We start from the raw sequence: 57,671 nt of genomic DNA, 5'->3' as shown, positions 1-57,671 counted from the left end.
TCCGCTTCGGGTGCGGCGATGGCGAGCATGGCGCCGCCGGTGGGTAGGGCCTGCATCAGCCGGGCTCGTGCTGCGACGAGGCGGCTGGCGTCTTCCAGGGAGAAGACCCCGGCCACGTGTGCGGCTGCCAGTTCACCGATGGAGTGTCCGGCGAGTACGTCCGCTGTGATGCCGTACGAACTGAGGAGCCGGTACAGCGCCACCTCGAAGGCGAACAACGCCGGCTGCGTCATGCCGGTCTCGTCCAGCAGCCCGGCTAGCTCCGAACCCGGCTCCGCGTGAACCACATCCCGTACCGGATGCGCCAGCAACGGATCCAGAACCTCACACACCTCATCCCAGGCGGCAGCGAACACCGGGAACGTGGCTGCCAGTTCGCGGCCCATGCCCAGCCGCTGGCTACCCTGCCCGGCGAACAACAGCGCCAGCTTCCCGCTCGTACCGCTGCCCGTCACCACACCGGCAGTCGGTGTCCCGGACGCCAGCGCCTTGAGGCCGGCCAGCAGCTCGTCACGGCCTTCGGCGACCACCACCGCCCGGTGATCCAGGACCCCACGTGAGGAGACCAGCGCCTCGGCGACCGCAGCGACATCCGCCAGGTCGCCGTCGTCGGTGGTCCACGTCCCCAGGCGCTCGGCCTGTGCGCCGAGGGCGGCTGCGCTGCGCGCGGAGATCAGCCACGGCAGCACCGACGGCGCTTCCGCCGTGTTGGTGACGTCCCGCGGTTCGGTCTCGCCCTGTTCGATGACTACGTGGGCGTTGGTGCCACTGATGCCGAACGAGGAGATCGCTGCTCGCCGGGGGCGGTTGGACTCGGGCCATTCCTGGGCCTCCGTCAGCAGCTCGACGGCGCCCGCCGACCAGTCCACGTGCGGCGATGGGGCATCCACATGCAGGGTCTGGGGGAGGAGGCCGTGGCGCATGGCCATGACCATTTTGATGATGCCGGCGACGCCTGCGGCGGCTTGGGTGTGGCCGATGTTGGATTTGATGGAGCCGAGCCACAGGGGGTGGTCTTCGGGGCGGTCTTGTCCGTACGTCGCCAGGAGTGCTTGTGCTTCGATGGGGTCGCCGAGGGTGGTGCCGGTTCCGTGGGCTTCGACGGCGTCGATGTCTGCTGTGGTGAGGTGGGCGTTGGCGAGGGCTTGTCGGATGACTCGTTGTTGTGAGGGGCCGTTGGGGGCGGTGAGGCCGTTGCTGGCGCCGTCCTGGTTGATGGCTGATCCGCGTACGACGGCGAGGACGGGGTGTCCGTTGCGCCGGGCGTCGGAGAGTCGTTCGACGAGGAGCATGCCGATGCCTTCGCCCCAGCCGGTTCCGTCGGCGGACGCGGAGAATGCCTTGCAGCGGCCGTCGACCGACAGACCACGCTGTCGGGAGAACTCGATGAACGTGTTCGGCGTGGCCATCACCGTCACACCACCGGCCAGCGCCATGTCACACTCACCCGACCGCAGCGCCTGCACCGCAAGATGCAATGCCACCAGCGACGACGAGCACGCCGTGTCGACCGTTACCGCAGGACCCTCGAAACCGAAGGTGTACGACACCCGGCCGGAAGCGACGCTGCCCGAGTTGCCGGTCCCGACCAGCCCTTCCAGCTCCGGCGGCGTCTCACCGGACTGAGAGCCGTAGTCGTGGTACATGACGCCGGCGAAGACGCCCGTTTTGCTGCCCCGCAGCCCGGCCGGGTCAACACCCGCCCGTTCCAGCGCTTCCCACGATGTCTCCAGCAGCAGCCGCTGCTGCGGGTCCATGGCGAGGGCCTCACGCGGCGAGATCCCGAAGAACCCCGGGTCGAACTCGCCCGCGTCGTGCAGGAATGCGCCGTGGCGGGCGTACGACGTGCCCCGGCTCGCCGGGTCCGGGTCGTACAGCTTGTCCAGGTCCCAGCCACGGTCGGTCGGGAAGCCCGAGACCGTGTCGCGAGCTTGCGCGAGCAGATCCCACAGGCCTTCGGGCGAAACCACGCCGCCCGGGTAGCGGCAGGCCATACCGACGATGGCGATCGGGTCGTCGTTCACCGCTGTGGTGGCGACGGCGAGGGGGGCGTCTGTGGTGGTGCCGAGGAGTTCGGTGGCCAGGTGGTCGGCGAGCACGGTCGGTGTGGGGTAGTCGAAGACGAGTGTGGTGGGGAGCCTGAGCCCGGTGGCGGTGTTGAGCCGGTTGCGGAACTCGACCGCGGTCAGCGAGTCGAACCCGAGATCCTGGAAGGTCCGGTCCCGGGACACTTCCTGCTCGTCGGAGAACCCGAGGACCGCAACCAGCTGCGAAGTGAGCAACCGCACCAGCTCGTCACGTCGTTCGGCGTCGGTGAGACGGGAAAGCGACTGGCGCAGACTTCCGTCAGCTCCGGCCGTCCCGGCACCGCTGCTCGCGCGACGTACAGGCGTGCGTACGACTCCACGCAGGATCGGTTGCAGCACACCCGACCGGGCCTGCTCCTGGAGGGCCGGCACGTTGAGACGCACGGGAACCAGGAGGTCATGATCGCTGCGAATCGCGAGGTCGAAGAGATCGAGACCCTGTTCGGCGGACAGAGCGGCAACCCCCGAACGCCGCATGCGTTCCAGGTCGACCTCGCCCAGGACACCTGCCATGCCGCCGGTCTCCCACAGGCCCCAGGCGAGGGAGGTGGCGGGCAGACCCTCGGTGTGGCGGTGGGTGGCGAGGGCGTCGAGGAAGGCGTTGGCCGCGTCGTAGTTGCCCTGTCCTGCCGCGCCGAGGATGCCGGAGAGGGAGGAGAAGAGCACGAACGCCGTGAGGTCGAGATCGCGGGTGAGTTCGTGGAGGTGCCAGGCGGCATCCGCCTTGGGCCGCAGGACCGAGTCCATACGGTCGGGCGTGAGCGACGCGATGGTCGCGTCGTCAAGGGTGCCGGCGGTGTGGACGACGGCGGTGAGTGGGTGGTCAGCGGGTACGGAGGCGATGAGTGCGGCGAGGGCGTCGCGGTTGGCGACGTCGCAGGCTGCGGTGGTGACGTGGGCTCCCAGCGCGGTGAGTTCGGTCAGGAGGTCGTCGGCGCCGGGGGCGTCGGGTCCGCGTCGGCTGGCGAGGAGAAGGTGGCGTACGCCGTGCTCGGTGACGAGACGGCGGGCGACCAAGGCACCGAGTCCGCCGGTGCCACCGGTGATGAGGACGGTGCCTTCGGATCCGAAGGCGGTTGCGTCCGAGCTGGGCACGGCTGCCCGGGTCAGCCGTGGAACCCGTATCTCACCAGCACGCAGGGCGAGTTGCGGCTCGTCTGCGGCCAGCGCCCGGCCGAGGGCGCGTACCGACGCGGGATCGTCGTCCAGGTCCACCACGGTGAGCCGGTCCGGCTGTTCCGCCTGGGCGGCTCGTACCAGACCCCATACCGCTGCCTGTACCGGATCGGCGTCGGCCGCCGGATCCGTTGCCACCGCGCCACGCGTGACCACCACGAGCCGCGAGCCGTCGAAACGATCGGCCGTCAGCCACTCCTGGACACGCGCCAGCATGGTGTGCGTGATCCGGTGCACCGAATCCAGAACATCCATGTCCGGCTTGCCCGCTGCGGGGCCGGGGGTGCCGATCAGCACATACGCGGGAACGTCGTCCCGCTCGGCGAGGGCGGAGAGACTCGGACAGGTCTCAGCGCCCGTGCCGAGGTCGTCGCTGCCGAGCACGGCCCACCGGGGCTCCGGCAGGTCCGCACCGGAGGGCAGAGCCGTCCAGTCGATCCGGAACAGTGAGTCACCGTGCCGCGTCTGAGACTGGGCCAGGCTGTCAACGGCAAGCGGGCGCAAGGTCAGCGACCCGATCTCGGCGACCGGCGCACCGGCGGCGTCCGAGAGTGCGAGAGTGACCCGACTGTCCGCGGTGGAGGTGACCCGGACCCGCAGGGCCGTCGCTCCGGTCGCGTACAGGGCGAACTGGTCCCAGGCGAAGGGCAGATACGGCTGCCCGGCCACGGTCTCGCCCAGGAAGTCACCGAGTCCGACGGCATGCAGAGCGCTGTCGAGGAGAGCGGGATGGATACCGAAACGGCCGGCGTCCGCGTGCGCCTCCTCGGGAAGCGTGATGTCGGCGTAGACCCCGTCGCCGTCGCGCCATGCGGCGGTAACGCCCTGGAAGACCTGGCCGTACTCAAGCCCTTGGACCGCCAGATCGCGGTACAGGTCCTGCACGTCGACCGCCTGCGCGCCCTGCGGCGGCCAATTCGTCAGGTCGTAGGCGGGCGTTGGAGCCGTGTCAGCCAAGACACCCTCGGCGTGCCGCTGCCAGTCCCCATCTCCCGCATGGCCGCCCTCGGCTCGCGAGTGAATCGCTACCGGCCGTCGGCCGCTGTCGTCGGCCGATCCGAGAGTGAGTCGGAGCTGTACGTTGCCGTGCTCGGGCAGGACGAGTGGGGCCTGGAGCGCCAGTTCTTCGAGTACAGGTGTGCCGGTCTCGTCGCCTGCACGGACGGCGAGTTCGGCCAGCGCGGCGCCCGGGAGGACGACGGTGCCGTTGACCGCGTGGTCGGCGAGCCACGGCTGGGCCGCCAGCGACAGCCGACCGGTGAGCAGCAATCCGTCAGAACCAGGCAGCTCGGCCGATGCGCTGAGCAACGGATGCTCCACCGTCACCAGGCCCGCCGATGCCATGTCTCCCGCCGGGACGCCGGACTCCAGCCAGTAACGCCGGCTTTGGAAGGCATAGGTGGGCAGGTCGAGATGGCGGGAGGTGGTCGTGGCGAAGTAGGACGTCCAGTCGACGGGTGTGCCGTGGGTGTGGAGGGTCGCGAGGGCTTCGAGCAAGGCGCGTGTCTCGTCGCGGTCCTTGCGGACGGCCGGGATGAACGCGGTGCCTTCGTCGGTGTCGAGGGTCTGCTGGGCGAGGCCGGTGAGGACGCCGTCGGGGCCGACCTCGACGAAGAGGGTGGCACCGGTCGCACGAGCAGCCGTCACGCCGTCTGCGAAGCGGACTGCTTCGCGGACGTGCTGTACCCAGTAGTCGGGGGTGGTGAGTTGGCCGTGTTCGGCGAGCTGGCCGGTGACGTTGGAGATGAGCGGGATGGTCGGCTCGGCGTAGGTGAGGCTCTGGGCGATCTGCCGGAAGTCCGCCAGCATCGGTTCCATCAACGGCGAGTGGAAGGCGTGCGAGACGCGCAGCCTGCGCGTCCGGATCTTGCGATCCGCCAGCAGCTGCCCGATGTCCTCGACCGCTGACTCCGCACCGGAGATGACGACGGCGGTAGGTCCGTTGACGGCCGCGATGCTTACATCGTGCGCGTGGCCTGCCAACAGCGGGAGAACGTCTTCCTCGGGTGCGGCGATGGCGAGCATGGCGCCGCCGGTGGGCAGGGCCTGCATCAGCCGGGCTCGTGCTGCGACGAGGCGGCACGCATCCTCCAGGGAGAAGACCCCGGCAACGTGTGCGGCTGCCAGTTCACCGATGGAGTGTCCGGCGAGTACGTCGGCGGTGATGCCGTACGAGACCAGCAGCCGGTACAGGGCCACTTCGAAGGCGAACAGGGCGGGCTGTGTCATGCCGGTCTCGTCCAACAGCCCGGCCAGCTCAGAGCCTGGCTCGGCGTGGACGACGTCCCGTACCGGCTGTGCCAGCAGCGGATCCAGAACCTCACACACCTCGTCCCAAGCGGCAGCGAACACCGGGAACGTGGCTGCCAGTTCGCGGCCCATGCCCAGCCGCTGACTGCCCTGCCCGGCGAACAGCAGCGCGAGCCTCTTACCCGTACCACTACCGGTCACGACACCCGCGGCAGACGCCCCGGAGGCCAGCGCCGCCAAACCGGCCAGCAGGTCTTCCCGGTCTTCTCCGACGACGACGGCTCGTTCGTCAAGCACCGTCCGCGAGGACACCAACGCCAGCCCCGCCGCGGCGAGATCCGTATCCGGAGCATCCTCCGCCCATTCCCGCAGGCGTGCGGCCTGGACCGCCAGTGCTTCCGGGTTGCGGGCGGAGATCATCCATGGCACGAGCGGCAGTGCCTGCCTGTCAGCCTCGACAGCCGAGTCGGCCAACTCGCCCTGTTCGATGACTACGTGGGCGTTGGTGCCGCTGATGCCGAACGAGGAGATCGCTGCTCGCCGGGGGCGGTCGGACTCGGGCCATTCCTGGGCCTCCGTCAGCAGCTCGACCGCGCCCGCCGACCAGTCCACGTGCGGCGATGGGGCATCCACATGCAGCGTCTGCGGCAGGACACCGTGGCGCATGGCCATGACCATTTTGATGATGCCGGCGACGCCTGCGGCGGCTTGGGTGTGGCCGATGTTGGATTTGATGGAGCCGAGCCACAGGGGGTGGTCTTCGGGGCGGTCTTGTCCGTACGTCGCCAGGAGTGCTTGTGCTTCGATGGGGTCGCCGAGGGTGGTGCCGGTTCCGTGGGCTTCGACGGCGTCGATGTCTGCTGTGGTGAGGTGGGCGTTGGCGAGGGCTTGTCGGATGACTCGTTGTTGTGAGGGGCCGTTGGGGGCGGTGAGGCCGTTGCTGGCGCCGTCCTGGTTGATGGCTGATCCGCGTACGACGGCGAGGACGGGGTGTCCGTTGCGGTGGGCGTCGGAGAGTCGTTCGACGAGGAGCATGCCGATGCCTTCGCCCCAGCCGGTGCCGTCGGCGGACGCGGAGAATGCCTTGCACCGACCGTCGACCGACAGCCCACGCTGCCGGGAGAACTCGATGAACGTGTTCGGCGTGGCCATCACCGTCACACCACCGGCCAGCGCCATGTCGCACTCACCCGACCGCAGCGCCTGCACCGCCCAGTGCAAGGCGACCAGGGACGACGAGCAGGCGGTGTCGACGGTGACGGCCGGGCCTTCCAGACCGAAGGTGTAGGCCACCCGGCCGGAGGCGACGCTGCCCGAGTTGCCGGTGCCGACCATGCCTTCCAACTCCGGCGGCAGCGAACCGATTTGCGAGCCGTAGTCGTGGTACATCACCCCGGCGAAGACACCCGTTCGGCTGCCCCGTAGCTCGGTCGCGTTGATGCCGGCCCGCTCGATCGCCTCCCACGAGGTCTCCAGCAGCAGTCGCTGCTGCGGGTCCATGGCGAGAGCTTCACGCGGCGAGATCCCGAAGAACCCAGGGTCGAAGTGGTCGGCGTCGTGGAGGAAACCCCCCAGACGTGTGTAGCTCGTCCCGGTGCGCTCGGGGTCCGGGTCGTAGAGCTTGTCCAGGTCCCAGCCGCGGTTGGTGGGGAAGGCGCTGATCGCGTCGTCCCCTTGGACGAGGAGTCGCCACAGGTCTTCGGGTGAGGTGATGTCTCCGGGGTAGCGGCAGGCCATGCCGACGATGGCGATCGGGTCGTCGCTGACCCCTGTGGTGGCGACGGCGGTGGGGGTGTCGGTGGTGGTGCCGAGGAGTTCGGTGGCCAGATAGTCGGCGAGCGCCGTGGGCGTCGGGTAGTCGAAGACGAGCGTGGTGGGGAGCCGGAGTCCGGTGGCGGTGTTGAGCCGGTTGCGGAACTCGACCGCGGTCAGCGAGTCGAACCCGAGATCCTGGAACGCGCGGTCCTGGGGCACTGCCTGCTGGTCGGCGAAACCGAGGACCTGCGCCAGGTGGTCACGGACCAGATCGATGATGAGCTGCCCACGCGCGGCGGGAGCGAGTCCGGCGAGCTGCCCCGCGAGTCCGTTCTCTGAAGTGCCGGCGGTGTGCGCGCTGCGCCGCGACGCGGGGCGCAGCAGCCCGCGAAGCATCGACGGTGCGGCGGCGTCGCCCGTGAACGAAGACAGGACGAACTGGGCCGGAACGAGGGTGGGTTGGTCGGAGCTGAGTGTGGCGTCGAAGAGGGCGAGGCCGTCGTCGGGCGAGAGTGGGCTGATGCCGCCACGTTCGAGGCGGCGGAGGTCGGTGTCGGCGAGTTGGCCGGTCATGCCGCCGGTTTCCCACAGTCCCCAGGCGAGGGACGTGGCGGCCAGACCCCGAGCGTGGCGATGGTGGGCGAGCGCGTCGAGGAAGGTGTTGGCGGCGGCGTAGTTGGCCTGCCCTGCCGCGCCGAGGGTGCCGGATACGGAGGAGAAGAGCACGAACGCGGTGAGGTCGAGATCGCGGGTGAGTTCGTGGAGGTGCCAGGCGGCGTCCGCCTTGGGCCGCAGGACGGAGTCCATACGGTCCGGCGTGAGCGAGATGATCGTGGCGTCGTCCAGGACACCTGCGGTGTGGATGACTCCGGTCAGGGCGTGGTCGGCGGGTATGGAGGCGATGAGTGCGGCGAGGGCGTCGCGGTCGGTGACGTCGCAGGCAACCGCGTCCACCTGAGCGCCGTACTCGGTCAGCTCCGCGACCAGCTCCTCAGCGCCGGGTGCGTCCGCTCCACGCCGGCTCGCCAACACCAGATGGCGCACACCGTGCTCAACCACCGCGCGCCGGGCCACCAGCGCACCCAGGCCACCCGTACCGCCGGTGACCAGGACGGTGCCTTCGGACCCGAAGACGGTCCTGTCCGAGCCGGGCACGGCGGCCCGGGTCAGCCGAGGTACCCGTATCCCGCCCGCGCGGATCGCGAGCTGCGGTTCACCGGTCGCGAGTGCGGCGCTGATCGCCCCGGCGGATGCGGGGTCGTCGTCCAGATCGAGCATCACGAACCGGTCCGGCTGCTCCGCCTGCGCGGCCCGTACGAGACCCCACACCGCGGCCTGTACCGGATCAGCATCGTCACCCGCGTCCACGGCCACCGCGCCCCGGGTGACCACCACCAGACGGGAGGCAGCGAGCCGCCCGTCCACCAGCCACTCCTGCACCGCACCCAGTACATGATGGGTCAACGCGCGTGCCGCTTCCGGGACATCATCGGTCGCCGGCTCAGGCAGCCGCAGCAGCACATACTCGGGAAGGTCCCCGGCGATCACGCCGAAGCCTTCGGTTCCGGCTTCGCCCAAGCTCAGCACATCAGCGGGGACGGAGGAGCTGGGCGCAGCGGTCCAGGCGACCTGGAACAGGGAACGGCTGACCGCCGTTCCCGCAACCCGATCGGTGGAGACCGGACGCAGTACCAGGGACCCGATCTCGGCCACGGCCGCGCCGGTGCCGTCCGCGAGGGTCAGCGCCACTCGGCCATCGGCACCTGTGGGCGTGACATGGACGCGGAGTCTGGTCGCCCCCGACGCGTGCAGGACCAAGTGGTTCCAGGCGAAGGGCAGATAGGGGCGGCCTTCCGCGTCGTCCTGGAGGAAGTCGCCGAGGGCGATGGCGTGCAAGGACGCGTCGAGAAGGGCCGGGTGGAGTCCGAAGCGCTCGGAGCCCGCGTGTGCCTGCTCGGGCAGCGTTACCTCCGCGAAGATCTCCTCACCCAGCCGCCACGCTCCGGTCAGACCTTGGAAGACCGCCCCGTACTCGACGCCCTTTCGGGCCAGCTCGTCGTAGAGCATGTCGACAGCGACGGGCTCCGCGCCCTGCGGCGGCCACTGCGTCAGGTCGGTGGACGGTGTGGGTGCGGAGGGTGTGGGAGGTGCGAGTGTGCCCTCGGCGTGTTCGGTCCAGGTGGCGGCGAGACCGTCGTCCTCGGTGCGCGAGTACACGGTCAACCGCCGCTTACCCCCGGCATCGGCGGTATCGACCACCAACTGAAGTTGCACGTTGCCGTGTTCGGGCAGCACGAGTGGGGCCTGGAGGGTGAGTTCTTCGAGTACGGGGGTGCCGGTTTCGTCGCCTGCGCGGATGGCGAGTTCGGCGAGTGCGGCGCCCGGGAGGACGACGGTGCCGTTGACGGCATGGTCGGCCAACCACGGCTGTGTTGCCAGGGACAGCCGGCCGCTGAAGACCATCGATTCCCCGCCCGCCACGTCCGTCGCCGCGCTGAGGAGCGGGTGGTCGACGGAGATGAGCCCGGCGGTGGTGACATCACCGGCGGCTGATCCGGACTCAAGCCAGTAGCGCTCTCGCTGGAAGGGGTAGGTGGGCAGTTCGAGGTGACGGAGTGGGGTGCGGTCGAAGTACGCGGCCCAGTCGACGGGTACGCCGTGGGTGTGGAGGGTGGCGAGGGCTTCGACCACGGCCCGCGCCTCGTCGCGGTCTTTGCGGACGGCGGGCACGAACGCCGCGTTCTCGTCAGCGTCGAGGGTCTGCTGGGTGAGGCCGGTGAGGACGCCGTCGGGGCCGACCTCGACGAAGTGCCTGGCACCCGCTGCGTGGGCTGCGGTGATGCCGTCCGCGAAACGAACCGCCTCACGGACGTGCCGCACCCAGTAGTCGGGGGTGGTGAGTTCGCCCTGTTCGGCGAGCTGACCGGTGACGTTGGAGATCAGCGGAATGGTCGGCTTGTGGTAGGTGAGTGATTGGGCGATCTGCCGGAAGTCGTCCAGCATCGGGTCCATCAGCGGCGAGTGGAAGGCGTGCGAGACCCGCAGCCTGCGGGTACGGATCTTGCGATCCGCCAGCAGCTGCCCGATGTCCTCGACCGCTGACTTCGCACCGGAGATGACGACGGCGGCCGGTCCGTTGACGGCCGCGATGCTCACCTGGTGCTCGCGGCCTGCCAGCAGCGGCAGTACCTCAGTCTCGGGGGTGGCGACGGCGAGCATCGCACCACCACTCGGCAGCGCCTGCATCAACCGGGCACGAGCCGCCACCAGACGGCACGCGTCCTCCAGCGAGAACACCCCGGCCACATGTGCGGCCGCCAGCTCACCGATGGAATGTCCGGCCAGTACGTCGGCGGTGATGCCGTACGAGACCAGCAGCCGATACAGCGCTACCTCGAAGGCGAAGAGGGCCGGCTGCGTCATTCCTGTCTCGTCCAGCCGCCCGGCCAGTTCCGAACCTGGCTCCGCGTGGACCACATCCCGTACCGGGTGCGCCAGCAGCGGATCCAGAATCGCACACACCTCGTCCAAGGCAGCAGCGAACATCGGGAACGCGGCTGCCAACTCCCGTCCCATGCCGAGCCGCTGACTGCCCTGCCCGGCGAACAACAGCGCCAGCTTCCCGCCCGTACCACTGCCGCTCACGACACCAGCAGCGGAGGCCCCCGACTCCAGCGCCTCCAGACCCGCCAGCAGCTCGTCCCGGTCGACGCCCACGACAACTGCCCGCTCGTCCAGCACCGTCCGCGAGGACACCAGCGCGCGGCCCACCGCAGCGACATCCGCCTCCGGAGAACGCACCGCCCACTCCCGCAGGCGTTCGGCCTGCACGGCCAGTGCCTCCGGGTTGCGGGCGGAGACCATCCACGGCACGAGCGGCAGAGCCGGCCCGTCAACCTCGCCCTGAGCCTCCGAAGCCGAGGCCGCCGACTCGCCCTGCTCAATGACCACATGGGCGTTCGTGCCGCTGACGCCGAACGACGAGATCGCCGCCCTGCGGGCCCGGGAGACCTCCGGCCAGGGTTGCGCCTCCGTCAGCAGCTCGACCGCGCCCGCCGTCCAGTCCACATGGGGCGACGGCGCGTCAACATGCAGCGTCTGCGGCAGCACGCCGTGCCGCATCGCCATGACCATCTTGATGATGCCGCCGACACCGGCAGCCGCCTGCGTGTGACCGATGTTGGACTTCAACGACCCCAGCCACAGCGGCCGGTCCTCCGACCGGTCCTGCCCGTACGTCGCCAGAACCGCTTGCGCCTCAATTGGGTCGCCCAGCGTCGTACCGGTCCCGTGTGCCTCCACGGCGTCGATGTCTGCCGTCGTCAGTCCGGCGTTGGCGAGCGCCTGGCGGATCACCCGCTCCTGCGAGGGGCCGTTCGGTGCCGTAAGGCCGTTGCTCGCACCGTCCTGATTGATTGCCGACCCGCGCACCACCCCCAGGACCGGATGACCGTTCCGCCGCGCGTCCGACAGCCGCTCCACGAGGAGCATGCCGACGCCCTCGGCCCACCCGGTACCGTCCGCCGACGCCGAGAACGCCTTGCAGCGGCCGTCGACCGACAACCCGCGCTGGCGGGAGAACTCGACGAAGACGTTGGGCGTTGCCATGACCGTGGCGCCGCCGGCAAGGGCCATGTCGCACTCGCCCGACCGCAGAGCCTGAGCCGCGAGATGCAGTGCCACCAGTGACGACGAGCATGCCGTGTCCACCGTCACCGCAGGGCCTTCCAGCCCGAAGGTGTACGACACCCGGCCCGAGGCGATGCTGCCCGCGCTGCCGTTGATGACGAATCCCTCGAACCCCTCCGGGGCCTGCGGCAGTCGGGAACCGTAGTCGTGGTACATCACACCGGTGAAGACACCGGTACGGCTGCCCCGCAGCCCCGCCGCGTCGATCCCTGCCCGCTCGATCGCCTCCCACGACGTCTCCAGCAGCAACCGCTGCTGCGGGTCCATGGCCGTGGCTTCACGCGGTGAGATCCCGAAGAACCCGGGGTCGAAGCGGTCGGCGTCGTGGAGGAAGCCGCCCTCCCGTGCGTAACTCGTGCCGGAGTGCTCGGGATCGGGATCGTAGAGCCCGTCCAGGTCCCAGCCACGGTTGGTCGGGAAGGTGGTGATCGCGTCGTCGGCCTGGACGAGGAGGCGCCACAGGTCTTCTGGGGAGGTGATGTCTCCGGGGTAGCGGCAGGCCATACCGACGATCGCGATCGGGTCGTCGTTCACGGGCGAACTGGCGGAGGCGACGGGCCTCAGTTCGGCCACGGTGCCGACGAGTTGGTCGCGGAGATGTGCGGCCAGTGCGTCGGAGGTCGGGAAGTTGAAGAGGAGCGTCGCGGGGAGCCGCAGGCCTGTGGCGGTGTTCAACCGGTTGCGGAGCTCGACGGAGCTGAGGGAGTCGAAGCCGAGATCCTTGAAGGCAATGGTCGTGTCGACGGTCTGCGAGGAGGCGTGTCCCAGCGTGAGAGCGACGTGGGTACGGATGAGGTCCAGGAGTGCGCTCACCTGTTCCTCGGCCGGCAGCTCGCGCAACCGGCCCGCAAGCACACCCGAAGCCGTCTGCGCCGCGCTGCCCGCCGTCGCGCGCCGTACCGGAGACCTGACCAGACCACGGAAGACGGCCGGGATCTCGTCCTGCCTGCGAAGGGCCGCAGTGTCGAGGCGGCCCGGAACGACCGACGCCGCGTCGAGCGACAGAGCGGCGTCGAAGAGCGCCAGGCCCTCGGCTGCCGGGAGCGGCGCGACTCCGGTCCTCGCGAGGCGTGCCATATCTGCCGGGCTCAGCGCACCGGCCATACCACTGCCGAGATCCCACAGCCCCCAGGCGAGCGAGGTGGCGGGCAGCCCCTGGGCGCGCCGATGGAGGGCGAGCGCGTCCAGGAAGACGTTGGCTGCGGCGTAGTTCCCCTGGCCCGCACTGCCCACCGTGCCGGCGATCGACGAGAACAGGACGAAGGCCGAAAGACCGAGTTCCTTGGTCAGATCGTGCAGGTGCCAGGCAGCGTCGGCCTTCGGGCCGAAGACCCGGTCGATGTGGGCTGCGGAGAGCGATGCCACCGCGCCGTCGTCCACGATGCCGGCCAGATGGACAACCGCCGTCAACGGCCGTGCTGCAGGGATCGATCCCAACAGCGCGGCGATCTCGTCCCGTTCACGCACATCGCAGGTCGCGATGCCGACCTCCGCGCCGAGCGACTCCAGCTCCGCCACGAGGGCGTCGGCCCCCGGCGCTTCGATGCCCCGACGGGCCGCCAACAGCAGGTGGCGTACGCCGTGTTCGGCGACGAGATGGCGTGCGACCAGCGCGCCGAGTTCTCCCGTGCCTCCGGTGAGGAGCACTGTGCCCTCAGGGTTCCAGGCCTTCCGCTCGCCAGGGCCGCTAGCACCGGTCGCGCCGGTCGCGCCGGTCGCTCCGGTCCTCTCCGGGACAACCGCCAGGCGGGGTACGTGCAAGGCGCCGTGGCGCACGGCCACTTGAGGTTCGCCGGTGGCGCAGGCCGCCAGGATCGCCAGCGTCGAGTCGGCGTGACCGTCCGTGTCGAGCAGTGTGAACCGTCCGCCGTACTCGGACTGCGCGGACCGGACCAACCCCCAGACGGGCGCGACCGACAGTTCAGGTACGTCGCCGTCGCGTGCCGCGACCGCCCCGGTGGTCACAAGAACCAGTCTGCTGTCGGCCAGGCTCTCGTCAGCGACCCACCCCTGAAGCAGCTGGAGCGTCGCGTACATGCTGCGCCGGGCCTCGGCGAGCACATCCACGCCGCTCGCCACAGCAGTGTCCGTTCCTTCCCCGGTCGGCTCGGCTTGCGGCAGTTCTACGAGTACGACGTTGGGCACGTCCTCGCCCACACTGATGGCCTCGCGCAGGGCGGACAGGTCGGCGTAAGAAGCGGCGAGACCGTCACGCGGAGCGGACACCGGGGCACCGCCCAGGGCGACGACCCGCCCCGGCGTGCCCGCGTTCGCGACAGCCGTCGGAGGCAGGGCCGTCCACTCCAGTCCGAAGAGGGAGCCCGCCGAGGCCTCCGACACCGCGGATTCGAGCTGTTCAGCGGATGCCGTCCTGACCCCGAGCGACCGTACGGAGGCGACCGGCAGCCCGGACGGATCCGCGATGTCCACGGACACCTCGCCCGGTCCTGTCGGTGCCATGCGGACACGTAGCGAGGTGGCACCCACGGCGGACAGGGAGACCCCGGACCAGGCGAACGGCAGGTAGGGACGGCCCTCTTCGGCCTTCGGCAGCACGATGCCGAGGGTGATGGCATGCAAGGCTGCGTCGAGGAGGGCGGGGTGCAGGCCGAAGCGTGCCGCGTCTCCGTGGGCCTGTTCCGGCAGGGTGATCTCGGCGTAGACCTCGTCACCGTCGCGCCATGCGGACGTCAGTCCCTGGAAGACCGGTCCGTACGCAAGACCCGCCCCGGCCAGGTCGTCGTACAGCCCGTCCAGCGAGACCGGCTGTGCGCCGAGCGGCGGCCACTGCGTCAGGTCGTACGACGGTGCCAACTCGACGGGTGCCAGGGTGCCTTGTGCGTGCCGCAGCCAGTTCGATGTGTCCTGGACCCGGGAGAAGACCGTGATGCCGCGCAGCCCCGCGTCGTCAGGACTGTCTACCAGCACCTGGAGTTGCACGGACCCTTCCTGAGGAAGGACAAGCGGTGCTTCCAGGGTCAGTTCGGCCACTGCTTCGCAGTCACCGGTCTGTGCTGCGGCCTCCAACGCCAGCTCCACGACTGCCGTGCCCGGGAGCAGTGCGTTTCCGAGGACGTTGTGGTCGGCGAGCCAGGGGTGGGTGGTGAGGGCGAGCCGTCCGGTGAGGGTGAGGTGGTCGCTGTCCGGGGAGGGCACGGCGGCGGTGAGGAGGGGATGGTCGATGGGCGCGAGTCCGGCGGTGGTGACGTCGCCGGTCCTGGATGTCGAGTTGAGCCAGTAGTGCTCGTGTTGGAAGGCGTAGGTCGGTAGCGCCACGTGCTGGGCCGGCACGGTGGCGAAGTACGGTGCCCAGTCGACGCGTACGCCGCACGTGTGGAGCGTCGCCAGCGCCTCGACTACGGCGCGTGTCTCGTCGCGGTTCTTGCGGACGGCCGGGACGAATGCGGTGTTGTCGTCGGTGTCGATGGTCTGCTGGGCGAGGCCGGTGAGGACGCCGTCGGGGCTGACCTCGACAAAGAGAGTGGCACCGGTTGCACGGGCCGCTGTCACTCCGTCCGCGAAGCGGACCGCCTCGCGGACGTGCCGCACCCAGTAGTCGGGGGTGCTGAGCTGCCCCTCCTCGGCAAGCTCACCGGTGACGTTGGAGATCACCGGGATGGTGGGCTCCGCGTAGGTGAGGGTCTGGGCGATCTGCCGGAAGTCGTCCAGCATGGGGTCCATCAGAGGGGAGTGGAAGGCGTGCGAGACCCGCAGCCTGCGGGTCCGGATCTCCCGACCGGCCAGCAGCTGCCCGATGTCCTCGACCGCTGACTCCGCACCGGAGATGACGACGGCGGCGGGTCCGTTGACGGCCGCGATGCTCACCTGGTGCTCGCGGCCTTCCAGCAGCGGAAGTACGTCCGCCTCGGGTGCGGCGACGGCGAGCATGGCGCCACCAGACGGCAGGGCTTGCATCAACCGTGCGCGAGCCGCCACCAGACGGCATGCATCCTCCAGCGAGAAGACCCCCGCCACATGCGCGGCTGCCAGCTCACCGATGGAATGCCCGGCCAGTACGTCCGCCGTAACTCCGTACGAGGCCAGCAGCCGGTACAGGGCCACCTCGAAGGCGAACAGGGCCGGCTGTGTCATCCCGGTCTCGTCGAGCAGCCCAGCTAGCTCCGAACCCGGCTCCGCGTGGACGACGTCCCGTAGCGGGTGTGCCAGCAGCGGATCCAGAACCGTACACACCTCGTCCAGCGCGGCAGCGAACACCGGGAACGTGGTTGCCAGTTCGCGGCCCATGCCCAGCCGCTGACTGCCCTGCCCTGCGAACAGCAGCGCGAGCTTCCCGCCCGTACCGCTGCCGGTCACCACACCGGCAGCCGATGTCCCGGAGGCCAGTGCCTCCAGGCCCGTCAGCAGCTCGTCCCGGTCGGCGCCCACCACAACCGCCCGCTCATCGAGCGGCACCCGGCTGTCGACCAGCGCCCGGCCCACCACGGCAGGAGAGGTCTCGGCAGCCCCTGCAGCCCATTCCCGCAGACGGGCCGCCTGGGCGGCCAGCGCCTCCGCGTTGTGCGCCGAGATGACCCACGGCACCAGCGACGGTTCCGGTCGGTCCGTCTCGACAGTGGAATCCGTACGTTCGTCCTGCTCGATGATCACGTGTGCGTTCGTGCCGCTGAACCCGAACGACGAGACCGCCGCCCGCCGGGGGTGGCCGAACTCGGGCCAGTCCTGGGGCTCGTTCAGCAACTTCACAGCGCCCGCCGACCAGTCCACGTGTGGTGTGGGCTCGTCCGCGTGGAGCGTCTGCGGCAGCACGCCGTGCCGCATCGCCATGACCATCTTGATGATGCCGCCCACACCGGCAGCCGCCTGGGCGTGGCCGATGTTCGACTTCAGCGACCCCAGCCACAGCGGCCGGTCCTCGGCACGCCCCTGCCCGTACGTCGCGATCAGGGCCTGCGCCTCGATCGGGTCACCCAGCGTCGTGCCGGTCCCGTGTGCCTCGACAGCGTCGATATCCGACGTCGTCAGGCCCGCATTCGCCAGCGCCTGGCGGATCACCCGCTGCTGCGACGGGCCGTTCGGCGCCGTGAGGCCGTTGCTCGCACCGTCCTGGTTGATCGCCGACCCGCGCACCACCGCCAGGACCGGATGACCGTTCCTGCGGGCATCCGACAGCCGCTCCACGAGGAGCATGCCGACGCCCTCGGCCCAGCCGGTACCGTCCGCCGACGCCGAGAACGCCTTGCACCGGCCGTCCGCGGACAACCCCCGCTGCCGGGAGAACTCGATGAAGGTCCCCGGCGTGGCCATGACCATCGCGCCGCCGGCGAGTGCCATGTCGCACTCGCCCGTGCGCAGGGCTTGCGCCGCCAGGTGTAGTGCCACCAGCGATGACGAGCATGCGGTGTCCACCGTCACCGCTGGACCCTCGAAGCCGAAGGTGTACGACACCCGGCCCGAGGCGATGCTGGCGGAGCCGCCCGTGAGGAGGTACCCCTCCATGCTCTCCGGGGCTTCGTGCCGTCGTGGGCCGTAGTCCTGCGGAGCGATGCCCGCGAAGACTCCGGTACGGCTGCCGCGCAGCTCGGTCGCGTTGACCCCGGCCCGCTCGATCGCCTCCCACGACGTTTCCAGCAGCAACCGCTGCTGCGGATCCATCGCAAGCGCCTCACGCGGCGAGATCCCGAAGAACCCCGGATCGAACTCACCGGCCCCGTAAAGGAATCCGCCATGCCGGGCGTAAGAGGTGCCCCGGTTCTCCGGATCGGGGTCGTACAGCTTTCCCAGATTCCAGCCGCGATCCGCAGGGAATTCACCGATCACATCGGCGCGTGAGGCAACCAGGTCCCACAGCCCCTCCGGGGACACCACCCCACCCGGATACCGGCATGCCATGCCCACGATCGCGATCGGCTCGTCGAAGGCGGCGGCTGAACTGCCGTACGTACCAGCGGTGACCGAGGCCTGTGCAGCCTCCTGGCCCAGCAACTCCGTGCGGAGATAGGTGGCCAGAGCCTGTGGTGACGCGTAGTCGTACAGCAGCGAACTCGGCAAGCTCACGCCGGTCGCAGCGACGAGCCGGTTGCGCAGCTCGACGGCCGTCAGGGAATCGAAGCCCGCGTCCTTGAACGCCTTCCCCGCCCCGATCAGACCGGGCCGGACATGACCGAGGACCAGCGCCGCCTGGCTGCTCACCAAGTCGACGAGGATGTGCTCCTGTTCGTCGAGGCCCATCCCGAGCAGTCGCTGGGCCAGGGGAGTCGCGGCTGGTGTGCGCTCGGCGTCGCCGACCGTGCGCCGAGTGGCCTGCGTACGGACCATGCCACGCAACAGGGCGGGGACGGGGCTGCCTTGTGCACCGACCCTGGCGAGGTTCAGCCGGGCCGGTACGGCATGCGTCGCATCCTGCGCCAGCGCCGAGTCGAAGAGCGCAAGCCCTGTGGTCTGCGGAAGGGGCGCGATGCCCAGGCGGGTCCACCGGGCCAGGGCGGTCGGGTCGAGGGTTCCGGCCATGCCGTCGGCTGAGTCCTCCCACAGGCCCCAGGCGAGGGAGGTGGCCGGCAGGCCGAGGGCTCTGCGGTGCGTGGCAAGGCCGTCGAGGAAGGCGTTGGCAGCCGCGTAGTTCGCCTGGCCCGCGCTGCCCAGCGTGGCTGCCACGGAAGAGAACAGGACGAAGGCCGTCAGATTCAGATCTCGGGTCAACTCGTGCAGGAGCCAGGCGCTTTCCGCCTTGGGCCGCCACACGGCATCCAGCCGCTCCGGAGTCAGCGCCGATGCGACGCCGTCGTCCAGGACACCGGCAGCGTGTACGACGGCCGACAGCGGACGGTCGGCAGGGACGGCGGCGATCAGCCGGGCGAGCGCGTCGCGGTCGGCGACATCGCAGGCGACCAGTTCAGCGTGCGCGCCGGACTCCGCAAGTTCGGCGACGAGTTCGGCGGATCCAGCGGCGGCGGACCCGCGCCGGCTGGCCAACACCAGATGCCGGACGCCGTGTTCGGTGACGAGATGACGCGCGACGAGACGGCCCAGTGTGCCGGTGGCGCCCGTGATCAGGACGGTACCTGTCGAACTCCACGGCTCCGTCGACACGTCGGCCTGTACGGCCTGTGCGTCCGGCGCGGTTCGCTCCGTCAGCCTGGGGACCCTGATGTGTCCTGCACGGAAGGCTACTTGGGGTTCGCCGGAGCCGAGGGCTGCGACGACTGCCCGTACGAAGCCGGTGTCCCCGACTTCGCCCACGCTCTCGCCAACGCCTTCGTCCACGTCCAACAGGACGAACCGGTCCGGATGCTCGGTCTGTACGGACCGGACCAGGCCCCAGACGGCCGAGCCGGCCATCGTCGCGGCTTCGCCTACCGCGTCGACCTCCGCGCCCCGGGTGAGCAGGACGAGCTTGGACGCCGCGAACCGGTCGTCCGCAAGCCACTCCTGCACCGTGGACAGCACACTCTGTACGCAGGCGCGCGCATGCGACGCGGCGTCCTCCGGAGCCGAGCCCAGCGCGCAGGGCACCAGAACGAACTCGGGTGCCGACACACCGTCCGTGAGGGCCAGGCCCAACTCCGCCAGTCTCGTGTAGTGCGCAGTGGGCCAGGACTCTGAGGCGTCCGCCACGAGCACGGTCCGGTCCAGGACCGCATCCGCGTGATCGCCGGTCACCGGCACGGTGATCCAGTCGACGTCGAACAGTCCGCCGAGGGCGCTGCCAGGGGTGGCGGAGATACTGTCCTGCGGCAGCGTGCCTAGCGTCACGGCCTCCACGGTCGCCACCGCGGCCCCGGTGTGTTCGGCGACGTCCACGCGCACGTTTCCGGCGGCTGTCTGCGAGATGCGCGCGCTCAGGCGTCCGGCCCCTGTGGCGTACAGGGACACGCCCTGCCATGCGACGGGCAGCGGGACGGAAATCGCATCCGTGTCCGTGTCCGCGTCGGAGGAGAGGCGTGCCGCGTGGTGGGCGTGCAGCACCGTGTCGAGCAGAAGCGGGTGCAGGCCAAAAGCGGTGCGGGAGGAAAGCAGCTCCTCGGGCAGTTCCACCTCGACAAACGTGTCGGTCCCGCGCTGTCTGACCTCTTGCAGCACGGGATACAGCGGACCGCTGTCGTAACCGTGATCCGCCAGCCGGTCGTACACGCTCTCCACCGGAACGACCACGGCGTCGGCGGGGCGCATGTCGAGCCGCTCGGCGGTGGGGGAGAGGCTGGGCTGTGCGGTGGTGAGTACGCCGGAGGCGTGCAGCGTCCAGTCGTGCGCGACGTGGTCGCTCGCGCGACGGGTGTGGACGCTGAGCACGGACCGGCCCGAGTCGTCCGGTGCGGTCACCGCGACCTGAAGGTGCAGAACGTCCCCGTGCGCATCGGCCAGGGTGATCGGAGCGGCGAGTGTCAGCTCCTCGATGTGACCGCAACGCACCTCCTCTCCCGCTCGCAGGGCCAGTTCCACGAGGGTGGAACCGGAAAGCACGACAGCCGAGGGCGCCGCCGTGTCCAGCGCCGGCCAGGGGAGCGAGGCGGCGGACAACTGCCCGCTGAGAATCACGGATCCGCCGGCGACTTCTGTCGCGGCGGTGAGGAGGGGGTGGTCGATGGCGGTGAGTCCGGCGGTGGTGACGTCGCCGGTGGCGGTTGTCGCGTTGAGCCAGTAGTGCTGGTGCTGGAAGGCGTAGGTGGGGAGTTCGAGGTGGCGCAGGGAGGTGCGGTCGAAGTACGTGGCCCAGTCGACGCGTACTCCACGGGTGTGGAGGGTGGCGAGAGCTTCAAGCAGGGCGCGTGTCTCGTCGCGGTTCTTGCGGATGGCCGGGACGAAGGCGGTGGTGTCGCCCGTGTCGACGGTCTGCTGGGCAAGTCCGGAGAGAACCCCGTCCGGACCCACCTCGACAAACAGCGTCGCACCGCCGGTGCGAGCCGCTGTCACGCCGTCGGCGAAGCGGACCGCCTCACGGACGTGCTGTACCCAGTAGTCGGGGGTCGTGAGCTGGCCCGGTTCGGCGAGCTGCCCGGTGACGTTGGAGATCAGCGGGATCGCTGGCTCTGCGTAGGTCAGGCCTTCCGCCACCTGCCGGAAGTCGTCCAGCATGGGGTCCATCAGAGGGGAGTGGAAGGCGTGCGAGACGCGCAGCCTGCGGGTCCGGATCTTGCGAGCGGCTAGGAGCTGCCCGATGTCCTCGACCGCTGACTCCGCACCGGAGATGACGACGGCGGCGGGTCCGTTGACGGCCGCGACACTCACCTCGTGCTCGCGGCCTTCCAGCAGCGGAAGTACGTCAGCCTCGGACGCGGCGACGGCGAGCATCGCACCACCAGACGGCAGCGCCTGCATCAACCGTGCGCGCGCCGCCACCAGACGGCACGCGTCCTCCAGGGAGAAGACCCCGGCCACATGTGCGGCCGCCAACTCACCGATGGAGTGTCCGGCCAGTACGTCCGCCGTAATCCCGTACGAGACCAGCAGGCGGTACAGGGCCACCTCGAAGGCGAACAACGCCGGCTGCGTCATGCCGGTCTCGTCCAACATCCCGGCCAGCTCCGAGCCTGGCTCCGCGTGAGCGACGTCCCGTACCGGGTGTGCCAGCAGCGGATCCAGAACCGCGCACACCTCGTCCCATGCGGCAGCGAACACCGGGAACGAGGAAGCCAGTTCGCGGCCCATGCCCAGCCGCTGGCTCCCCTGCCCTGCGAACAGCAGCGCGAGCTTCCCGCCCGTACCACTGCCGCTCACGACACCAGCAGCAGACGCCCCGGACGCCAGCGCCGCCAAACCCGCCAGCAGCTCGTCCCGGTCCTCGCCGACCACGACCGCCCGCTCATCAAGCAGCGCGCGCCCCGTGGCAAGCGCCTGGCCCACCGCAGCGACATCAGCCTCCGGAGCGTCCACCGCCCACTCCCGCAGACGAGCAGCCTGGACGGCCAGCGACTCCGCGTTGCGGGCGGAGATCATCCACGGCACGAGCGGCAGAGCCAGCCCGTCAGCCTGCGCCTCTGCCTCCACGGCCGAGTCGGCCAACTCGCCCTGCTCGATGACCACATGGGCGTTGGTCCCACTGATCCCGAACGACGAGACCGCTGCCCGCCGGGGGTGGCCGGACGCGGACCACTCCCGGGACTGGGTCAGCAGCTCGACGGCGCCCGCCGTCCAGTCCACGTGCGGCGACGGCGCGTCGACATGCAGCGTCTGCGGCAGCACGCCGTGCCGCATCGCCATGACCATCTTGATGATGCCGCCCACACCCGCAGCCGCCTGCGTGTGGCCGATGTTCGACTTCAGCGAGCCCAACCACAGTGGCCGGTCCTCGGCCCGCCCCTGCCCGTATGTCGCGATCAGGGCCTGCGCCTCGATCGGGTCGCCCAGTGTCGTCCCCGTACCGTGCGCCTCGACCGCATCCACCTCAGCACCGGCAAGACCGGCGTTGGCCAGCGCCTGCCGGATCACTCGTTCCTGTGAGGGGCCGTTCGGTGCCGTGAGGCCGTTGCTCGCTCCGTCCTGGTTGATCGCCGACCCGCGCACCAGCGCCAGCACGGGATGACCGTTCCGGCGCGCGTCCGACAGCCGCTCCACGAGCAGCATGCCGACGCCCTCGGCCCACCCGGTACCGTCCGCCGACGCCGAGAACGCCTTGCAGCGGCCGTCCACCGACAAGCCCCGCTGCCGGGAGAACTCCACGAACATGCCGGGAGAGGCCATGACGGTGGCGCCGCCGGCGAGGGCCATGTCGCACTCGCCCGAGCGCAGGGCCTGCGCCGCCAGGTGCAGGGCTACCAGCGAGGACGAGCACGCGGTGTCCACCGTCACCGCGGGACCCTCGAAGCCGAAGGTGTACGACACGCGACCCGAGGCCACGCTGACCGAATTGCCGGTCAGCGCGTAGCCCTCCGCTCCCTCGGCCGCCTCAGCGGCTTCGTGGAGACGCGGGCCGTATTCCTGCGACATGGCGCCGGCGAAGACGCCGGTACGGCTGCCCCGCAGCCCGGTTGCGTCGATCCCCGCCCGCTCGATGGCCTCCCAGGAGGTCTCCAGCAGCAGTCGCTGCTGCGGATCCATCGCCAACGCCTCACGCGGCGAAATCCCGAAAAACCCCGGATCGAACTCCCCGGCCCCATACAGGAATCCGCCGTGCCGGGCGTACGAGGTCCCCCGGCTCTCCGGATCCGGGTCGTACAGCTTCTCCACATCCCAGCCACGGTCAGCCGGAAACTCACCCACACCATCCCGAGCCCCCGCCACCAGATCCCACAAACCCTCCGGCGACACCACCCCGCCCGGATACCGGCACGCCATCCCCACAATCGCGATCGGATCATCGTCAACCGGAGCCTTGGCCGGAATGACCGGCGTCAACCCATCCTCAAAGTCGGTGAGTTGTGTCAGCAGATGAGTGACGAGGGAGTGCGGGGTGGGGAAGTTGAAGAGGAGCGTCGCGGGGAGCTGAAGTCCGGTCGCCGTGTTGAGCCGGTTGCGCAGCTCAACAGCGCTGAGGGAGTCGAAGCCGAGTTCCTTGAACGCGAGCGTGGCATCGACGGTTCGGGAGGTGGCGTACCCGAGGGTCAGGGCGATCTGCGTGCAGACGAGGTCCAGCAGCTCGCGTTCCTGCTCCTCGACCGACAGCGCGCCGATTTTGCCGGCCAAGGACGTCACAGACGGTTCGACAGCTACGACCGCCACCGGGGCAGCACCGGCCGCCGTAACGGCGCCCGAGCCCGCAACGGTGTCCGAGTCCTGGAGCCAGTGCCTGTCCCGCTGGAACGCGTACGTGGGCAGCTTGACGCGCCGCCCGCCCGATCCGTCGTACACCGCCTCCCAGGCCACTCCGGCGCCTCGCACGTACAGCCTCGCCAGTGCCTGGTGCACGGTGCCGGTCTCGGACCGTCCGTCGCGCAGCGCGGCGACGAAATCGGCGTCCGCTGTGCCGTCCAGGCACTGTTGCCCGAGGGCCGTCAGTACGGAGCCGGGGCCGATCTCGACGTATACGGCTACGTCTTCGGCGGCCAGCGACCGGATGCCGTCGCCGAAGCGGACCGCCTCACGCACATGGCGCACCCAGTGGTCGGGCGAACCGAGTTGGTCGGCGGTCGCGTACGTGCCGGTGAGGTTCGTGACGATCGGGAGAGTGGGTGCGTGGTAGGTCAGCGACTCGGCCACCTGCCGGAACTCGTCCAGCATCGGTTCCATCAGCGGGGAGTGGAAGGCGTGGGAGACCTGCAGCCGATGGACTTTGCGGCCGGCGGCGCGGAAGGTCTCGGCGATCTCCTCGACACGGTCCCGCTCGCCCGAAATGACGGTGGAGGCCGGCCCGTTGACGGCGGCTACGCCGACGGACGCCGATGCTTCACCTTCCAGGTGGGGGAGTACTTCCTCCTCCGTCGCCTGGACGGCGATCATCGCGCCGCCGTCCGGCAGGCTCTGCATCAGACGCCCGCGAGCGGAGACGAGCGTGCAGGCGTCCGGCAGGCTGAGCACTCCGGCGACATGGGCGGCGGAGATCTCACCGATGGAGTGCCCGATCAGATGGTCGGGGCGTACGCCCCAGCTCTCGTAGAGACGGGTGAGCGCGATCTCGAAGGCGAAGAGCGCGGGCTGCGCGAAGGCTGTCCGGTGGAGCAGTTCCGCCTCAGGGGTGCCTTCGGCGCTGAACATCACGGCGCGCAGCGGCACGGAGAGCTGGTCGTCGAGGACGGCGGCGATCTCGTCCAGAGCGGCGGCGAACACGGGATGGGCGTCGTACAACTCACTTCCCATGCCGGGGCGTTGACTGCCCTGCCCCGAGTAGAGGAAGGCGACGCCGGCCGGCCCGGTGCCGGGTGTGTGGCCCGTGACGACACCGGCGGTGGGCTCGCCACGCGACAGCCGGTCCAGGGCGTCCGCTGCGTCCTCGGTGGTGGTGGCCACGACTACCGCCCGGTGCGCGAAGGCCTCGCGTGTGGTGGCCAGGGCGAGCGCGGTGTCGACCAGCCGGGCCGGGGATTCGTCGGAGGCGCCAGCCGCAGCCTCACCGTCCACGTCGGCGAGCAGATGGTCGCGCAGGCGCGCCGCCTGGCCGCGCAGTCCTGCCTCGCTGTGCCCGGAGAGCGGCAGCAGAACCGGACCGTGGTCCCGCTCCGTCGATGCCGATGCCGATGCCGATGCCGATGCCGATGCCGATGCCGATGCCGATGCCGATCCCGACGCCTGAGCCGGAAGTCCGCCCAGCGGCGCACCCTTCGCCACCCCGCTCTGCTCGAACCCGGCCAGGATCACATGGCAGTTGGTGCCGCCCATGCCGAAGGAACTGACCCCGGCGAGCGGCGGTACGTCGGTGCGCGGCCACGGCGTCAGCTCCGTGTTCACCCGCAAGTTGAGTTCGTCCAAAGGGATCAGCGGATGAGGGGTCTCGAAGTTCAGGGACGGCGGCAGCTGCCGGTGGTGAATGCTCAGCGCGGCCTTGAGCAGCCCGACGATGCCCGCAGCGCCCTCCAGGTGGCCGACGTTCGTCTTGGCGGAGCCGACGAGCAGCGGTGCGCCCGGTTCCTTCGCCGTACCGATGGCGGCGCCGAGCGCCCGCGCCTCGATGGGGTCCCCGATCCGGGTGCCGGTCCCGTGCAGTTCGACGTACTGGACGTCTGCCGCCGCCACCCCCGCCCGGCGGCAGGCCAGTCGGACGACTTCTTCCTGCGCGTGCCGGTCGGGGACCGTCAACCCCTCGCTGGCACCGTCGTTGTTGACGGCGCTGCCGGCGATCACGCAGTACACCTGGTCGCCGTCGGCCAGGGCGCGGGCCAGTGGTTTGAGTACGACAACGGCGCCGCCCTCGCCACGGACGTAGCCGTTGGCGCGGGCGTCGAAGGTGAAGCACCTGCCGTCCGGGGACAGTCCGCCGAACTTCGCCGCTGCGACCGTGCCTTCAGAGGTGAGGTTGAGGTTGACGCCGGCGACGATCGCGAGGCCGGACTCGTTGTCGCGCAGGCTTTGGCAGGCCATGTGGACGGCGGTCAGCGAGGCGGACTGGGCGGAGTCGACCGTCATACTGGGACCGCGCAGGCCGAGCGTGTACGACACCCGGTTGGCGAGCAGCGCCCGGCTGAGGCCGGTGAGACTGTGCCGGGTGACCGCTTCGGGGCCGTTGCCCTGGAGGAGGGCCGCGTAGTCGCCGGCCATGGCACCGACGAACACGCCCGTGGTGGACTGCCGCAGACTGCCGGGCACGATTCCGGCGTCCTCGAGCGCTTCCCAGCTCAGTTCCATGACGAGCCGCTGCTGGGGGTCCATCATCGCGGCCTCGTTCGGCGGAATTCCGAAGAAGCCGGCGTCGAATTCGGTGATGCCGTCGATGAAGCCGCCGTGCCGGACGTTGGCCCTGCCGGGGGCGGCCGAATCCTCGTCGAAGAAGTCGTAGGAGTTCCACCGGTCGGCGGGCACTTCCGTGATGGCGTCCCGGCCGTCGGAGAGGAGCCGCCAGAATGATTCCGGGTCGCCGGCCTGGGGAAGGCGGCACGCCAGACCGACGATCGCCACCGCGTCTTCGGAAACGTCACGAGAGGGAAGTTCGAAGGACATTAAACCCAATCCAGATTCCGGCGGTGCGATACGGATGGCAAGGTCTCTCGTGCGGCACGGTCTCTCGTGCGGATCGGCCGACCGGGACGCGCGGGATCACCGGTCGGCCCGTACAAGGCGTAGGCGTCGTACGAGGCCTTTACGGGCCGTACGGGACCGACCGGTGGCAGCGCCTACGGGATCAGCTGATCACGTCGCACTTCTCGAATCCGGTGCCGACGGCGACCGGATCCTGAAGCGTGGCCAGCGGGTTGTCCGGGTCGAACTTCCCCGAGTGGACATAGGCGTTGAGGGTGCCGTCGGGGCGCAGGCCCAGCAGGTCCGGCTTGCCGTCGAGGTCGATGTCGGTCAGCGTCATCATCATCATGTCGTGCCAGCCGTGCGCGATGGTGTGCCAGGTGCCGGAGGGCGCGGTCCCCTCCGGTGTGCCGGGCTTGGCGGGGAACTCGTAGAGGTCGATGTTCCCGTTGGCGCGGCGCACGACCAGGTCGAGGTTGCCGTTGCCGGTGAAGTCGGCCATGGCGAAGGGGAAGTCGTCGACACTGATCTCGGTGAGCGGTACCGGGTCGCGGCTGTAGGTGTGATCGTGGATCACACCGGCGTCGCGGTGCACGAACGCGTCCACGTTCCCGCAGCCCTCGCCGCGGGCGAAGGTGTCGTCGGTGCCCGAGCCGGTCAGGTCGGCGAAGCCGATCGTCTCCCACCGCCGGCCGTCCTCGCGCTTGCCGGAGACCCGGAGCGGGTCGGAGAACGGACCGATCTCACCGGGCCCGCCGGTGTTCTGGAGCAGGAAGTAGCCGAACTCGCCGTTCTCGCCGGGATTGAATTCGCTCACGCTGAAGGCGCAGATGTCCGCCTTGCCGTTTCCTGTGGCGTCCACCGCACGGACGAAGAAGAAGCGCTGCCAGCCGAACCCTTCGGCGATTTTGACCGGCTCTTCGAAGGTGCTGGTCCCGTTGAACGTTCCGCTGTGCGGATGGACGAACAACTCGCCCGTCTCGGCGTTCCGTACCAGCAGATCGAGCCGTCCGTCGCCCCGGAATGATCGGCACTGGCCGTTAGCGAATATCGGCGCCATTGCGGAAAGCCCCTCTTGATAAGTGAGCTGGGTAGCGTTCATTCTTTCCGGAGGGGCAGGGATGGGTAACCCCTAACCGCCCCCTAAGTGTTGGCCCCAGGGGGCTGCCTTGGCCGCGGTGCGCCGTGGTGCGGGGGCACAATGATGCGTGACAGGCATCATGGGTGTGACCTCCCGGAAAGCTGGATTCTTGCGTCATACGCGATCTGAGACCCGCGTCCGTCCCTCGTCGGGCGGTGAACTCGGATGAACACTGACTCGACGCGCTTCGGCTCCCGGCAGTGGCCCGTCGAAGGGCAGGGCGGGGGAGGGCGGCAGCAGTCCCGGCTGGTCCGGCTGCGGGGTCACCTGGTGGTGGTGATCCTCATCGTCGTACTGCCCCTGGCCACCGTGGACATGGACGGGGCGGCCACCGGGGTCCGCTGGGCCCTGCTGGCCCTGGATCTCGCGCTCTACGCGGCGAGTTTCCTGGTCATCACGCAGGTGGGGCAGCGCAGTTCGCGATGGGTCCGGTCGCTGATGGTCGGCTGGCTCCTCGTGGTGGGTTCGTTCCTGCCGGTCATCACGGGAGACGTCACGACGCTGGTGAATCTCGCCTACGCGATCGTGGCGGCTGTCGTGCTGCTGCCGGCCGAGGCGAGCCGGCTGGTCGGGCTCGGCGTCGCGTTGGCCCAGGTGGTGGCGACCCGGCTGGCTGTCGGCCGGGTGGACTGGAACGGCATGTGGCTGCTGGTGCTGCTGACGCTGTCGTTGTCGTCGCTGTTCTTGCTCACCCGCGTCGTCTCGCAGTTGAGCGCCGCTCGCGCGGTCATCGCCCACCAGTCGGTGATGGACGAGCGGAACCGACTGGCCAGGGATCTGCACGACGTGCTGGGTCATACGGTCGCCACGATCGCGCTCAAGGGCGGTGTGGCACGCAGGATCCTGGAGGGCGCCGGGGACCGGGGGGCCGGTGGGGTCGGTGGGGTCGGTGGGATCGAGGTCAGGGACTCGCTGCGGACCGAGGTCCGGGACATCGAGGAGCTGGCCCGCAAGGCGATGCAGGAGATCCGCAGTACGGTCCTCGACACGCGACTGGTCTCCCTGGACGACGAGTTGGCGAACGCCGCGCTGGCGCTGCGCGCCGCCGGGATCGCCGCGACGCTGCCGGAGACGGGCGACATCGTCCGTGTCGAGCTGCGTGACGTGTTCGCCTACGTGCTCCGCGAAGGCGTGACCAATGTGCTCAAGCACAGTGGCGCGCGGAGTTGCGAAGTACGGTTCGGCGCGGCATGGCTGGAAATCGAGGACGACGGCCGCGGGAAGCTCTTCAGCATGGAGACCTGGGCCGAAGCGGGCAGCGGCTACGGCCTGTTGGGCCTCGCCGAGCGGTTGCGTGCCGTCGGGGGCAGCCTCACGTCGGGGCGGGTACGCACGGGCGGCTTCCTGCTGCGCGCCGAGGCGGAGGACGGGCCGGAAGACCGGCCGGCGGACGGGCCGGCGGACAGGGAAGACCCACTCGACGGCCGCCCGGCGGACGCCTGACGCCCAGACCCCCGACCTCCGCCCCCCCACGTCCCGCGGCTCACATCAGCGCGTTGTGGTCCGTCTCAGTCACGGAGCCGTTCAGCGTGGCCCGTACGCCGGCCTGGAAACGGCTGCTGGCGTCCAGCTCGTTCATGATCTCCTTGATGTGGCGCCGACAGGTGCGCACCGATATCCCCAGGCGCCTGGCCACGACATCGTCCTTGAAGCCCTGCGCCAGCAGACGGATGATCGAAAGCTGCAGAAGCCCGAGTGTCCTGGCGTCGCCCATGTCCTCGGGCGCCGACGAGCCCACGTCGTCCCAGGTCTGGTCGAAGGTGGCGCGGAGATGGCCGATGACCGTCGCGTCGCGTACGGCGACGGCGGTCGGCGCCTCGGACACGTACCCCGCCTCGGTCGCATACCCCGCGTCGACGCTGCCGGGCGAGGGCTCGCGGCCGAAGACGATCGCGACCTGGGCTCCGAAGATGATCAGCTGTCCTGCCGGTTCCGCACGGATCCGCACCAGGGCGCCGGCCGCTGCCAGTTCCTCGATGTGCCCCCGGGTTGTCTGGTCACCGAGGGCCGCGTGCTGGTAGACCGCCCTGATACGCGTCCCGCGCCGCGCCGCCTCAAGAAGCTCCGGATGCATGGCTCCGACGGAATCGGCGGCGGGCAGCAGGTCGCCGCGGCGGCTGATCAGTATCTCGCTGCGGCAGCGTTCTGCCTGCTCCTTGAGCATCCAGCGGATGTGGTCGGCGGCCTGGAGCGGCTCCAGGCTCTGCTCGACCTGTTCGCGCAGGCTCCGTCCCTCCACATAGGCCGGCAGGAGCTTGTTCAGCCGTCGCTTGGTGCGGTCGATGTCCTCTTGGAGGTTGCGTATTTCGTCTTCGGACATTCTGACCAGCTCGGTCGCGGCGGCCTCGGGGCTCACCGGGACGAAGACTTCCGAGTCGTGCGCCGACGGCTGGAGGAGTCTGAGATGCAGCAGGCCCTTGCGAATGGCGTCGACCTTCGCACAGGGAAGGCGAAGGGTCTCCGCTATCTGTTTACTGTTGAACTGCCCGATGCGGACGGCCTGCCTGAATGCCAGCGCATGCAGGTGATCAGGGTCGGCAAACTCAGGCATTCACTGGCCTTCTTTCCCCCGAGGCGCACTCTCAGCCGAGCACGCCAATGGCCACGCAAATATGCTAGAGGCCAGGCTAAGCGCTGAAGGCCGTGGGTGGCGACAAGATTTGAGCCATTCTCCGGCTGTTGGCTTGACGTTGTCGAACGGTTCGTGCTCCCGCTCGGCGTCGCGACGCTCCGTGGCGGCAAGATCCAGACGAGCCGTTGCGGACACGACCTAGGCTCCCGTGTCCGGAAGCCAGTTGCCGTGGAAGCCGTACGGGACGCGCTGCGGCAGATGAACGGTCGCCACCGGCGTCGCGCTCAGGTCGCCGGCGTCCACGATGACCAGGTCACTGGTGTCCGTCGCTACGTCGTAGACGTACGTCATGAGCCACCCCTCGCCGCCGGGCCTGCCGTCCGCGGGGACGAAGGCGGCCTCACCCGGAATCCGGCCGGGCCCGAAGGAGTGCCGCGCCACCTCGCCGGTGTGCATGTCGTAGCGCAGCAGCGCGCCCGGAACGGCGTCGTGGCGGGGATGAGAAGCGGCCACCGTGGTGTGCACATGGCGGGCGTCGAGCCCGGCCAGTCTGTCGTCGATGCGGGGAAACTCGGTGTTCCGGTCGTCGAGTTGCTCCTCGGTGACCTTCCCCGCCGCCAGATCCACGGTCCAGCGCCACAGCGAGGCGACCGGGTAGGGCTCGCTGCTGTCCGCGACCCACAGCTCCGGATAGCGGATGACGCTCACGACCACGCTGTCGCCGTCGTCGTGCGCGTTGGGCACGTGGAAGACGTAACAGGGATCGATGTCGAACCAGCGGATCTCGCCGTGCGGGTCGTCGCGCCGCAGTACCCCGAGCCGGGCCCCGTACTCGGGATCCCACTTGTACGGCATGGGCTTGCCCGACATCGCTTCGAGGACGTCGAAGACGACCGGCAGGTCCATGAAGACCACGTGCCGGGCGGTCAGGGCGAAGTCGTGCATCATCGTCGGTCCGACCCCGTCGACCGCACGGCTGACGGTCAGATTTCCGGCGGCGTCGGCCCGGTGGTAGGTCAGGAACGGGGCGGTGAGCATCCCGTACCCGAAGAAGTGCAGCTCGCCCGTGGTCGGGCAGGTCTTCGGGTGCGCGGTCATGGCCGTGGTGAGCTTGCCCCCGAAGTCGTGCACACCGACGGTGTCCAGCTCCGGGGTGAGCAGGTACGGGAGGGACGACTCGGCCAGCGACAGGATGCGGCCGGCGTGCCGGACGACGTGTGTGTTGGAGGGTCCCGCCGTGAGATCGCGGTTGCCGAGCGAGTCGTAGACCGTGGCGCCCTCGGTGAAGGACGACGTGCGGACCCACCGGCTGCGGTGGGACGTCGCCCGCCCGCCTTCCAGCCGGACACCGTGCACCATGCCGGAGCCGAGGAACCAGTGGGCGGACGCCGCCTCGTGCGGGTTGGGCCCGTTGCGCAGGTACCAGCCGGTCAGCTCCCTGGGGATGGTCCCGGTGACGGGCAGGTCGTAGGAGGTGAGTTCGCCGACGGGGGCGAAGTTACCGAGCAGGTGGGGGGTGGGCGTCGTCAACTGCGGCTTCCTCTCGAACGCGGGTGTCCGGGCCGGCGCCGCAGTGGACTCTGCGACAGGTCGCAATCTGCTGGAACAGGGGCCTGCTCAGCCGGCCTTGGTCACGGTGAAAAGGAAGAACCGCGGGACGCCGGGGATGTGCCGGGGGATGGGTGGGACCGGCCAGCGGCCGAAGGAAGCTCCGTCGTCGCCGACGGACTTGACCTCGGTCGGCTCCCAACCGCCCCCGGACAGCAGGGTTTCCGGCTCGTCGGTGCCGAACTGCCAGGGGCTGCCGTCCTCGGCGAGCAGCGGGAGGCCGTTCTGCGGGAAGTCGTGCTCCGAGATCAGGAACTGGTGGCTGACGATGTCGCCGGCGAAGACGCTGCCGGGCGGCGCGATGTCGGCGACCGCCTTCACCAGTGCGTGCACGGCCTGTTCGGGCAGGTAGTAGAGCAGCCCCTCGGCGACCCAGAGGGTCGGTTCCGCCGCGTCCCAGCCGGCCGCGCGCAGCGCTTCCTGCCAGTTCTCGGTCAGGTCGGCTCCCACGGTGCGCCGTTCGCAGTCGTGCGTGACGCCCAGTTTCGCGAGCCGTTCTTCCTTCCACTCCAGCAGATCGGGGTGGTCCACCTCGAAGAGCGTGGTGCCGGCCGGCCACGTGGTGCGTACGGAACGGGTGTCGAGACCGGCGGCGAGCAGCACGACCTGCCGGAAGCCGGAGTGCTTGGCGATCGTCTCGTCCATGTAGCGGGTGCGGATCGCGAGGCTGTCCGCGACGCCGGGGCGCTCGTAGCGGGTGCGCAGCGCGAAGCCCTTGTCGCCGGCCAGCTCTTCTGCCAGTTCGTCGACGAACAACGCGTCGTCGCGCTGTGATTCGCCGGCCCGGAGAGCCGCGGCCCACAGCGCGGTGGCGGAAACGCTTTTCATGCCGACTCCTTTGTGACTGCGTCCCGAACTTCTCGGAAATACCCGCAGGTTCGGAAATACCCGAGGGGCACGGGCCGCGCGAATTCTCCGCTCGCGGCCGGCACCGCCCAGTATTTGTGACGTGGGACAGATCGGAAACCCCTAAGGGCCCCTATGCGCGGCCCCCAGAATGTCCGCGCAGGGGTGGGGGCGGCTGCCGCCCGGCGGTACGGTGCGAAACCAGGCCCGGCGACCCGAAGGAGCGGCAATGCCGCAATACACCATGACCATTGGCGGCGCGAGTGTATCCGGGGACGCCTCCTTCGGGGTCGTCGATCCGGCTCTGGGTACGGTGCACGCCGAGGCTCCCGACTGCGGTCCCGGCCAGCTCGACGCCGCATTCGAGGCGGCGGCGCTGGCGTACCGGTCGTGGCGGAAGAACGAGAACGCGCGGCGCAAGGCCCTGCACGCCGCCGGCGATCTGCTGATGAGCAAGGCCAACGAGCTGGCCCCCGTACTCACCCGTGAGCAGGGCAAGCCGCTGAAGGATGCCGCGTTCGAGATCATCGGCTCCGGATACTGGCTCAAGCACTTCGCCGACATGGCCATTCCGTACGAGGTGATCCGGGACGACGACGCGGCGTTCGTGGAGGTCATCCGCCGGCCGATGGGAGTGGTCGCGGCGATCACACCGTGGAACTTCCCACTCATGCTGGCCTGTTGGAAGGTCGCTCCGGCCCTGCTGGCCGGTAACACCATGGTGCTCAAACCGTCGCCCTACACACCGCTCACCACCCTGGCGTTCGGTGCGATGATGCGCGAGGTGCTGCCGCCCGGTGTGCTGAACGTGGTCAGCGGGCAGGATCCGCTCGGCGCGCGGATGACGGCGCACCCCGTGCCCCGGAAGATCACCTTCACCGGCAGCGTCGCCACCGGCAAGCGGGTCGCGGAGGCGGCGGCGAGCGACCTCAAGAGGGTGACGCTCGAACTCGGCGGGAACGACCCCGCGATCGTGCTGGACGACGCGGACCCGGCCCGGGTCGCGCCGAAGATATTCGACTTCGCCTTCCAGAACAACGGACAGCTCTGCTCCGCGATCAAGCGTGTCTACGCACCGGCGCGGCTCTACGACGACGTGGTCGAAGCGCTGGCGGCCGTCGCACGCGAGGTCAAGGTCGGCAACGGCCTGCACGAGGGCGTGCAGTACGGGCCCGTCAACAACAAGCCGCAGTTCGACCGGGTCACCGAACTCGTCGACGACGCGGTCGGCCGGGGCGCGCGGGCGGTGGCGGGCGGCAAACGCGTCGAAGGGCCCGGCTACTTCTACGAACCGACCGTACTCGCGGGCGCCGAGGACGGGTTCCGCATCGTGGACGAGGAGCAGTTCGGCCCCGCCCTGCCGGTGATCCGCTACACCTCACTCGACGACGTGGTGGAGCGCGCCAACGGGTCCCACTTCGGCCTGTGCGGCTCGGTCTGGGGCACCGACGTGGAGCGCGCCTCCCAGGTGGCAGGCGACCTGGAATGCGGGACGGCATGGGTCAACACCCACTTCGCCGTCCACCCGGACCAGCCGTTCGGCGGCCACAAGTGGAGCGGTGTCGGATCCGAGAACGGCCGTCTCGGCCTGGAGGGCTTCACCGAGGTACAGGTGCGGCACCGCGCCAAGAGCTGAGCCGCGCCGCGCTGACCCCGCAGGCAGCCGCGGTCACAGCCAGTCGTGTTCGCGCGCGTACCGCGCCGCTTCGTGCCTGCTCTGGGTCTGGGTCTTGCCCATCGCGTTGGAGAGGTAGTTGCGGACGGTGCCTTCGGCGAGATGGAGCTGGCCGGCGATGTCGGCGACGGAGTAGCCGTAGGACGTGGCGCGCAGGACGTCGATCTCGCGGTCGGTGAGCGGGCAGTCGTCGATGAGGGCGAGCGCCGAGACGTCCGGGTCGATCCAGCGCCGTCCCTCGTGCAGCGTCGCGATGACGGACGTGATGTGCGCCGGTTCGGCGGATTTGCTGACGAACCCCTGGACGCCGAGCTTCAGCGCCCGGCGCAGCACCCCCGGCTTGGCGTGCCTGGTCAGCATCAGGATCACCTGGTCGGGGTGGACGCCGCGGATCTCCGCCACGGCGCCGAGCCCGTCGACACCGGGCATCTCCAGGTCGATGACGAGCACGTCGGGCCGGTGCCGCAGGGTGGCGCTGACCGCCTCCGCGCCGTCCGCGGCTTCGGCGAGGACGGTGATGTCGCCCTCCAGCGGCAGCAGTGCGGCGAGCGCCTTGCGCAGCAGCGCCTCGTCGTCGGCCAGTACAACGGTGGTCATCGGGTCTCCTGTGGGTCGGGGCCGGGTGACGGGAAGGCCGCCGCGGTCAGGAAGCGCCCGTCCTCCTGCTCCACCGTGAGCGTGCCCCCTTCGTCGGCCACGCGTTGTCCGAGCACGGCCAGACCGCCGAGTTCCGGCAGCGGGGTGTTTGGGGCGCCGTCGTTGACGATGCTGATGCCGGTCCCGGACAGTGTGATCCGTACTTCCTCGGCCTCGGCGTGCCGCAGGATGTTGGTTGTCGTCTCGCGCAGCACCTGGCCCAGCAGCTCGCTCACACCGGTGTCCGCGTACGCGACGCGGCGGATGTGCACCTCGATGCCGGCGGCCTCGAACAGGTTCTTCGCGTTCTCCAGCTCGGCGGGCAGGTTGAGCCGGCGCTGGGCGTAGGCGAGCTCCTTGGTCTGGGCGATGGTGTCGCCGACCAGCGAGTGGATCTCGCGCAGCTCCTGCTCGGCCCGGCCGGGGTCGCGGTGCACCAGCTTCTGCGCGAGGGCGACCTTGAGCTTCACCACGTGCAGGGTGTGCCCCTGGATGTCGTGCAGGTCGCTGGCGAACCGCATGCGCTCGCGTACGACGGCCAGCTCCGCCTCGCGCCAGCGCGACTCGTCCAGCTCCTCGACGACGTCGTAGAACCGTTTGTTCGGGAACATCAGCCCGGTCACCACGGCGGTGACGCCCGCCGGGACGATGACGAACTCGATCAGCACGCCACGCGGATCGTCCTGGGTCACCAGGAACCGGGTCGCACCCGCGAGAGCGACGTAGGCCACCAGTCCTGCGGCGGCCCAGCCCCGGCCGCGGGGCAGCCGCGGCACGATCAGCGGGCCCACGACGGACAGACCGAAGACCGCCTTCCCGCTCCCGGCCACCAGCACCCCGAAGAGCCAGACGCCCGCAGTGACGACCAGACACGGCACGGCGACCCGGGCCAGACCGCCGGCCGTCCAGGACACGAAGGCCAGCAGAGCCGCGAGCACACCCAGCCCCAGGACCGCGGCGTCCCACCAGGACTCGGTGTCCAGCGCCACCAGCAGCACGCCGCCGACCGCGATGGAAGGGAACACCATGATCAGGTTGAGCCGCCGCAGCCGGCCGCGCGTCACCTCGGAAATATCGGACATCGTGCGGCAAGTATTGGCGCGAACTCCCCGGTACGCCAGTGACACCACGTCATACGCGCGTGCCAGGAATGTCATGCCGGGGACGTGATACGACGCCACTACCAGTGGGGCGGCGCACACGGTGAGATCGGGGTATGTCCACCACCCCAGTCATCGAAGTCGAGAAACTCAACGTCCGCTACGGCGACTTCCACGCCGTGAAGGACCTGTCGTTCCAGGTCCGGAAGGGCGAGGTGTACGCCTTGCTCGGCACGAACGGCGCGGGTAAGACGTCGACCCTCGAAGTCATCGAGGGCCACCGGCCCACCACGTCGGGCGCCGTCCGCGTGCTGGGCCGCAGTCCGCTGGACCGCGCCGCCGTGCACCCGCGGATGGGCATCATGCTGCAGGAGAGCGGTTTCTCCCCGGACCTCACGGTGCGGGAGTCGGTCCGGCTGATCGGGGCGCTGACCCGGCGGCAGGACGACGTCGGCCGGGTGCTCGGCGTCGTGGGGCTGACGGACAAGGCGGGCACCAAGGTGTCGCAGCTCTCCGGCGGCGAGAAGCGCCGGCTGGACTTCGCCACCGCCTTCTACGGCGGCCCGGAGCTGGTCATCCTGGACGAGCCGACGACCGGCCTGGACATCAACTCCCGCGACGCGCTCTGGGCTGCCGTCGACCGGCTGCGTGAGGAGGGCGCGACGATCGTGCTCACCACCCACTACCTGGAGGAGGCGCAGCAGCGGGCCGACCGCATCGGGCTCATGCATGAGGGGACCTTCCACCGCGAGGGGACCGTCGTGGAGCTGACGCAGACGCTGCCCTCGGTGATCAGCTTCACTCTCCCGGCGGGCGCTCCCGAGCCGCCACTGGCCGGTGCGGCCGCGGACGGGGGCTGCCGCGTCGAGACCTTCAGCCTGCAGAAGGATCTCTACCGCCTGCTGGGCTGGGCCCACGAGACCGGTGTCGACCTGCGGGGACTGCAGGCCGGTCCGACCCGCCTGGACGACGTCTTCCGCGCCATCAGCGGCGAGTGACCGACCCCGCCGCCCCCGCCGCTGCCCCGCCTCGCCTCCGCTTCCGGTTCTGTCCCCGCTTCTGCCTCCGTCTCCGCCCCGCGTCCGTCTCCGCCACGAAGGGACCCACACCTCATGTTCGCGATCGCTCGCAGTGAGCTGATCCAGATCTTCCGGAACCGGCTCGTCCTGGTCACCGGACTCGTCATCCCGGTCGCCGTCAGCGCGTTCTTCGTCTACCGGCACGAGATCTTCGCCGAGGCGGCCGGCCTCGGCTACATCGCGGCAATCGTGATGTTCACCGTCATGACCTTCGGCCTCTACACCACGGTCGTGACCACGCTGGCCTCGCGCCGGCAGAACCTCTTCCTCAAACGGCTGCGCTCGACCGCCGCCGGCGACGTCGGCATCCTGGCCGGGCTGCTCCTGCCGGTCACCGTCATCGCGCTGCTCCAGGTGATCGTGATCCTGATCGTGCTCGGCGCGGTCGCCACCGCACCGGCCCAGGTGCTGCTCCTCGTGGTGGCCGTCCTGGCGACGCTGGCCATGATGGTCGGCCTGGCGCTCGCCACCGCGGGGCTGACGAACTCGCCGGAGCACGCCCAGGTGACCACGCTGCCGGTCAGCCTCGGGGTGATCGGGGTCGCCAGCTGGGTGGGCATCGCCGGCACCGACGACCTCGCCCCGCTCAAGCGGCTGCTGCCGGGCGGCGCGGCCACCGAACTGGTGGTCAACGCCTGGGAGGGCGGCGTCGCCGTCACGGACTCGCTGGTCCTGCTGGTGCCCACCCTGAGCTGGGTCGTCGTCGCCGTCGCACTCGCCGCCCGGCTCTTCCGCTGGGAACCCCGCCGGTAAGTCCCGGCGGGTCGGTACGGTTCGGCGGCCGGCCGGGCGGCCGGAGTCAGGTGAGGCGCGGGTCGGCCGTCACGGTGCCGGCCGGTGCCGGGGCGCGTTCGACGGCCAGTACGGCCACGTCGTCGGTGAGCCGGCCGCCGGTGTGCAGGGTGATGTCGTGAACGAGGCGCCGCAGGAGGTCCTCCGGACCTGCCGCCGGGAAGGTCGCGGCCCGTTCGGCGAGCGGGTAGAAGGCCCCTTGCGGTGAGCGTGCTTCGATCACGCCGTCGGTGTAGAGCAGGAGCGTGTCGCCGTCGGTGAAGGTGAAGGTGTCTCTGTGCAGGCCGGCGGCGCTCAGCCGGCCGAGGCCCAGCGGGGGAGCCGGGTCGCTGGACTCCAGGAGGGTGACCCGGCCGTCGCGCAGCAGCAGGGGCGGCGGATGGCCGCAGTTGATCATGGCGCCGTGTCCGGCTCTGTCGGGCAGATCGAGGACGAGAGCGGTGACGAAGTGTTCGCCGGGGTCCTGCTGGGTGTCGCCGGCCTCTTCGCTGTCGGCGCTGACGCTTTCCTCCATGGCCCGCACCAGCTGAGGGAGGGTTTCGCAGTGCCGCGCGCCCTCGCGGAACGCTCCCAGAACGACGGCCGCCTCGCCGATGGCGTCCAGTCCCTTCCCGCGCACGTCGCCGATGACGACCCGGCTGCGGTTACCGCCGTTCCTGACGACGGCGAACAGGTCGCCGCCGAGCTGGGCGTCGGTGTCGGCCGTCTGGTACCGCCAGGCCACCCGCAGCGGGCCGAGCTGTGCGGGGGGTGGTCGCAGGAGCACGCGCTGCGCGGTCTCGGCGACGATGCGCACCCGGCTCAGCTGCCGGCTGTGCGCCTCGCGCAGATAGCAGAAGAAGATCACCAGCGCCGACAGCACCACCACCGCGATGAACTGCCACACGTGGTTCGCACTGCCCACTCCGCCGTTCAGCGCCGCGATCAGGGCCTGTGCCCCGACCGCGGCCGCGCCGATGACGGCGGTGCGCCCCGGTCCGGCGAAGGAGGCGGCCAGCGCCGGGGCGATGACGAGCAGCGGACTGAGGTGGACGTCGCTCGGCGACACGATCGCGGCAGTGGTGATCGCGATGATCAGGACGGCAGGAAGGACGAGCAGTCGTCCTGCGGTGCGGCCCGGAAGGTCGCCCATCCACCGGAGATCCATTTGTCCATTCTTGTCCGCCAAAGCCGTGAAAGCGACCCGACGGAGGGGGACCGGACCTGTGTACTGCCGGGCGGGCGAGACCTTCGGTTCCTTGTCGATGACGTACGCGCGTCGCTGGGGCCGAGGTCGAACGCCGGAACCCTTTGCTGATCGTGTGTGCGGTGGCGATCTATCTCTCGTGCGAGTGGTTCGTCAACGTCGTCGAATGGCTCGGTCAACGCCTCAACGTGGGGAAGATGGCGGTCGGCACGATCCTGGCGGCTTTCGGCACCGCGCTGCCCGAGTCCGTGGTGACGCTGGTGGCCGTGACCACCGGCGGTACGGAGGAAGCCAAGAACATCGGCGTCGGCGCCGCCATGGGCGGGCCGCTCGCCCTGGCGACCGTCGCCTACGGCGCCCACCGCCCTGCCGAGCAGCGTGTCCGGCCAGGCGCGCTCCGCCGACCACAACCTCTGCTCCGACCTCTCCTACGGATGACCGTCCGCGCCTCAGCCGTCCGGGTCGCTCCGCTCGCGGTGGCCGGTGATCCGGCGGAGTACGTTGGCCGCCGCGTCGATCTCCTCGGCCGGCACATCCGCGAAGCTCTCCTCTAGCAGCCGCTGGAAGGCGCTGTCGAACCGCAGCAGGGTGTCCCTGCCCCGCCGCGTGGGCACCACCCGCCGCACCCGTCGGTCGCCCGTCTCCAGCACCGGTTCCACCAGCCCCTGCGCCTCCAACTCCTTGACCTGGCGGGTCACATGGGGATGGCGGACGTCCAGCCGGTCGGCGAGTTCACCGACCCGCAGCGGCTGTCCCTCCGTCACCAGGACCCGCAGCAGCGCGAGCCCCGGCCGGTCGACGGGCATGCCCGCCATGGCAACCAGCCGATCGTGGGCACGCGTTCGCGTCAGGCTGTAGGCGAGCGCGCTCAACACCGAGCGCAACTCGGCGATGCTGCCGGCCCGTGATCCAGGGGTTCTCTCCACGCGTGCATCATGCCGAACCTGCACACGGTTTCAGCCAATCGCGGCCAGGAAACTCACGGCCCTGTTGCACCGCACTTTCGCAGGATGTATCACGTACTTAAGTTACGTAACCTCTTGGCGATACCCCCACGAGTCGCACATGGAGCTCCGTATGCGTATCGAAATCGACGAAGACAAGTGCTGCGCCGCAGGTCAGTGCGTACTGGCGGCTGACGACCTCTTCGACCAGCGGGACGAGGACGGCGTCGTGGTCCTGCTCGACGCCGCTCCCGAGGCCGGTGCACTGGACCGGGCCCGCGAGGCGGCGGCCCTGTGTCCCGCGGCCGCCATCGAGGTCCACACCTGATCCGGTTCGGAACGGCTGAGCGCACCACTCAACGGCACACCCCCACCTCTGTCTGGAGTACGCGTCATGACCGAGACGGCCATCCCCGGCACCACCGTTCCCGACTTCCCCTTCGCCCGTGCCACCGGCTGCCCCTTCGACCCGCCGCCGCAGTACGCCGCGCTGCGTGAGGCCGAGCCCGTCACCCCCGTACGGATCTGGAACGGACAGATCGCCTGGCTGGTCACCCGGTACGCGGACCAGCGGGCCATCCTCTCCGACCCCCGCTTCAGCGCCGACTCGACCCGGCCGGGACACCCCTCGCAGAGCGCGGGCATCAAGGTCAGGCGCGAGTCGGCCGAACTGCCCTTCATCGTCAAGGACGATCCCGAACACAACCAGGTCCGCCGCATGTTCACCGCGCACTTCTCCGTCAAGCGCGTGGCGGCGATGGTGCCCAGGCTCCAGCAGATCATCGAAGGGCTGCTGGACGACATGGAGGCGGCGGGCCCGCCGGCCGACCTGGTCGAGGACTTCGCGCTGCCGATGCCCTCCCTGGTCATCAGCGAACTGCTCGGAGTGCCGTCCGGGGACCGCGGCATCTTCCAGCGCACGGCCCGCCGGCTCATCAGGCTGCACGCCACCGCCGAAGAGGTGCTGGCGGCCAACGACGAACTCAGCGCCTACCTCGGCGATCTCATCGACACCAAGGAGAAGACCCCGGCCGACGACCTGCTCAGTACGCTGATCAAGGAGCGGGTGCGTACCGGTGAGCTCACCAAGGACCAACTCGTCCAGAACGCCATCCTGTTGCTCATCGCCGGTCATGAGACCACGGCGAACATGACGGCCCTCGGCACCCTGGCCCTGCTGCACAACCCGGAACAGCTCGCCGCCGTACGCGACTCCGACGACCCCGCCCGGATCGCGGGCGCCGTCGAGGAGTTGCTGCGCTACCTCACCATCGTCCACACCGGCCGTCGCCGCGTCGCGATCGAGGACGTCGACGTCGCGGGCACCCTCGTACGGGCGGGTGAGGGCGTCATCCTGGTGAACGACTCGGCCAACCGCGACCCGGAGGCGTTCGCCGAGGCGGACCGCCTGGACATCGACCGGCCCGGCGTGCGGCGGCACATGGCCTTCGGGCACGGCACCCACCAGTGCCTCGGCCAGAACCTGGCGCGGATGGAGCTCCAACTCGCCTACCCGGCACTGCTCAAGCGCTTCCCGAAGCTGCACACCACGGTCCCCGACGAGGACATCAGGTTCAAGGACGACATGCTCGTCTACGGCGTCCACGGGCTGCCCGTAGCCTGGTAGCCCGTGCAGCCCGCCCGTCGGCCCCCGGCGGAACGGTACGGGGCGCCGGACCCGTCCCCGGCGCCCCGGACCCGTCTCCCGCACCACAACGCCGCTTCCACCACAACGCCGGACAGGACACCATGAGCCACCCGGAACACCCTGAACGAGTCGTCGTCGTGGGCGCGTCGGCCGCCGGACTCGGTACGGCCGAAGCGCTGCGCCGCGGGGGTTTCACCGGCTCCCTCACTCTCGTCGGCGACGAACTCCACCCGCCGTACGACCGGCCGCCCCTGTCCAAGCAACTCCTCGCCGGAGCCTGGGAATCCGAGCGTCTGCATCTGCGCAGCGCCGACCATCTCACCGGCCTCGGGCTCGATCTGCGCCTGGGGGTACGGGCGTGCGCCCTGGACGTCGGCCGCCGCGAGGTGAGACTGAGCGACGGCACCGGCCTCGGCTACCACGCCCTGGTGATCGCGACCGGCGTACGCGCGCGCCGGCTTCCCGGCACCGACGGGGTGTCCGGGGTCCACACACTGCGCACCATGGACGACGCGCTCGCACTGCGCACCTCGTTGCGTCCCGGCGCGCGCCTCGCCGTCGTCGGCGCCGGATTCATCGGCGCAGAGGCAGCGGCTGTGGCGAGCGAGGCGGGCAGCGACGTCACGCTGATCAGCGACATCCCCCAGCCGCTCTCCGACGTTCTCGGCGCCGAACTGGGCGCGCTGCTCACCCGTACCCACATCGGCCACGGTGTGCGGGTCGAAACGGGGGTGAGCGTCAAGGCGGTCACCACGCGGGACGGGGCCGCCACCGGCGTCGAGCTCTCCGACGGCAGGACCGTCGCCGCCGATGTGGTCCTGGTGGGGATCGGCACCCTGCCCAACACCGAGTGGCTGCGGGACAGCGGACTCCCGCTCGGCAACGGTGTCGAGTGCGACACCCGCCTCAGCGCGGCGACCGGGATCTGGGCGGCGGGCGACGTGGCCTCCTGGCCGGACCCGGTGACGGGACTGCGGCGCCGTGTCGAGCACCGTACCAACGCCGCGGAACAGGGGCTGGCCGTGGCCCGCAACATCCTGGCGGGCGAGGCGGCCACCGACTTCAGCACCGTTCCGTACATCTGGTCCGACCAGTACGACCTCAAGATCCAGATGTACGGCATGACCCGCGGCGCCGAGCACGTACGCATCGTGGAGGGCAGCGTCGCCGACAGGGCGCTCGTCGCGCTGTACGGCACAGCGGACAGCGTCCGGGGCGTGGTGGCGATCAACATGGCACGCGCCGCCCGTACTTACCGCCGGCTCGTCGCCGAGGGCGCGCCCTGGCCGCATGCCGTGGCCTGACCCGTCACACCTCGCCGGTTCCTCGGCCGCGATCACCCTCGGTTACCATGGTCACTTCATGCCTGAGGCCGGCATCGCGCGGTTGAAGAGAACGGGTGGCTCGGGAGAATGCTGAAAGAGGTCGTCGCGACCCGCTATGTGACCCCCTTGCGGGAGGGCGGTTCGCTGCCCGGGATCGTCGAGGGGGACGATCTCGGCACGTACGTCATGAAGTTCACCGGGGCCGGGCAGGGGCGCAAGACGCTGGTCGCCGAGGTCATCTGCGGGGAGCTGGGGCGGCGGCTCGGGCTGCGGGTGCCGGATCTTGTCACGCTTCATCTGGACCCGGTCATCGGGCTCTCCGAGCCCGACCAGGAGGTCCAGGAGCTGTTGAAGGCGAGCGGCGGGCTCAACCTCGGCATGGACTTCCTGCCCGGCTCCATCGGGTTCGACCCGCTCGCCTACGAGGTCGCGGCGGCCGAGGCGGGGCGGATCGTCTGGTTCGACGCGCTGATCAACAACGTCGACCGGTCCTGGCGTAACCCCAACATGCTGGTGTGGCACGGCGATCTGTGGCTGATCGACCACGGCGCGACGATGATCTGGCACCACAACTGGCCCACCGCCGCCGCGTCCGCCGCCAAGCCGTACAACGCCTCCGACCACGCGCTCGCGCCCTTCCGGCCCGACATCGCCTCGGCGGCGGCTGAACTCGCCCCGCTGGTCACCGAGGAGCTGCTGACCGACGTCGTCGCGCAAGTGCCGGACGAATGGCTGGTCGACGAGCCGGGGTTCGCGGCGACCGGCGAGCTGCGCGCCGCCTATGTGGCACCGCTGCTCGCGCGGGCCGGGACGATCCACGAGCGGATCGTCCTCGAAGCGCCCACCGCACCGCGCCCGTCCAGGGCGCCGGGCTGGCTCACCGGTCAGGACGGTGCCAAGTGACCACGCGCGACGTCTACGAATACGCGCTGCTGCGCGTCGTGCCGCGCGTGGAGCGCGGTGAGTTCTTCAACGCCGGCGTCCTGGTGTACTGCCGCGCCACCTCCTACGTCGCGGCCAGGACCCATCTCGACGAGACCAAGCTGCGCTGCCTCGACCCGCAGGCCGACGTGGTGGGGATCAGGGCCGCGCTGCGGGCCGTCGAGGGCATCTGCGACGGGGGCGAGGCCGCGGGGCAGGCGGGCGGCGACGACCCGGGGCGGCGGTTCCGCTGGCTGATCGCGCCGCGCTCGACCGTCGTACAGCCGGGCCCGGTGCACACGGGACTCACGGCCGACCCGAAGGCCGAGGCGGACCGGCTGCTGGACCTGCTGGTCCGCTGACCCGCCGGGCGGCACCGTCGGCGTCGCCGGTCCGCCGGGTCCGACGGTGTGACTTCGGCTGCTCATCACCCCGCCGGTGCCGTGGGCCGTTGACACCGGGTGCCAGGGCTTCTAGCGTCTGTCTGCTGAACCTACTAAGCGGTTGCTCAGTGTCGAGCGCCGCGGCAGCCTAGGACGAGGAGATCAGGGATGTCCACCACCGAGCAGCGTGTCGCCGTCGTGACCGGGGCGGCGCGCGGCATTGGCGCGGCGACCGCGGTGCGGCTCGCGGCCGAGGGCCGCGCCGTCGCCGTACTCGACCTCGACGAGGCGGCGTGCGCCGAGACCGTCGGGAAGATCACGGCGGACGGCGGCACGGCGCTCGCCGTCGGCTGCGACGTCTCCGACAGTGCCCAGGTGGAGGCCGCCGTCGCGCGCGTCGCCGCCGAGCTCGGCGCTCCGACCATCCTCGTCAACAACGCGGGTGTACTCCGTGACAACCTGCTCTTCAAGATGACCGAGTCCGACTGGGACACCGTGGTGGGCGTGCACCTCAAGGGCGCCTTCCTGATGGCGAAGGCATGCCAGAAGCACATGGTGGACGCGGGCTTCGGCCGGATCGTCAGCCTGTCCTCCAGCTCCGCGCTCGGCAACAGGGGCCAGGCCAACTACGCGTCGGTCAAGGCCGGTCTGCAGGGCTTCACCAAGACCCTCGCCAAGGAACTCGGCAAGTTCGGCATCACGGCGAACGCGGTCGCACCCGGCTTCATCGTCACCGACATGACGGCGGCCACCGCCGAGCGCGTCGGCATGGGCTTCGAGGACTTCCAGACCGCCGCGGCCAGCCAGATCCCGGTCCAGCGCGTCGGCAGGCCCGAGGACGTCGCCAACGCCATCGCCTTCTTCGCCTCCGACGACGCGGGCTTCGTCTCAGGACAGGTCATGTACGTCGCCGGCGGACCGCTCAACTGACGCAGGGGATGACGGACATGGCAGAGCAGACACAGGGCCGCGCGCCGGAGAGCGGAAAGGCCGCCCTGATCACCGGCGCCAGCCGCGGCATCGGGTACGGGGTCGCCGAGGCGCTCGTCGCCCGGGGGGACCGGGTGTGCATCACCGGGCGCAACGAGGACGCGCTCAAGGAAGCCGTCGAACGGCTCGGCTCCGACCGGGTCATCGGTGTCGCGGGCAAGGCGCACGACGAGGCACACCAGGCGATCGCCGTCGAGCGCACGATGGAGGCCTTCGGCCGCGTCGACTTCCTCGTCAACAACGCGGGAACCAACCCGGTCTTCGGGCCGATGGCCGAACTCGATCTCAACGTGGCCCGGAAGGTCTTCGAGATCAACGTCGTCTCGGCGCTCGGCTTCGCGCAGCTGACCTGGAAGGCCTGGCAGAAGGAGAACGGCGGCGCGATCGTCAACATCGCGTCCGTGGCCGGGGTTTCGGCTTCCCCGTTCATCGGCGCCTACGGCATGAGCAAGGCCGCCATGGTCAATCTGACGCTCCAGCTGGCGCACGAGTTCGCCCCCGGTGTACGGGTGAACGCCATCGCGCCCGCCGTGGTCAAGACCAAGTTCGCCCAGGCGCTGTACGAGGGCCGGGAGGCCGAGGCCGCCGCCGCGTACCCGCTGGGCAGGCTCGGGGTGCCGGAGGACATCGGCGGCGCCGCCGCCTTCCTCACCTCGGACCAGTCCGACTGGATCACCGGACAGACGCTTGTGGTCGACGGCGGGATCTTCCTCAACGCCGGGGTCGCCTGACCCCCGTCACCGCCCGCCCGCAGGACGCCGCCCGCGCGCCCGCAGAACGCTGATGCCCCGCCCCGTCGCCGCACGCCGACGGAGCGGGGCATCCCGCGCGCTGCGGGCGTTGTCAGTGGTCCCCGGTAGGTTCAGTGCCGGACAAGTGATCACCCACCGGAGGTTGTTGACGTGACCGACACCGACATGCTGCCCGAGTCCTGGCGCGGCGTCCTCGGCGACGAGCTGCAGAAGCCCTACTTCAAGGAGCTCACCGAATTCGTCGAGGAGGAGCGGGCGAACGGGCCGGTCTACCCGCCGCGCGACGAGGTGTTCGCCGCGCTCGACGCGACCCCCTACGACCAGGTCAAGGTGCTCGTGCTCGGCCAGGACCCGTACCACGGCGCGGGGCAGGGGCACGGACTGTGCTTCTCCGTCCGGCCGGGGGTGCGGATTCCGCCGTCGCTGCGCAACATCTACAAGGAGATGAAGGAGGAGCTGGGACACCCGGTGCCGGACAACGGCTATCTGATGCCGTGGGCCACGCAGGGGGTGCTCCTGCTCAACGCCGTACTGACGGTCCGCGAGGGCGAGGCCAACTCCCACAAGGGCAAGGGCTGGGAGAAGGTGACGGACGCGGTGATCAGCGCCGTCGACGCGCGCCCCGACCCCGCGGTCTTCGTCCTGTGGGGTGCGTACGCGCAGAAGAAGCTGCCGCTGATCGACGAGACGCGCCACGTGGTGGTGAAGGGCGCCCACCCGTCACCCCTGTCGGCGAAGAAGTTCTTCGGGTCCCGGCCCTTCACCAAGATCGACGAAGCGGTGGCGGCGCAGGGCCACGCGCCGATCGACTGGCGTATCCCGGACCTCGGCTGAGCCGCCGAGCCTGAAGGCGATTGTCCGTCATGAGAGCTAGCGTCAGGAGGACGGCGGGGTAGATGGCGCGGGCAGCGGACAGCGGAGGCGGCAGCGATGGAGCAGCAGCAGGCGTCGGACGACACCGTCATGACCAGGATCGGGCAGGCGGTCATGCTGCTCCACGGCGGTGACCGCGAAGAGGCCCGCAACCGCTTCGGGGCGATCTGGGCGGAGATCGGGGAGGCCGGCGAGGCGCTCCACCGCTGCACGCTCGCCCACTACATGGCCGACACCCAGGACGACCCCGGTGACGAGCTGGCCTGGGACCTGCGTGCGCTGACGGCCGCGCGCGGTGACTCGTCGGCCGTGCGCGCCTTCTACCCGTCGCTGCATCTCAATCTCGCGGCCGACTACGTGAAGCTCCAGCGGCCGGAGGCGGCGCGCGTTCATCTGGACCGGGCGCGCTCCGCCTCCGACGCGCTGGGCGACGGACCGTCGGGCGACGGGCACGACGAGGGGGTACGGACCGCCATCGACCGGCTGGAGCGACGGCTGGACCTGGCGGGGGAGTAGGGCAGCGGCGTTACGGGGGATCAGCCGTACGCCTGGTCGCAGATGCGGGCCTGCGGGCTCCCTGCCGGCCAGTGGCCGTACGCCTTGCCCAGCGCGCACAGCTGCGAACCGGCCGCCGGTACGGGCGGCCCCGCAGGGCCTGCCCGGGGCGCGGGGGAGGGCGCCGGCGTCCGGTGCTTCGGCGGGTGGACCGGCGGATGCCGAGGAGGTGCCTGGGCGGCCGGGAGAGGTGCGCCGCCTCCGGAGCCCGCCGGAGGGGTAGGTGCCGCCGGTCGGGCCGGGCCCGACGGTGTGGGCGCCGGTGCCACCGCCTCCAGTGCCTCGCGCGCCGGGGGCTGCACGATCTGCGGCTGCACCCGGGTGTGAGGGTGCCCGTCCGTCTCCGACCGGGGCGCGGGTACGGCCGCAGGCCGCGCGGTCACCGACACGCAGCCCGAGACCGCCGTCATCGTCATCCCCAGCAGCAGCATCGCGGCGGTGCTTCGCGTCGCTGTTCTCGTTCCGTCCATCCGGACAACTCTGCTGGTCGCGCGGGCCCTTGACGGACGTACGGACTGGATTGGCCCGGACGGGTGACACGGCCGGGCGCGGTGTTGCCGGGGCGCCGTGGTCAGTCGCCGGTCACTCCGTCGATCGCCTCACGGATGAGGTCCGCGTGGCCGTTGTGCCGGGCGTACTCCTCGATCATGTGGGTGTAGATCCAGCGCAGGCTGAACCGCTCGCCGGTGCTCGAATCGCGTCGCGGCCCCGCGCTCAGGTCGTCGAGGGAGCGCGCCGCCGCCAGCTCGCGTGCGCGGGCGATCTCGGCCTGCCAGACGGCGTACGCGTCGGTCCAGGTGTCGCCGTCACCGACGTGGAAATCGCCGTCCTCGTCGGCGTCCGAGTAGTAGATCGGCCCCGCGTCCTCGTCCGCCAGCACCCGGCGGAACCAGCTCCGCTCGACCTCCGCCATATGGCGCACGAGACCGAGCAGCGTCAGCCCGGACGGCACGGCGGCGGCCTGCCTGAGCTGTTTGTCGTCCAGACCCGCGCACTTCCACGCCAGGGTGTCGCGGTGGTACTCCAGCCAGCCGTCCAGCATCTCGCGCTCGCCCGCGACGGTGGAGGGTTCCCTGCGCTCGGATGTCGTCATGGCGCCATCCTCACGCACCGGAGGTGGCCGCTGCCACGGGTTATCCGCCGGCGCCCCCGTATGCCACGCGGCTTCGCCGGGATCGCCGACCGGCGGTCGGCGCAGCGCACGTATGCTGCCGGGACGGCACATCAGTAATCGAACGATCGTTCCGGGTGACCGTCCCGGCACGCACAGGAGGTCCCCGTGAAGGTCGGCTGCATCGGGCTCGGCGACATCGCGCAGAAGGCGTATCTGCCGGTGCTCACCGCACTGCCCGGGGTCGAGCTGCATCTGCAGACCCGTACCCCCGCGACCCTCACCCGCACGGCGGAGACCCACCGCATCCCCGCCGCGCAGTGCCACACCGACCTCGAAGCGCTGCTCGCCCAGGGCCTCGACGCCGCCTTCGTGCACGCGCCGACCGCCGCACACGCCGACATCGCCACCCGGCTGATCGAGGCGGGCGTGCCGACCTACGTCGACAAGCCCATCGCGTACGCCTACGAGGACTCCGAGCGGGTCGTGCGGCTGGCCGAGGAGCGTGGCGTCAGCCTCGCCGTCGGCTTCAACCGCCGCACGGCACCCGCGTACGTGCAGTGTGCCGACCATCCGCGCGAGCTGATCCTGCTGCAGAAGAACCGGGTGGGGCTGCCTGAGGACCCGCGCCTGTTCGTCCTCGACGACTTCATCCATGTCGCCGACACGCTGCGCTTCCTTCTCCCCGGGCCCGTCGAGCACACCGACATCCGGACGCGGGTCAGGGACGGGCTGCTCGAACACGTCGTGCTCCAGCTGTCCGGCGACGGCTTCACCGCCATCGGCATGATGAACCGGATGAACGGCTCGACCGAGGAGATCCTCGAAGTGTCCGGGCAGGACAGCAAGCGGGCCGTCCACGACCTCGCCACCGTCGTCGACCACAAGGGCCAGCCGTCGCTGCGCCGCCGCGGCGACTGGGTGCCCGTGGCCCGCCAGCGCGGTATCGAGCAGTGCGTCCTCGGCTTCCTCGACGCCGTACGGGCGGGGAAGGTGCTCAGCGCGCGGGACGCCCTGCGGACTCATGAGCTGTGCGAGCGGGTGGTACGAGCGGCGCTCGACGGGACCGCCTGACCGAGCGCGCGCTCTCGGCCGCGCAGAACGCGAGCACGACCAGCAGCGCCGCGTACACCGCCCAGTCGCCGAACCTGACGTACGGCGTCGTGCCGCCGGCCAACGGTACGTCGTACACGGCGGCGGTACGCCGGTCCGTACCGAGCGGTTCACCGACGCGTTCACCCCCGGGGCCGAAGACCGCGCTGATCCCGGTCAGCGTCGCGTGCACCATCGGCCGGCCGGTCTCCGCGGCCCGCAGCGCGGCCAGTGAGGCGTGCTGTTGGGGCGCCCAGCTGTGCTGGAACGACGAGGTCGACGACTGGGCGACGATCAGCTGAGCCCCGTCCCTGACCAGCTGCCTGCTCATGTCGGGGAACGCCGTCTCGAAGCAGATCAGCGGGCCGATCCGCAGCCCGGCGCCGTCCGTTGCGCCGCTGCCCGTGCTGTCGGCGCCCTGGTGCCCCGGCAGGGTCATGACCACCTGGCGCGTCCCGCGCACCCGGTCCTCGCTCGCCGCCCTGCCCACCGAGGTCGCCCAGCTCAGGGCCGAGCGGAAGGGGATGTACTCACCGAAGGGGACGAGCCGCATCTTGTCGTACGCGTCGCCGGCCGGGCCCGTGGGCCCCACCAGGACGCTGCGCTTGAAGATGCCGGTGCGGCCCGCCGGGTCCGTGCTGCGCGCGTCCACGTTGACCAGCACGTCGGCGCCGACCGTACGGGACAGCGCGGCCAGCCGCTTCGCGTAGCCGGGGTGGGTACGGAGATCGGCGCCGACGCTGCTCTCGCCCCACACGACGAGGTCGAGATCCTGACCGGTCAGCTTGCGGGTCAGTGTCTCGCTGCGGGTGAAGCGGTTCTCGACGGCGGCGGGGCCCGCGGCGATCCCGCCCGTCTGGACGACCCCGATCCGCGCGACGCCCGACCGCTCGGGGGCAGGGGCCCAGGCCCAGGCCGAACCGACCGTCGTCACGCACAGCACGATGCCCACGGTCGCCGTGATCCGCGCGCCCGCCATCGCGACCAGCATCGTGACGGCGGTGTTCACCGCGACGACCAGCAGGCTCAGCAGCCAGACACCGCCGACCGAGGCGAGCCGCAGCGCGGGAGGAACCTGCCACTGGCTGGCGCCGAGCAGACCCCACGGCCCGCCAAGACCCTCCCACGACCTGGCCAGCTCGATCATCAGCCAGCCGGAAGGCAGCACGGCCAGCGCGGCGGCCGTACGGGCACGCGAAGGCGTCCCGCCGAGCGTCGCCCGCACCAGCGCACCCCACGGCGCCCAGAACAGCCCGAGCAGCGCCGCCACCACCACGATGAAGACATTCAGGCTCGGCATCAGCCAGTGATGGACGGCGATCATGAACCCGGTCCCGCCCAGCCAGCCGTCGAGCGCCGCCCTGCGGGGCGTGGGCGCCGCGCGTACCAGCAGCATCCAGGGGACGAGGGCCACATAGGCCAGCCACCACAGCGCGGGCGCGGGGAAGGCGAGCGCCGGCAGTGCTCCGGCCGCCACGGCTGCGGCGGCCCGCCGCCACGGCGGGGCGGACCGCTGTTCGACTCCGTCATGCCGTCCGGCCAGGACCTGCATACCGCGCCTCCTCGCCGAACCCGTGGGGGGTGTCTCCTTCCCTCGGGCGAGGGAACGAAGCGGCCGGAGGCACGGACCGTGACCAGGTCCGGGGGATGATCAGGTCCGGTGCGTGATCAGTTGACGCGCCGCCAGCTCTCCTGGACTACCACGGAGTGCAGCCGCCAGCCCGCGTCGCCACGCAGCAGCCCGAAGTCGAAGCGGCCACCACTCGTACGGTCCTCGCCGCCCTCCTGGCGCAGCGTGCTGAGGTAGTCCGCGCGCAGGTCGGCGCGGTCGCCCGGGTAGCCGCCCAGATCCTGGATGCGCAGCCGCCGGTTGGCGATCAGATGCTGCCGGACGGTGAACGGCGCCAGCGCGCCGGTCAGCCAGTCGGTCACCTCGGCGGCCGTCCCTTCGACGCCGCCCGCCGACGTGTAGTCGGCGCGTCCGTCAGGCGTGAACAGGGCCCGGAAATCTGCCCACTCGGCATCGTCCACCGCCACCGCGTAACCGGTGATCACTTCATCGATGGCCAGTCGGTCCATCACGGTCGCCAGTTCCACGCGCTGCGTCATTGGCTCAGTCTCCGGCAGTACGCGCCCCAGGCCAAGTGCCCTGCTCGGAGGGTGTGCGCGGCTCCGCGGGGCGATGCGCGCCACCGGCCCGCCCGGGGCCCGCCACGCCCCACAACTCACCATGTGCCAGGCCTTGTTCCTTGAAGGGGTATCGTCCGCGCAACGAATGGAAGGCGAGCTGACCACCTCAGACCCAGCGTGTGGCCAGGGGGGCCGGTGGGTCCGGAGCAATGGAGAGGTGGATCATGACCTCCGAGGTGTCATGTCGCCGGGCAGGTCGCTCGGGCGTCCTGGGTTACGGGGAAGGCCGATGAGACTCTGCTTTCTGGTGGAGGAGCAGTACCGTCACGACGGCATGCCCGTCGAGGTGATCCGGCAACTGACCTCCTGGGGCCACCGCGTCGACGTACTGCGCCCCGGCAGCTCGCTGCTGCCGGTGTCCGAGGCGGTACGGGCGGGCAGCCACGACGCCTGGGTGCTCAAGACCGTGTCCGGCGGGCCCGGTCTGACGCTGCTGGAGGCCGCGGCCGCTGTCGGGCTCACCACCGTCAACGACGCGCGGTCCATCCGGGGCGTACGGGACAAGGCGCTGGCGTCGGTGATCGGCCGCGACCGGGGGCTGCCCGTTCCCGTGACCTACGCCGCCGCCCGGTGGGAATCGCTGGCGGAGATACCGGCCGCCGAGTTCCCGCTGGTCGTCAAGCCCGCCGACGGCAGCTCGGGGCGCGCCGTGCGGCTCGTACCGTCCGCCGACCGGCTGGCCGACCTCGGCGCCGAACTGGCCGGTGAGGGACTGCTGATCGCCCAGTCGTACGTGCCGAACTCCGGCGTCGACCTCAAGGTCTACTGCGTCGGCGGTGAGTTCTTCGCGACCGAGCGGTGCTCACCGCTCCACCCCGACCGTCCGAAGCACGAGCGCCGGGTGCGGCTCTCCCGTGAAGTGGCCGGCATAGCCGCCGACGTGGGCCGGGTCCACGGACTCGACCTGTACGGCGTGGACATCCTGCTGGGGCCCGAAGGACCCGTGGTGGTCGACGTGAACGACTTCCCGAGCTTCCGCCAGGTGCCGGACGCACCGGCCCGGGTCGGCCGGGCCATCCTCGAACTGGCCCGCGAGGGACGTGCGTTGCCGGACCCCACGCCCACCACACTCCCGTCCCTGCCGGCGGTGCTGCGGGTACCGGCCCAGATGGCCGTGCCGGCCGGCGAGGACAGATGAGGGTCTGTCTCATCACCCCGCGCCCCGACCATCCGCTGCTGGCCGCCACCACCGCGCTGCTGGCGCCGGATCACCAGGTGACGTGGCTCGACCCGGCAGCGCCGGTCGCACCTGACCCCGGCGCGACGCTCGCCGACGTCTGTCTGCTCAAGTCCCGCTCGCCGCGCGCCCTCGCGCTCGCCCGGTCCTTCGAGGAGCGCGGAGTGCCCGTGCTCAACTCGGCCGCGTCCACCGAACTGTGCCAGGACCGCGTGCTGATGGCCGGTCTCGCCCGGCGCGCCGGACTGCCGTTCGTCGCCACCAGGGCCGTACCGACGCTGCGGCAACTCGCCGCCGAGGCCGCGCTCCCGTACCCGCTGGTCGTCAAGAGCCGGCACAGCAGACGCGGCGATCTCGTGGCCCGTGCCGCCGACGCGGGGCAGCTGCGCGAACTCGGCGCCGTATGGGCGGACGAGCCGGTCGTGGTGCAGCCGTTCACGGCCAACGACGGCTGGGACCACAAACTGTGGGTCATCGACGGTCAGGTTTTCGCCGCGCTGCGCCGCTCGGAACTGGCCGAGACGGACGGCGGTCCGGGCCCGACGCTGCCGCTCGCGCCCGGTGAACTCCCCGACGGCTGGGCCGACCTGGCGCGCCCGGTGGGGCCCCTCTTCGGCCTTGAGGTGTACGGCGTCGATGTGCTCGACACCGGCGGCGGGGCGCCGCAGATCGTCGACATCAACGCCTTCCCCGGCGTACGCGGCCAGGCGGGCGCGCCCGAGGCGCTGGCCGCGCTGACGCTGCGGGCGGCGGGCGGCGGCTCGGCGAGCGCCCGCCCGTCAGGGGACGCTGCCGTCAAGTGACCTTCTGTCAAGGCGAGTTCAATGAGCGGCCGACTGGGCAGGCGTCCAGTCGGCCGCCCGGCCCGCTGCGTGTCGACGGAGGGAACCACCGTGAAACGAGCCCACCTGACCCTGGCCGCCGGTGTGGCGGTCGCCGCCCTGCTCGCCACCCAGCAGAGCGCTTCGGCGGGTTCGGCCGGTGTCGCTGGCCCGGCGGCCGACACCTGGACCGGTACGTGGTCGGCGTCGCCGCAGAGCAGCGGTGACACCTTCGACAACCAGACCCTGCGGCAGATCGTGCACACCAGCATCTCCGGCACCTCCGTCCGGATCCGGCTGTCGAATGCCTTCGGCAGCGGGCCGCTGACCGTCGACGACGTACACGTGGCACAGCGGGCCTCGGGGTCGTCCGTCGTCCCGTCGAGCGACCACGCGCTGACCTTCGGCGGGCAGAGCGGTACGGTCATCGCGCCCGGTGCCTCCGCCGTCAGCGACCCGCTGTCCTTCAGTGTGGGCGCGGGCACCGATCTGGCGGTCAGCCTCCATCTCCCCACCACCACAGGTCCGGCGACGACCCATCAGACCGGCCTGCAGGACAACTACGTCGCCACGGGCGACGTGAGCGGCGACACGGACCTCACCGGGGCCCGTACGACGGGGAGTTACTACTTCCTGTCGGGTGTGGACGTGGTGAACCCGGCTGCGGAGGGCGCCGTGGTGGCCCTGGGCGCTTCCATCACCGACGGCGTCGCCTCCGGCTCCAACAGCAACCGCCGCTGGCCCGACGACCTGGCATCGAAGCTCAACGCGTCGGGCCGCACGGTCGGTGTGCTCAACCAGGGGATCAGCGGCAATCAACTGCTCAAGGACGGCGCGGGCCAGAGCGCGCTGAACCGCTTCGACCGGGACGTACTCGACCAGCCCGGGGTGCGGTGGGTCATCTTCTCCGACGACCCCATCAACGACCTGACCTCAGCAGCGCCGGGCTCCGACCAGCTCATCGACGGGCTGAAGCAGCTCATCTCCCGCGCGCACGCGCGCGGCATCACGTTCCTCTGCTCCACGCTCACGCCGGTGGAGGGCACGAACGGGTGGAACGCCGATCTGGAGACCAAGCGGGCCACCGTCAACGCCTTCATCCGCGGCGCCGACAGCGGCTGCGACGGAGTCGTCGACCAGGACACCGCGACCCACGACCCGGCGCACCCCACGCGCTACCGCACCGACCTCGACAGCGGCGACCATCTGCATCCCAACGAGAAGGGCCTCCAGGCCATCGCCGACGCGGTGGACTTCTGACGGTGCGGGCGGCGCCTATGTCGGCACGTTGTACGCCATCAGGGACACCTGCCCCCGCGTGACGCGCAGTTCGGTGATCGCGCAGTTACGAAGCCCGGGGAAGATCCTGCGGTACTCGCTCTCCGGCAGGCCCAGCAGCCGGCACAGCACCAGCCGGTACAGGGTGTTGTGCGCGACGGCCAGCACACGTGTCCCCAGCCGTCCGTCGGCCAGCCGCAGCAGCGCGGCGGCGCCGCGTGCCGCGGCAGCCATCGGATCCTCGCCGGCCGGCAACGGATACGCGGCCGGATCCTTGAGGAACGCGGCCACCTCCTGCGGGTGGGACGCCTCAAGTTCGCCGAGGGTCCTGCCCTCGGCGATCCCGAAGTCCAGCTCCACCAGCTCCGGTTCGACGACGGGGACGAGACCCGTCGTGCGTGCGGCGGGCTCGGCGGTACGCCGGGCGCGCGACAGCGGGGACGTCACGATCGCGTCGAGCCGGGCCCCGACCGCCCACGAGCCGAGCGACTCCGCCTGGGCCAGGCCGAGCGGGGTCAGCCCGATGTCGCTGACCCCGGTGTAGCGGTTCTCCTCGTGCCACAAGGTCTCGCCGTGCCGGGTGAGGAACAGGGTCGTGGTGGCGGTCGTCATCCGTGCTCCCGTGCGTAGGCGGCCGTCTCCGCCGGGAGCCAGCCGCGTTCTTCCCAGGTGTCCACGAGCGCCGCGAAGGGCTCGTCGAACCGCCGGCTCACCTCGGCCCGCGGCTCAAGTGTCGTACGGACGCGCACCATCGGCCGCAGCGCGGACAGCGGCGGCGCCGAACGCGCCGGGCCCGTTGTCGCGCTCTGCGTGGACGTGACGCCGTGGGCGGCGAGTACGGCCATGCCGAGCGCCGAGTCGGCCTGTTCCGGGACGGTGGCCGGACGGCCCAGTACATCGGCGCGCAGCTGGTTCCAGTACGCGCTGCGCGTCGCACCGCCGGTGAAGGCGACCGGCCCCTCGATCCGGGCGCCGAGGAGCTGTACGTACGCCAGACACAGCCGTTCCACGAACGCCACGCCCTGCAACAGCGAAGCGTGCAGGTCCCCGTCGTCCTTCGGGGTGCCCAGGGTGAAGGCCTCGGCGTCCGGGGCCAGGAACGGGAAGCGCTCGCCCCGCGACACCAGGGGGTACGAGAGCACGCTCGCCGGTTCGTAGGAGGCGGCAGCACGGTCCAGCCGCGCCAGGTCGGCGCCGGGGAACGCCCGGGTCAGCGCGCCCGCGCCGACGCTCGAAGCGCCGCCCGGCAGCCAGTTGCCGTCCGCCGAGCGGTGGTTGTAAAGCACCCCGGCCGGGTCGGCGAGCGGGCTCTCCGTGACGCCCTTGATGACGAGCGTCGTGCCGAGGACGGTGTTCCACTGGCCGACGTCCCAGGCTCCGGAACCGAGTTGGGCCGCGCAGCCGTCCGTCATCCCGGCGACCACGGGGGTCCCCTCGGCGAGCCCCGTCACGGCCGCGGCCTTGGCGCAGACCGTGCCGAGCACCGTGCCGGGCGCCACCACGTGCGGGAAGTCCAGCTCGGACAGGCCCAGTTGCTCGTGGACCTCGCGTGGCCAGCGACGGCCGTGCAGGTCGTAGCCGGTCTTCAGGGCATGGCTGGAGTCGGCGGGCACCGGCCGTCCGACGAGCCGGGCCGTGACGTAGTCAGCCTGATGACAGACCCGGGCGCCGCGCAGCGCGGCCGCATCGCCGTCCCCCTGGCCGCTGTTCCCGTGGCGGGTCAGCCACAGGATCTTCGCCAGGGCCCAGCTCGGCTGGATGCGGTAGCCGAGCGAGCGCCACACCTCGGCGCCAGTCTCCTGCGCGTACCGCGCCTCGGCGGCCGCCCTGCTGTCGTCGTACATCAGCGCCGGTGTCAGCGGTGCGCCGGCGGAGTCGGTGAGCAGGACCGTGCCGGACGTGGCGCACACCGCGAGGCCCCGCACCCGCGCGGAGCCGAGCGGGCGCAGCGTCTCGCGGACCGCCGCGCCGACACCGTCCCACCAGTCCGACGGAAGCTGTTCGTGCCGGTCGCCGTCCCTGACGCCGGTGAGCGGGGCTGAGCCACGGCCGAGCACCCGGCCCTGACCGGTCACGGCGAGGGCACGTACGCTCTGCGTCCCGAGGTCGATCCCCAGCCACAGCTCCTGGTCGGGTGTGTCCGGCACGCGATCCCGTCCTCTCGTCGTCGTTCGGTCGTTCCTGGACGCTTTTCACACCGCGACCACACGTCTGGGCGGCGGCCCACCCGCCGGGCCCCGACGCGTCGGTACCGCCACTCCCACCTGCTGAGAGGCCGCTCGTGGTGCCACTCGGCGGGTTGACCGGACCACCGCGCGTGGTGAACACTGCCGAACGCTACCTCAGCCGTGAATGTTATATCCACAGCACAGAATGTTATTGTCGGCCCGTCGGATGGGAACAGGACCGAGGAATGTCACAGGACAAGAACCGCCATGGGCCCTCGCAGCGCCGTCGCGAGCTCTCGGACCATGTGCTGGCCGAGGGGTCGGTCTCGGCGGCCGATCTGGCCGAGCGGTT

34 protein-coding genes (2 of these 34 only partly in view) are annotated in these 57,671 nt (G+C 70.5%); 19 read left to right on the top strand and 15 right to left on the bottom strand.

Annotated features, from left to right (window positions below; all coding sequences use genetic code 11):
• A protein-coding gene (locus OHS57_RS06175; protein WP_328581292.1) for an SDR family NAD(P)-dependent oxidoreductase crosses the window boundary here: on the bottom strand, nucleotides 1-26,438 show its 5' portion. 3,355 nt of this gene lie to the left of the window's left edge; 26,438 of the gene's 29,793 nt are visible here — the first part of the coding sequence; it begins with the start codon at nucleotides 26,436-26,438; its stop codon lies off the left edge, out of view.
• A 181-nt stretch (nucleotides 26,439-26,619) separates the two neighbouring features.
• Nucleotides 26,620-27,516 (bottom strand): FG-GAP repeat domain-containing protein, encoded by an 897-nt coding sequence (locus tag OHS57_RS06170; RefSeq protein WP_328581291.1) that lies wholly within the window; start codon nucleotides 27,514-27,516, stop codon nucleotides 26,620-26,622.
• Nucleotides 27,517-27,762: 246 nt separating this feature from the next.
• On the opposite strand from OHS57_RS06170, the gene OHS57_RS06165 reads away from it, so the two are divergent.
• Nucleotides 27,763-29,040: a sensor histidine kinase gene (locus tag OHS57_RS06165; protein ID WP_328581290.1), complete on the top strand. Its 1,278-nt coding sequence runs from the start codon at nucleotides 27,763-27,765 to the stop codon at nucleotides 29,038-29,040.
• Nucleotides 29,041-29,080: 40 nt separating this feature from the next.
• Here OHS57_RS06165 and OHS57_RS06160 read toward each other — a convergent pair whose 3' ends face one another.
• The 3 genes from OHS57_RS06160 to OHS57_RS06150 all read right to left on the bottom strand — a co-directional run bounded on the left by OHS57_RS06160 (nucleotide 29,081) and on the right by OHS57_RS06150 (nucleotide 32,605).
• Nucleotides 29,081-30,148, bottom strand: a complete 1,068-nt coding sequence (locus OHS57_RS06160; protein ID WP_328581289.1) for a helix-turn-helix transcriptional regulator — start codon at nucleotides 30,146-30,148, stop codon at nucleotides 29,081-29,083.
• A 219-nt stretch (nucleotides 30,149-30,367) separates the two neighbouring features.
• Entirely contained in the window at nucleotides 30,368-31,699 is a 1,332-nt protein-coding gene (locus tag OHS57_RS06155) for a carotenoid oxygenase family protein (RefSeq protein WP_041991958.1), read from the bottom strand.
• Nucleotides 31,700-31,786: 87 nt separating this feature from the next.
• Nucleotides 31,787-32,605 (bottom strand): class I SAM-dependent methyltransferase, encoded by an 819-nt coding sequence (locus tag OHS57_RS06150; protein ID WP_328581288.1) that lies wholly within the window; start codon nucleotides 32,603-32,605, stop codon nucleotides 31,787-31,789.
• A gap of 247 nt (nucleotides 32,606-32,852) precedes the next feature.
• On the opposite strand from OHS57_RS06150, the gene OHS57_RS06145 reads away from it, so the two are divergent.
• On the top strand, nucleotides 32,853-34,259 hold the full coding sequence (locus OHS57_RS06145) for an aldehyde dehydrogenase family protein (protein WP_328581287.1): 1,407 nt from the start codon (nucleotides 32,853-32,855) through the stop codon (nucleotides 34,257-34,259).
• A gap of 33 nt (nucleotides 34,260-34,292) precedes the next feature.
• On the opposite strand, the gene OHS57_RS06140 is transcribed toward OHS57_RS06145, so the two are convergent.
• Entirely contained in the window at nucleotides 34,293-34,895 is a 603-nt protein-coding gene (locus tag OHS57_RS06140) for a response regulator transcription factor (protein ID WP_328581286.1), read from the bottom strand.
• Nucleotides 34,892-36,016: a sensor histidine kinase gene (locus OHS57_RS06135; RefSeq protein WP_328581285.1), complete on the bottom strand. Its 1,125-nt coding sequence runs from the start codon at nucleotides 36,014-36,016 to the stop codon at nucleotides 34,892-34,894. Before OHS57_RS06135 ends, OHS57_RS06140 begins: the two co-directional genes overlap by 4 nt.
• 134 nt (nucleotides 36,017-36,150) lie before the next feature.
• Between OHS57_RS06135 and OHS57_RS06130 the strand changes: the two genes are divergently transcribed.
• The gene (locus OHS57_RS06130; RefSeq protein ID WP_328581284.1) at nucleotides 36,151-37,032 is read left to right on the top strand and encodes an ABC transporter ATP-binding protein; all 882 of its coding nucleotides are present in this window, start codon (nucleotides 36,151-36,153) and stop codon (nucleotides 37,030-37,032) included.
• A 114-nt stretch (nucleotides 37,033-37,146) separates the two neighbouring features.
• A complete protein-coding gene (locus tag OHS57_RS06125; protein WP_328581283.1) occupies nucleotides 37,147-37,866 on the top strand; it encodes an ABC transporter permease in 720 nt (239 codons plus the stop codon).
• A 46-nt stretch (nucleotides 37,867-37,912) separates the two neighbouring features.
• Here the strand turns inward: OHS57_RS06125 and OHS57_RS06120 are convergent, their stop codons facing one another.
• Nucleotides 37,913-39,037, bottom strand: coding sequence for a PP2C family protein-serine/threonine phosphatase (locus tag OHS57_RS06120; protein WP_328581282.1), 1,125 nt, complete (start codon nucleotides 39,035-39,037; stop codon nucleotides 37,913-37,915).
• 167 nt (nucleotides 39,038-39,204) lie between these two features.
• On the opposite strand from OHS57_RS06120, the gene OHS57_RS06115 reads away from it, so the two are divergent.
• Nucleotides 39,205-39,645 (top strand): hypothetical protein, encoded by a 441-nt coding sequence (locus OHS57_RS06115; RefSeq protein WP_443043057.1) that lies wholly within the window; start codon nucleotides 39,205-39,207, stop codon nucleotides 39,643-39,645.
• Here OHS57_RS06115 and OHS57_RS06110 read toward each other — a convergent pair.
• Nucleotides 39,541-40,017, bottom strand: coding sequence for a MarR family transcriptional regulator (locus tag OHS57_RS06110; RefSeq protein ID WP_157874467.1), 477 nt, complete (start codon nucleotides 40,015-40,017; stop codon nucleotides 39,541-39,543). The genes OHS57_RS06115 and OHS57_RS06110 overlap by 105 nt on opposite strands.
• 151 nt (nucleotides 40,018-40,168) lie before the next feature.
• Between OHS57_RS06110 and OHS57_RS06105 the strand changes: the two genes are divergently transcribed.
• The 9 genes from OHS57_RS06105 (at nucleotide 40,169) to OHS57_RS06065 (ending at nucleotide 47,443) form a co-directional block, all read left to right on the top strand.
• Complete coding sequence (locus OHS57_RS06105; protein ID WP_042000196.1) at nucleotides 40,169-40,363, top strand: ferredoxin; 195 nt, start codon at nucleotides 40,169-40,171, stop codon at nucleotides 40,361-40,363.
• A gap of 66 nt (nucleotides 40,364-40,429) precedes the next feature.
• A complete protein-coding gene (locus OHS57_RS06100; protein WP_328581280.1) occupies nucleotides 40,430-41,662 on the top strand; it encodes a cytochrome P450 in 1,233 nt (410 codons plus the stop codon).
• Between the two features lie 122 nt (nucleotides 41,663-41,784).
• Complete coding sequence (locus OHS57_RS06095; RefSeq protein WP_328581279.1) at nucleotides 41,785-42,987, top strand: NAD(P)/FAD-dependent oxidoreductase; 1,203 nt, start codon at nucleotides 41,785-41,787, stop codon at nucleotides 42,985-42,987.
• A gap of 108 nt (nucleotides 42,988-43,095) precedes the next feature.
• On the top strand, nucleotides 43,096-43,911 hold the full coding sequence (locus tag OHS57_RS06090; protein ID WP_328581278.1) for a HipA family kinase: 816 nt from the start codon (nucleotides 43,096-43,098) through the stop codon (nucleotides 43,909-43,911).
• Entirely contained in the window at nucleotides 43,908-44,291 is a 384-nt protein-coding gene (locus OHS57_RS06085; RefSeq protein WP_041997787.1) for a DUF3037 domain-containing protein, read from the top strand. The genes OHS57_RS06090 and OHS57_RS06085 overlap by 4 nt, the downstream gene beginning before the upstream one ends.
• Nucleotides 44,292-44,480: 189 nt before the next feature.
• The gene (gene fabG, locus OHS57_RS06080; RefSeq protein WP_041997789.1) at nucleotides 44,481-45,242 is read left to right on the top strand and encodes a 3-oxoacyl-ACP reductase FabG; all 762 of its coding nucleotides are present in this window, start codon (nucleotides 44,481-44,483) and stop codon (nucleotides 45,240-45,242) included.
• Nucleotides 45,243-45,259: 17 nt separating this feature from the next.
• Nucleotides 45,260-46,033, top strand: a complete 774-nt coding sequence (locus OHS57_RS06075) for an SDR family oxidoreductase (RefSeq protein WP_042000200.1) — start codon at nucleotides 45,260-45,262, stop codon at nucleotides 46,031-46,033.
• 171 nt (nucleotides 46,034-46,204) lie between these two features.
• Nucleotides 46,205-46,888 carry a uracil-DNA glycosylase gene (gene ung / locus OHS57_RS06070; protein WP_328581277.1) on the top strand — a complete coding sequence of 228 codons (684 nt, stop codon included), beginning with the start codon at nucleotides 46,205-46,207 and terminating at the stop codon, nucleotides 46,886-46,888.
• A 96-nt stretch (nucleotides 46,889-46,984) separates the two neighbouring features.
• A complete protein-coding gene (locus OHS57_RS06065) occupies nucleotides 46,985-47,443 on the top strand; it encodes a hypothetical protein (RefSeq protein WP_041997793.1) in 459 nt (152 codons plus the stop codon).
• Between the two features lie 20 nt (nucleotides 47,444-47,463).
• Here OHS57_RS06065 and OHS57_RS06060 read toward each other — a convergent pair whose 3' ends face one another.
• Both OHS57_RS06060 and OHS57_RS06055 read right to left on the bottom strand, forming a co-directional pair.
• Nucleotides 47,464-47,952 (bottom strand): hypothetical protein, encoded by a 489-nt coding sequence (locus OHS57_RS06060; RefSeq protein ID WP_328581276.1) that lies wholly within the window; start codon nucleotides 47,950-47,952, stop codon nucleotides 47,464-47,466.
• Nucleotides 47,953-48,053: 101 nt separating this feature from the next.
• Nucleotides 48,054-48,575, bottom strand: coding sequence for a DinB family protein (locus OHS57_RS06055; protein ID WP_328581275.1), 522 nt, complete (start codon nucleotides 48,573-48,575; stop codon nucleotides 48,054-48,056).
• 186 nt (nucleotides 48,576-48,761) lie between these two features.
• Between OHS57_RS06055 and OHS57_RS06050 the strand changes: the two genes are divergently transcribed.
• Nucleotides 48,762-49,667 carry a Gfo/Idh/MocA family protein gene (locus tag OHS57_RS06050; RefSeq protein ID WP_041997798.1) on the top strand — a complete coding sequence of 302 codons (906 nt, stop codon included), beginning with the start codon at nucleotides 48,762-48,764 and terminating at the stop codon, nucleotides 49,665-49,667.
• On the opposite strand, the gene lnt is transcribed toward OHS57_RS06050, so the two are convergent.
• A complete protein-coding gene (lnt, locus tag OHS57_RS06045; protein ID WP_328581274.1) occupies nucleotides 49,591-51,237 on the bottom strand; it encodes an apolipoprotein N-acyltransferase in 1,647 nt (548 codons plus the stop codon). The genes OHS57_RS06050 and lnt overlap by 77 nt on opposite strands.
• Before the next feature lie 116 nt (nucleotides 51,238-51,353).
• Entirely contained in the window at nucleotides 51,354-51,794 is a 441-nt protein-coding gene (locus tag OHS57_RS06040) for a nuclear transport factor 2 family protein (protein WP_198533448.1), read from the bottom strand.
• Nucleotides 51,795-52,104: 310 nt separating this feature from the next.
• Here OHS57_RS06040 and OHS57_RS06035 point away from each other — a divergent pair, with 310 nt between their 5' ends.
• The 3 genes from OHS57_RS06035 to OHS57_RS06025 all read left to right on the top strand — a co-directional run bounded on the left by OHS57_RS06035 (nucleotide 52,105) and on the right by OHS57_RS06025 (nucleotide 55,133).
• The gene (locus tag OHS57_RS06035) at nucleotides 52,105-53,013 is read left to right on the top strand and encodes an ATP-grasp domain-containing protein (RefSeq protein WP_041997802.1); all 909 of its coding nucleotides are present in this window, start codon (nucleotides 52,105-52,107) and stop codon (nucleotides 53,011-53,013) included.
• Nucleotides 53,010-53,855, top strand: coding sequence for an ATP-grasp domain-containing protein (locus OHS57_RS06030; RefSeq protein ID WP_328581273.1), 846 nt, complete (start codon nucleotides 53,010-53,012; stop codon nucleotides 53,853-53,855). Before OHS57_RS06035 ends, OHS57_RS06030 begins: the two co-directional genes overlap by 4 nt.
• A gap of 90 nt (nucleotides 53,856-53,945) precedes the next feature.
• Entirely contained in the window at nucleotides 53,946-55,133 is a 1,188-nt protein-coding gene (locus OHS57_RS06025; RefSeq protein ID WP_328581272.1) for a GDSL-type esterase/lipase family protein, read from the top strand.
• A 15-nt stretch (nucleotides 55,134-55,148) separates the two neighbouring features.
• Here OHS57_RS06025 and OHS57_RS06020 read toward each other — a convergent pair whose 3' ends face one another.
• Nucleotides 55,149-55,763, bottom strand: coding sequence for a histidine phosphatase family protein (locus OHS57_RS06020; RefSeq protein WP_041997806.1), 615 nt, complete (start codon nucleotides 55,761-55,763; stop codon nucleotides 55,149-55,151).
• Nucleotides 55,760-57,298: an FGGY-family carbohydrate kinase gene (locus OHS57_RS06015; RefSeq protein ID WP_328581271.1), complete on the bottom strand. Its 1,539-nt coding sequence runs from the start codon at nucleotides 57,296-57,298 to the stop codon at nucleotides 55,760-55,762. Before OHS57_RS06015 ends, OHS57_RS06020 begins: the two co-directional genes overlap by 4 nt.
• A gap of 266 nt (nucleotides 57,299-57,564) precedes the next feature.
• Between OHS57_RS06015 and OHS57_RS06010 the strand changes: the two genes are divergently transcribed.
• Nucleotides 57,565-57,671 carry the beginning of a DeoR/GlpR family DNA-binding transcription regulator gene (locus tag OHS57_RS06010; protein ID WP_041997810.1) on the top strand. Its footprint extends 679 nt past the window's final position, so 107 of the gene's 786 nt are visible here — the first part of the coding sequence; the start codon lies at nucleotides 57,565-57,567; its stop codon lies off the right edge, out of view.

Origin of the sequence: Streptomyces sp. NBC_00370 (assembly GCF_036084755.1) — a bacterium.
Lineage (GTDB): Bacteria > Actinomycetota > Actinomycetes > Streptomycetales > Streptomycetaceae > Streptomyces.
This window is presented reverse-complemented; position numbering and strand designations above follow the sequence as displayed.

Bases quoted from the DNA above. Each gene is read 5' to 3' on its own strand.
- OHS57_RS06170 (WP_328581291.1), bottom strand. From the start codon at position 27,516: ATGGCGCCGATATTCGCTAACGGCCAGTGCCGATCATTCCGGGGCGAC.
- OHS57_RS06165 (WP_328581290.1), top strand. From the start codon at position 27,763: ATGAACACTGACTCGACGCGCTTCGGCTCCCGGCAGTGGCCCGTCGAA.
- OHS57_RS06160 (WP_328581289.1), bottom strand. From the start codon at position 30,148: ATGCCTGAGTTTGCCGACCCTGATCACCTGCATGCGCTGGCATTCAGG.
- OHS57_RS06150 (WP_328581288.1), bottom strand. From the start codon at position 32,605: ATGAAAAGCGTTTCCGCCACCGCGCTGTGGGCCGCGGCTCTCCGGGCC.
- OHS57_RS06145 (WP_328581287.1), top strand. From the start codon at position 32,853: ATGCCGCAATACACCATGACCATTGGCGGCGCGAGTGTATCCGGGGAC.
- OHS57_RS06140 (WP_328581286.1), bottom strand. From the start codon at position 34,895: ATGACCACCGTTGTACTGGCCGACGACGAGGCGCTGCTGCGCAAGGCG.
- OHS57_RS06135 (WP_328581285.1), bottom strand. From the start codon at position 36,016: ATGTCCGATATTTCCGAGGTGACGCGCGGCCGGCTGCGGCGGCTCAAC.
- OHS57_RS06130 (WP_328581284.1), top strand. From the start codon at position 36,151: ATGTCCACCACCCCAGTCATCGAAGTCGAGAAACTCAACGTCCGCTAC.
- OHS57_RS06125 (WP_328581283.1), top strand. From the start codon at position 37,147: ATGTTCGCGATCGCTCGCAGTGAGCTGATCCAGATCTTCCGGAACCGG.
- OHS57_RS06120 (WP_328581282.1), bottom strand. From the start codon at position 39,037: ATGGGCGACCTTCCGGGCCGCACCGCAGGACGACTGCTCGTCCTTCCT.
- OHS57_RS06105 (WP_042000196.1), top strand. From the start codon at position 40,169: ATGCGTATCGAAATCGACGAAGACAAGTGCTGCGCCGCAGGTCAGTGC.
- OHS57_RS06100 (WP_328581280.1), top strand. From the start codon at position 40,430: ATGACCGAGACGGCCATCCCCGGCACCACCGTTCCCGACTTCCCCTTC.
- OHS57_RS06095 (WP_328581279.1), top strand. From the start codon at position 41,785: ATGAGCCACCCGGAACACCCTGAACGAGTCGTCGTCGTGGGCGCGTCG.
- OHS57_RS06090 (WP_328581278.1), top strand. From the start codon at position 43,096: ATGCTGAAAGAGGTCGTCGCGACCCGCTATGTGACCCCCTTGCGGGAG.
- fabG (WP_041997789.1), top strand. From the start codon at position 44,481: ATGTCCACCACCGAGCAGCGTGTCGCCGTCGTGACCGGGGCGGCGCGC.
- OHS57_RS06075 (WP_042000200.1), top strand. From the start codon at position 45,260: ATGGCAGAGCAGACACAGGGCCGCGCGCCGGAGAGCGGAAAGGCCGCC.
- OHS57_RS06065 (WP_041997793.1), top strand. From the start codon at position 46,985: ATGGAGCAGCAGCAGGCGTCGGACGACACCGTCATGACCAGGATCGGG.
- OHS57_RS06060 (WP_328581276.1), bottom strand. From the start codon at position 47,952: ATGGACGGAACGAGAACAGCGACGCGAAGCACCGCCGCGATGCTGCTG.
- OHS57_RS06055 (WP_328581275.1), bottom strand. From the start codon at position 48,575: ATGACGACATCCGAGCGCAGGGAACCCTCCACCGTCGCGGGCGAGCGC.
- lnt (WP_328581274.1), bottom strand. From the start codon at position 51,237: ATGCAGGTCCTGGCCGGACGGCATGACGGAGTCGAACAGCGGTCCGCC.
- OHS57_RS06040 (WP_198533448.1), bottom strand. From the start codon at position 51,794: ATGACGCAGCGCGTGGAACTGGCGACCGTGATGGACCGACTGGCCATC.
- OHS57_RS06035 (WP_041997802.1), top strand. From the start codon at position 52,105: ATGAGACTCTGCTTTCTGGTGGAGGAGCAGTACCGTCACGACGGCATG.
- OHS57_RS06030 (WP_328581273.1), top strand. From the start codon at position 53,010: ATGAGGGTCTGTCTCATCACCCCGCGCCCCGACCATCCGCTGCTGGCC.
- OHS57_RS06020 (WP_041997806.1), bottom strand. From the start codon at position 55,763: ATGACGACCGCCACCACGACCCTGTTCCTCACCCGGCACGGCGAGACC.